General features: G+C 71.4%; 56 protein-coding genes and 1 pseudogene (2 of these 57 running past the window's edge). 32 read left to right on the top strand and 25 right to left on the bottom strand.

Features of this window, described 5'->3' with window-relative positions:
- Positions 1-62 carry the 3' portion of a hypothetical protein gene (locus QZL85_RS05765; protein ID WP_295574777.1) on the top strand. The gene continues 925 nt to the left of window position 1, outside the view, so 62 of the gene's 987 nt are visible here — the last part of the coding sequence; its start codon lies off the left edge, out of view; its stop codon occupies positions 60-62.
- Between the two features lie 406 nt (positions 63-468).
- Here QZL85_RS05765 and arfB read toward each other — a convergent pair whose 3' ends face one another.
- Positions 469-906 carry an alternative ribosome rescue aminoacyl-tRNA hydrolase ArfB gene (gene arfB / locus QZL85_RS05760; RefSeq protein WP_295574775.1) on the bottom strand — a complete coding sequence of 146 codons (438 nt, stop codon included), beginning with the start codon at positions 904-906 and terminating at the stop codon, positions 469-471.
- 49 nt (positions 907-955) lie between these two features.
- Here arfB and QZL85_RS05755 point away from each other — a divergent pair, with 49 nt between their 5' ends.
- The gene (locus QZL85_RS05755) at positions 956-1,609 is read left to right on the top strand and encodes a hypothetical protein (protein ID WP_295574773.1); all 654 of its coding nucleotides are present in this window, start codon (positions 956-958) and stop codon (positions 1,607-1,609) included.
- 12 nt (positions 1,610-1,621) lie between these two features.
- Here the strand turns inward: QZL85_RS05755 and QZL85_RS05750 are convergent, their stop codons facing one another.
- A complete protein-coding gene (locus tag QZL85_RS05750; RefSeq protein WP_295574771.1) occupies positions 1,622-2,539 on the bottom strand; it encodes a LysR family transcriptional regulator in 918 nt (305 codons plus the stop codon).
- Positions 2,540-2,661: 122 nt separating this feature from the next.
- On the opposite strand from QZL85_RS05750, the gene QZL85_RS05745 reads away from it, so the two are divergent.
- From QZL85_RS05745 to QZL85_RS05700, 10 genes are all read left to right on the top strand, one after another.
- The gene (locus QZL85_RS05745) at positions 2,662-3,690 is read left to right on the top strand and encodes an amidohydrolase family protein (protein WP_295574768.1); all 1,029 of its coding nucleotides are present in this window, start codon (positions 2,662-2,664) and stop codon (positions 3,688-3,690) included.
- 19 nt (positions 3,691-3,709) lie between these two features.
- Positions 3,710-4,405: a 4-carboxy-4-hydroxy-2-oxoadipate aldolase/oxaloacetate decarboxylase gene (ligK, locus tag QZL85_RS05740; protein WP_295574766.1), complete on the top strand. Its 696-nt coding sequence runs from the start codon at positions 3,710-3,712 to the stop codon at positions 4,403-4,405.
- A gap of 3 nt (positions 4,406-4,408) precedes the next feature.
- On the top strand, positions 4,409-5,344 hold the full coding sequence (locus tag QZL85_RS05735; RefSeq protein WP_295574764.1) for an amidohydrolase family protein: 936 nt from the start codon (positions 4,409-4,411) through the stop codon (positions 5,342-5,344).
- Between the two features lies 1 nt (position 5,345).
- On the top strand, positions 5,346-6,644 hold the full coding sequence (locus QZL85_RS05730; protein WP_295574761.1) for a protocatechuate 4,5-dioxygenase subunit alpha/beta: 1,299 nt from the start codon (positions 5,346-5,348) through the stop codon (positions 6,642-6,644).
- A 23-nt stretch (positions 6,645-6,667) separates the two neighbouring features.
- Positions 6,668-7,624: a Gfo/Idh/MocA family oxidoreductase gene (locus QZL85_RS05725; RefSeq protein WP_295574758.1), complete on the top strand. Its 957-nt coding sequence runs from the start codon at positions 6,668-6,670 to the stop codon at positions 7,622-7,624.
- Positions 7,621-8,610, top strand: coding sequence for an aldo/keto reductase (locus QZL85_RS05720; protein ID WP_295574756.1), 990 nt, complete (start codon positions 7,621-7,623; stop codon positions 8,608-8,610). The genes QZL85_RS05725 and QZL85_RS05720 overlap by 4 nt, the downstream gene beginning before the upstream one ends.
- Positions 8,607-9,314 carry a substrate-binding domain-containing protein gene (locus QZL85_RS05715; RefSeq protein ID WP_295574754.1) on the top strand — a complete coding sequence of 236 codons (708 nt, stop codon included), beginning with the start codon at positions 8,607-8,609 and terminating at the stop codon, positions 9,312-9,314. The genes QZL85_RS05720 and QZL85_RS05715 overlap by 4 nt, the downstream gene beginning before the upstream one ends.
- A 116-nt stretch (positions 9,315-9,430) precedes the next feature.
- Positions 9,431-11,137, top strand: a complete 1,707-nt coding sequence (locus QZL85_RS05710) for a ParA family protein (RefSeq protein ID WP_295574751.1) — start codon at positions 9,431-9,433, stop codon at positions 11,135-11,137.
- Positions 11,138-11,411: 274 nt separating this feature from the next.
- Complete coding sequence (locus QZL85_RS05705) at positions 11,412-12,236, top strand: sugar phosphate isomerase/epimerase (protein ID WP_295574749.1); 825 nt, start codon at positions 11,412-11,414, stop codon at positions 12,234-12,236.
- A complete protein-coding gene (locus tag QZL85_RS05700; RefSeq protein WP_295574747.1) occupies positions 12,233-13,357 on the top strand; it encodes a Gfo/Idh/MocA family protein in 1,125 nt (374 codons plus the stop codon). The genes QZL85_RS05705 and QZL85_RS05700 overlap by 4 nt, the downstream gene beginning before the upstream one ends.
- A 15-nt stretch (positions 13,358-13,372) precedes the next feature.
- Here QZL85_RS05700 and QZL85_RS05695 read toward each other — a convergent pair whose 3' ends face one another.
- Complete coding sequence (locus QZL85_RS05695; protein WP_295574745.1) at positions 13,373-13,987, bottom strand: TetR/AcrR family transcriptional regulator; 615 nt, start codon at positions 13,985-13,987, stop codon at positions 13,373-13,375.
- 78 nt (positions 13,988-14,065) lie between these two features.
- On the opposite strand from QZL85_RS05695, the gene QZL85_RS05690 reads away from it, so the two are divergent.
- Positions 14,066-14,752: an alpha/beta fold hydrolase gene (locus QZL85_RS05690; RefSeq protein ID WP_295574742.1), complete on the top strand. Its 687-nt coding sequence runs from the start codon at positions 14,066-14,068 to the stop codon at positions 14,750-14,752.
- 7 nt (positions 14,753-14,759) lie between these two features.
- On the opposite strand, the gene QZL85_RS05685 is transcribed toward QZL85_RS05690, so the two are convergent.
- From QZL85_RS05685 to QZL85_RS05670, 4 genes are read right to left on the bottom strand one after another with little or no spacing between them, the layout of a single operon-like run.
- Positions 14,760-15,524, bottom strand: coding sequence for an ABC transporter permease (locus tag QZL85_RS05685; RefSeq protein ID WP_295574740.1), 765 nt, complete (start codon positions 15,522-15,524; stop codon positions 14,760-14,762).
- Positions 15,521-16,288 (bottom strand): ABC transporter ATP-binding protein, encoded by a 768-nt coding sequence (locus QZL85_RS05680; protein ID WP_295574738.1) that lies wholly within the window; start codon positions 16,286-16,288, stop codon positions 15,521-15,523. Before QZL85_RS05680 ends, QZL85_RS05685 begins: the two co-directional genes overlap by 4 nt.
- Entirely contained in the window at positions 16,285-16,653 is a 369-nt protein-coding gene (locus tag QZL85_RS05675) for a DUF1048 domain-containing protein (protein ID WP_295574736.1), read from the bottom strand. The genes QZL85_RS05680 and QZL85_RS05675 overlap by 4 nt, the downstream gene beginning before the upstream one ends.
- A 1-nt stretch (position 16,654) precedes the next feature.
- Positions 16,655-16,996 (bottom strand): PadR family transcriptional regulator, encoded by a 342-nt coding sequence (locus tag QZL85_RS05670; protein WP_295574734.1) that lies wholly within the window; start codon positions 16,994-16,996, stop codon positions 16,655-16,657.
- A gap of 123 nt (positions 16,997-17,119) precedes the next feature.
- Here QZL85_RS05670 and QZL85_RS05665 point away from each other — a divergent pair, with 123 nt between their 5' ends.
- The 3 genes and pseudogenes from QZL85_RS05665 to QZL85_RS05655 all read left to right on the top strand — a co-directional run bounded on the left by QZL85_RS05665 (position 17,120) and on the right by QZL85_RS05655 (position 19,429).
- Entirely contained in the window at positions 17,120-17,542 is a 423-nt protein-coding gene (locus tag QZL85_RS05665) for a MarR family winged helix-turn-helix transcriptional regulator (RefSeq protein WP_295574731.1), read from the top strand.
- On the top strand, positions 17,539-18,519 hold the full coding sequence (locus QZL85_RS05660; protein ID WP_295574728.1) for a zinc-binding alcohol dehydrogenase family protein: 981 nt from the start codon (positions 17,539-17,541) through the stop codon (positions 18,517-18,519). Before QZL85_RS05665 ends, QZL85_RS05660 begins: the two co-directional genes overlap by 4 nt.
- Positions 18,520-18,527: 8 nt before the next feature.
- Positions 18,528-19,429, top strand: a pseudogene (locus tag QZL85_RS05655) (NAD(P)H-binding protein).
- 11 nt (positions 19,430-19,440) lie between these two features.
- Here the strand turns inward: QZL85_RS05655 and QZL85_RS05650 are convergent.
- The gene (locus QZL85_RS05650) at positions 19,441-19,881 is read right to left on the bottom strand and encodes a hypothetical protein (protein ID WP_295574726.1); all 441 of its coding nucleotides are present in this window, start codon (positions 19,879-19,881) and stop codon (positions 19,441-19,443) included.
- A gap of 31 nt (positions 19,882-19,912) precedes the next feature.
- Complete coding sequence (locus tag QZL85_RS05645) at positions 19,913-21,802, bottom strand: alpha-amylase family protein (protein WP_295574723.1); 1,890 nt, start codon at positions 21,800-21,802, stop codon at positions 19,913-19,915.
- Between the two features lie 81 nt (positions 21,803-21,883).
- Here QZL85_RS05645 and QZL85_RS05640 point away from each other — a divergent pair, with 81 nt between their 5' ends.
- The 6 genes from QZL85_RS05640 (at position 21,884) to QZL85_RS05615 (ending at position 26,600) form a co-directional block, all read left to right on the top strand.
- Positions 21,884-22,249: a VOC family protein gene (locus QZL85_RS05640; RefSeq protein WP_295574721.1), complete on the top strand. Its 366-nt coding sequence runs from the start codon at positions 21,884-21,886 to the stop codon at positions 22,247-22,249.
- Between the two features lie 94 nt (positions 22,250-22,343).
- Positions 22,344-22,838 (top strand): hypothetical protein, encoded by a 495-nt coding sequence (locus QZL85_RS05635; protein WP_295574719.1) that lies wholly within the window; start codon positions 22,344-22,346, stop codon positions 22,836-22,838.
- Positions 22,839-22,912: 74 nt separating this feature from the next.
- A complete protein-coding gene (locus tag QZL85_RS05630) occupies positions 22,913-24,406 on the top strand; it encodes an L-serine ammonia-lyase, iron-sulfur-dependent, subunit alpha (RefSeq protein ID WP_295574717.1) in 1,494 nt (497 codons plus the stop codon).
- A gap of 166 nt (positions 24,407-24,572) precedes the next feature.
- Positions 24,573-25,028, top strand: coding sequence for an Hsp20/alpha crystallin family protein (locus QZL85_RS05625; RefSeq protein ID WP_295574714.1), 456 nt, complete (start codon positions 24,573-24,575; stop codon positions 25,026-25,028).
- Between the two features lie 103 nt (positions 25,029-25,131).
- Positions 25,132-25,869: an ABC transporter ATP-binding protein gene (locus tag QZL85_RS05620; RefSeq protein WP_295574712.1), complete on the top strand. Its 738-nt coding sequence runs from the start codon at positions 25,132-25,134 to the stop codon at positions 25,867-25,869.
- The gene (locus QZL85_RS05615) at positions 25,866-26,600 is read left to right on the top strand and encodes an ABC transporter permease (protein WP_295574710.1); all 735 of its coding nucleotides are present in this window, start codon (positions 25,866-25,868) and stop codon (positions 26,598-26,600) included. Before QZL85_RS05620 ends, QZL85_RS05615 begins: the two co-directional genes overlap by 4 nt.
- Positions 26,601-26,612: 12 nt before the next feature.
- Here QZL85_RS05615 and QZL85_RS05610 read toward each other — a convergent pair whose 3' ends face one another.
- Positions 26,613-27,044, bottom strand: coding sequence for a MarR family winged helix-turn-helix transcriptional regulator (locus QZL85_RS05610; RefSeq protein WP_295574708.1), 432 nt, complete (start codon positions 27,042-27,044; stop codon positions 26,613-26,615).
- A 35-nt stretch (positions 27,045-27,079) separates the two neighbouring features.
- Between QZL85_RS05610 and QZL85_RS05605 the strand changes: the two genes are divergently transcribed.
- Positions 27,080-28,858, top strand: coding sequence for a DUF2207 family protein (locus QZL85_RS05605; protein WP_295574705.1), 1,779 nt, complete (start codon positions 27,080-27,082; stop codon positions 28,856-28,858).
- Between the two features lie 63 nt (positions 28,859-28,921).
- Positions 28,922-30,535 (top strand): molybdopterin-dependent oxidoreductase, encoded by a 1,614-nt coding sequence (locus QZL85_RS05600; protein WP_295574702.1) that lies wholly within the window; start codon positions 28,922-28,924, stop codon positions 30,533-30,535.
- Between the two features lie 61 nt (positions 30,536-30,596).
- On the opposite strand, the gene QZL85_RS05595 is transcribed toward QZL85_RS05600, so the two are convergent.
- Complete coding sequence (locus QZL85_RS05595; RefSeq protein ID WP_295574699.1) at positions 30,597-31,964, bottom strand: HNH endonuclease signature motif containing protein; 1,368 nt, start codon at positions 31,962-31,964, stop codon at positions 30,597-30,599.
- 365 nt (positions 31,965-32,329) lie between these two features.
- On the bottom strand, positions 32,330-33,208 hold the full coding sequence (locus QZL85_RS05590; RefSeq protein WP_295574696.1) for a helix-turn-helix transcriptional regulator: 879 nt from the start codon (positions 33,206-33,208) through the stop codon (positions 32,330-32,332).
- 165 nt (positions 33,209-33,373) lie between these two features.
- Here QZL85_RS05590 and QZL85_RS05585 point away from each other — a divergent pair, with 165 nt between their 5' ends.
- Positions 33,374-34,360, top strand: a complete 987-nt coding sequence (locus QZL85_RS05585) for an aldo/keto reductase (RefSeq protein ID WP_295574693.1) — start codon at positions 33,374-33,376, stop codon at positions 34,358-34,360.
- Between the two features lie 36 nt (positions 34,361-34,396).
- On the opposite strand, the gene QZL85_RS05580 is transcribed toward QZL85_RS05585, so the two are convergent.
- Together QZL85_RS05580 and QZL85_RS05575 are read right to left on the bottom strand one after the other, a co-directional pair.
- Positions 34,397-35,218 carry a MerR family transcriptional regulator gene (locus tag QZL85_RS05580; RefSeq protein ID WP_295574690.1) on the bottom strand — a complete coding sequence of 274 codons (822 nt, stop codon included), beginning with the start codon at positions 35,216-35,218 and terminating at the stop codon, positions 34,397-34,399.
- A gap of 25 nt (positions 35,219-35,243) precedes the next feature.
- On the bottom strand, positions 35,244-35,486 hold the full coding sequence (locus tag QZL85_RS05575) for a DUF1272 domain-containing protein (RefSeq protein ID WP_295574688.1): 243 nt from the start codon (positions 35,484-35,486) through the stop codon (positions 35,244-35,246).
- Between the two features lie 103 nt (positions 35,487-35,589).
- Between QZL85_RS05575 and QZL85_RS05570 the strand changes: the two genes are divergently transcribed.
- Complete coding sequence (locus QZL85_RS05570) at positions 35,590-36,084, top strand: GNAT family N-acetyltransferase (RefSeq protein ID WP_295574686.1); 495 nt, start codon at positions 35,590-35,592, stop codon at positions 36,082-36,084.
- A gap of 67 nt (positions 36,085-36,151) precedes the next feature.
- Here QZL85_RS05570 and QZL85_RS05565 read toward each other — a convergent pair whose 3' ends face one another.
- The 3 genes from QZL85_RS05565 to QZL85_RS05555 form a co-directional block, all read right to left on the bottom strand.
- Positions 36,152-37,111, bottom strand: a complete 960-nt coding sequence (locus QZL85_RS05565; RefSeq protein WP_295574683.1) for a hypothetical protein — start codon at positions 37,109-37,111, stop codon at positions 36,152-36,154.
- 188 nt (positions 37,112-37,299) lie between these two features.
- Positions 37,300-38,775, bottom strand: a complete 1,476-nt coding sequence (locus QZL85_RS05560; protein WP_295574681.1) for a lipase maturation factor family protein — start codon at positions 38,773-38,775, stop codon at positions 37,300-37,302.
- Positions 38,776-38,804: 29 nt separating this feature from the next.
- The gene (locus QZL85_RS05555) at positions 38,805-40,274 is read right to left on the bottom strand and encodes an NAD(P)/FAD-dependent oxidoreductase (RefSeq protein ID WP_295574680.1); all 1,470 of its coding nucleotides are present in this window, start codon (positions 40,272-40,274) and stop codon (positions 38,805-38,807) included.
- A gap of 278 nt (positions 40,275-40,552) precedes the next feature.
- Here QZL85_RS05555 and QZL85_RS05550 point away from each other — a divergent pair, with 278 nt between their 5' ends.
- Together QZL85_RS05550 and QZL85_RS05545 are read left to right on the top strand one after the other, a co-directional pair.
- Entirely contained in the window at positions 40,553-42,607 is a 2,055-nt protein-coding gene (locus QZL85_RS05550; RefSeq protein WP_295574679.1) for a glucose PTS transporter subunit IIA, read from the top strand.
- Positions 42,608-43,237, top strand: a complete 630-nt coding sequence (locus QZL85_RS05545; RefSeq protein WP_295574677.1) for a YdeI family protein — start codon at positions 42,608-42,610, stop codon at positions 43,235-43,237.
- A 13-nt stretch (positions 43,238-43,250) separates the two neighbouring features.
- On the opposite strand, the gene coaBC is transcribed toward QZL85_RS05545, so the two are convergent.
- The gene (gene coaBC, locus QZL85_RS05540; protein WP_295574674.1) at positions 43,251-44,465 is read right to left on the bottom strand and encodes a bifunctional phosphopantothenoylcysteine decarboxylase/phosphopantothenate--cysteine ligase CoaBC; all 1,215 of its coding nucleotides are present in this window, start codon (positions 44,463-44,465) and stop codon (positions 43,251-43,253) included.
- Positions 44,466-44,505: 40 nt separating this feature from the next.
- Here coaBC and QZL85_RS05535 point away from each other — a divergent pair, with 40 nt between their 5' ends.
- The gene (locus QZL85_RS05535) at positions 44,506-45,216 is read left to right on the top strand and encodes an NRDE family protein (protein WP_295574672.1); all 711 of its coding nucleotides are present in this window, start codon (positions 44,506-44,508) and stop codon (positions 45,214-45,216) included.
- 40 nt (positions 45,217-45,256) lie between these two features.
- Here the strand turns inward: QZL85_RS05535 and pgi are convergent, their stop codons facing one another.
- The 4 genes from pgi to QZL85_RS05515 all read right to left on the bottom strand — a co-directional run bounded on the left by pgi (position 45,257) and on the right by QZL85_RS05515 (position 50,022).
- Positions 45,257-46,972, bottom strand: coding sequence for a glucose-6-phosphate isomerase (gene pgi, locus QZL85_RS05530; RefSeq protein ID WP_295574668.1), 1,716 nt, complete (start codon positions 46,970-46,972; stop codon positions 45,257-45,259).
- Positions 46,973-47,234: 262 nt separating this feature from the next.
- Positions 47,235-48,080, bottom strand: coding sequence for a hypothetical protein (locus tag QZL85_RS05525; protein WP_295574666.1), 846 nt, complete (start codon positions 48,078-48,080; stop codon positions 47,235-47,237).
- Positions 48,077-48,754, bottom strand: a complete 678-nt coding sequence (locus QZL85_RS05520) for a response regulator transcription factor (RefSeq protein WP_295574664.1) — start codon at positions 48,752-48,754, stop codon at positions 48,077-48,079. The genes QZL85_RS05525 and QZL85_RS05520 overlap by 4 nt, the downstream gene beginning before the upstream one ends.
- Positions 48,742-50,022, bottom strand: a complete 1,281-nt coding sequence (locus QZL85_RS05515) for a histidine kinase (RefSeq protein WP_295574662.1) — start codon at positions 50,020-50,022, stop codon at positions 48,742-48,744. The genes QZL85_RS05520 and QZL85_RS05515 overlap by 13 nt, the downstream gene beginning before the upstream one ends.
- Positions 50,023-50,120: 98 nt before the next feature.
- Here QZL85_RS05515 and QZL85_RS05510 point away from each other — a divergent pair, with 98 nt between their 5' ends.
- From QZL85_RS05510 to QZL85_RS05500, 3 genes are read left to right on the top strand one after another with little or no spacing between them, the layout of a single operon-like run.
- Positions 50,121-50,927, top strand: a complete 807-nt coding sequence (locus tag QZL85_RS05510) for a Cof-type HAD-IIB family hydrolase (protein WP_295574660.1) — start codon at positions 50,121-50,123, stop codon at positions 50,925-50,927.
- 19 nt (positions 50,928-50,946) lie between these two features.
- On the top strand, positions 50,947-51,777 hold the full coding sequence (locus tag QZL85_RS05505) for an aldo/keto reductase (protein WP_295574657.1): 831 nt from the start codon (positions 50,947-50,949) through the stop codon (positions 51,775-51,777).
- A 21-nt stretch (positions 51,778-51,798) separates the two neighbouring features.
- Complete coding sequence (locus tag QZL85_RS05500) at positions 51,799-53,880, top strand: prolyl oligopeptidase family serine peptidase (protein ID WP_295574654.1); 2,082 nt, start codon at positions 51,799-51,801, stop codon at positions 53,878-53,880.
- Here the strand turns inward: QZL85_RS05500 and QZL85_RS05495 are convergent.
- The 3 genes in view from QZL85_RS05495 to QZL85_RS05485 are tightly spaced (each overlapping or abutting the next) and all read right to left on the bottom strand, a layout consistent with a single transcriptional unit that may run on beyond the window.
- Positions 53,869-54,609, bottom strand: a complete 741-nt coding sequence (locus tag QZL85_RS05495; RefSeq protein ID WP_295574651.1) for an SDR family oxidoreductase — start codon at positions 54,607-54,609, stop codon at positions 53,869-53,871. The genes QZL85_RS05500 and QZL85_RS05495 overlap by 12 nt on opposite strands.
- Positions 54,606-55,343: a Pr6Pr family membrane protein gene (locus tag QZL85_RS05490; protein ID WP_295574649.1), complete on the bottom strand. Its 738-nt coding sequence runs from the start codon at positions 55,341-55,343 to the stop codon at positions 54,606-54,608. The genes QZL85_RS05495 and QZL85_RS05490 overlap by 4 nt, the downstream gene beginning before the upstream one ends.
- A protein-coding gene (locus QZL85_RS05485; RefSeq protein ID WP_295574647.1) for a VOC family protein crosses the window boundary here: on the bottom strand, positions 55,340-55,655 show its 3' portion. It continues 89 nt past the right edge of the window; only the last 316 of its 405 coding nucleotides appear in the window; its start codon lies beyond the right edge, outside the window; it ends in the stop codon at positions 55,340-55,342. The genes QZL85_RS05490 and QZL85_RS05485 overlap by 4 nt, the downstream gene beginning before the upstream one ends.

Genomic DNA, 55,655 nt, shown 5'->3' with positions numbered 1-55,655 from the left:
CGTCAGGCGTCACCGCCGACGGCACGATCCAAAGCCAGGACCTTGTCCAGCTCGTGAAGTAGCCGCACCGGGCGGGCCCGTCACGCTCTATTGGCCCCTTCGAGGGGCTAATCGTCGTTCCTCGCCAGCCCCCTCCTCCTCGATCGGCGGCTCAGCAACACGCGAAGCGCAGTATCCGGCCGTAGATCGCTGCATTTCGTCTCAGGCGGCGTTGGAGAAACCCATTTCATGAGCGCGAATGCCGGAAAGCCTCAAACAGCCGTTGACCTCCCGCGGGATGTGTGCACGCATGTGTGAACCACGCTCGTTCGCCCGCGTGTTTCCGCGGATCCTGGCCCACGCCGTTTGGTCTACGGATCAGAAGGTTGGGAGTTCGAGTCTCTTCGGGCGCACACTGTGTTGAGACAGTGATCGAAAACCGGCGGATTTCCGCGGGTTTTCGTGTTCTCGGGGCTCTCCGCAGCCGCGTCAGTCGGTGGGCCGCCGGCGCAGTCGCTTGATGTCGGTGCGGCGCTGCTTGTCGTTCAGCCGGCGCTCCTTCGCCCCTCGGGTCGGCTTTGTCGGCCGGCGCGCCGGCGCGGGTGGCCGCAGGGCATCCGCCACGACGGCGGCCAGCCGTGCGCGTGCCGCATCACGGTTGCGCAGCTGCGCACGGTGCTCGGATGCCGCGATCGTCAGCACGCCGCCCACCAGTCGGCCGCGCAGCCGCTCGAGGAGCCGCTCGCGCTGATGCGGCGAGAGCACGGTCGACGTGGCGGCATCCCAGCTGAGCTCCACGCGGGAGTCCGCCGTGTTCACGCCCTGCCCGCCCGGTCCGGACGACCGCGAGAAGCGCCACGACAACTCGGACTCGGGAATGGTGACCCCGGCCGTGACCCGCAGACCGGGGCGGTGGGGAGTGGCCATGGATCCATCATCCTCCGCGCGGGGATGCCGCGAGATTAGGCTCGTGCCCATGGCATCCCCGGCACCGACACCTGCGACGCGCTGGGACCGCCTGGCGCCCGACGCCGTGGCGGAGATCTTCGCGGGGACCTCGGCGCGATGGTGGCTCTCCGGCGGGGCGGCGCTCGACCGCTGGCTCGGCGCGCCGATCCGCGAACGCGCCAACACGGACGTCAGCACGACCTCCCGTGATCTGGCTCCGCTGGTCGAGGCACTGCCCGCGGGCTTCAGCGCCTGGGCGCCGCTCGGCGACGACGACCTCGTCCCGTTCGCCGACGCTCCGGCCGACGCCGACCTGCAGCCAGTCCGCATCCACGACGACGAGAAGGGTGCGTGGGTGCTGCAGGTCAACATCGAGGACGGCACCGACCGGGCGTGGCTCTACCGGCGCGACCCGCGGCTGCAGCTGCCGTGGGACCGTGCGGTGCTCGACATCGACGGCATCCCGACCGGCGCACCCGAGGTGCAGCTCGTCTGGAAGGCGCTGCGTCCGCGCCCCGAGGACGAGACCGACAAGGATGCCGTGCTGCCGACCCTGTCGGAGGAGGCGCGGGCGTTCTTCGAGACGGCGCTGCTGCGCATCCATCCGCACTCGACGTGGGCGATCCACGTGCGGAGCCCGCTCACTCCCGCGAAGGCCAGCTGGAACCGCAGGAAGGCCTGAGGCGCGCCCGCGCTACTCGGCCGCCCGGTTCCGGTACCCGGCGTCGGCGACCGCGTCGAAGACGAGGCTACGGAACCACTGCTGGGCGGGCGAGAGCCGCGCCTCGCCGCGCGTGTAGAGGGCGACCGGCGTGCTCTCCCCGGGCCACGGCAGGTCCGCGATCCGCAGCCGGGGGAACCACCCGCAGAACACCTCCGCGACGTGCCGTGGCAGCAGCACGACGAGATCGGTGGCCTCCAGCACCGCGGGCACCGTCGCGTATTCCTCGACGGTCAGCGCCACCTCTCCCATGAGGCCGTGCTCGGTGAGCAAGCGGACCGGGAACACATGCCCGCCGCGCGCCGACACGCGGACGAAGCGTCGTCCGGCGAACATCTCCGGCCCCGTGGGCGGAAGGGGGTGCGCACGCGAGGAGAGTGCGACGTATTCGACCCCGCGCACGCGCGTGCGCCACAGATGCGGAGAGTCCAGCGCGGACACCGTCAGCGCCAGGTCGACGGTCCCGCGGATGAGGCCGTCTTCGACGTCGGTCGAGTCCAGCCGCTCGACCTGCAGATGCGGACGCGACGCCTCGCGCGCGAGCGCCGCCATGATGGGCGGGAGGAACGTCTGCTCGCCGATCGACGTGAGCCCGAGCACGAGCTGGCCGGTGAATCGGGCCGGGTCGAAGGTCTCCGGGACGTGGACCGTCGCGTCGATCTGCGCGATGGCCTCCTGGAGGGGGGCGAAGAGCTGCGTGGCGTGCGCGGTCGGCACCATCACGTGGCCCTCGCGCCGGAAGAGGTCGTCGCCGAACCGCTCCCGGAGTCGCCCGAGCGTGTAGCTCACGGTCGGCTGCGTGACGTGGAGTTCGGCCGCGGCTGCGGTGAGGCTCCGCTGCTCGTAGAGGACGACGAAGGTGCGGAGCTGGTTCAGGTCCACGAGAGACATCCCATCGATCCCATCTATTCGGTATAGCGTCCGAATCTATTGGACCACAGCTCGAACCGCGCCTAGGGTCGTCAGTAGCAGCCGCCCGACGGGGCACGGCAGAGTGACAAGGACGACACGCGTTGATCATCGACATCCACGGCCACTACACGACGGCCCCCGCGCAGCTCGGTGCGTGGCGGGACCTGCAGATCGCCTTCGCCGACGGGCGCGGCGAGTCGCCCGACCCGACTGCGCTGCGCATCAGCGATGACGACATCCGCGAGACGATCGAGGCCAATCAGCTGAAGCTCATGGATGAGCGCGGCAGCGACCTCACCGTGTTCAGCCCGCGCGCCTCCTTCATGGCCCACCACATCGGAGACCTCGGGGTGAGCGAGACGTGGGCGCGCATCTGCAACGACCTGTGCGCGCGGGTGAGCGAGCTCTTCCCGGACCGCTTCCTTCCCGGTGCGATGCTCCCGCAGTCGCCCGGCGTCGATCCGAGGACGACCCTCGCGGAGCTCGACCGCGCGGTCAACGATCTCGGCGTCGTCACCGTCAACCTCAACCCGGACCCCTCCGGCGGTCTGTGGACGGCGCCGCTGCTGACGGACAGGTCGTGGTACCCGCTGTACGAGAAGCTCGTCGAGTACGAGCTGCCGGCCATGATCCACGTCAGCACGTCGTGCAAGCCGCAGTTCCACACGACCGGCGACCACTACCTCGGCGCCGACACGACGGCCTTCATGCAGCTGATGAAGGGTGACCTGTTCCGGGACTTCCCGGATCTGAAGGTCGTGATCCCGCACGGCGGCGGCGCCGTGCCGTACCACTGGGGACGCTTCCGCGGCCTTGCGATGGCGCTCGGCAAGCCCGAGCTCGAAGAGCACCTGTTGGACAACGTGTTCTTCGACACGTGCGTGTACCACCAGCCGGGCATCGACCTGCTGACGACGGTCATCCCGACCGATAACATCCTCTTCGCGAGCGAGATGATCGGCGCCGTCCGCGACATCGACCCGCGCACGGGACACCACTTCGACGACACGAAGCGGTACGTCGACGCCACCCCGAACCTCACCGACGACGATCGCCGGCAGGTGTTCGAGGGCAACGCCCGCCGCGTCTACCCCCGCCTGGACCGCGCCCTCGCCGCGCGCGGCCGCTGAGCCCCACCCGGAGAACGACATGACCCGCCTGAACAACCTCGGCATCGTCCGCACCAACATCGAGCGTCCCGACCCGTCCGACGTGGCCCGCCTGTCCCGGTTCGGCGTCGCGACGATCCACGAGGCGATGGGCCGCGTCGGCCTCCTGCGTCCCTACATCCGTCCCGCCTACAGCGGCGCGAAGCTGTGCGGTCCCGCCGTCACGGTCCTACTGCAGCCCGGCGACAACTGGATGTTCCACGTTGCCGCCGAGCAGGTGCAGGAGGGCGACGTCCTCGTCGCCGGCTGCACGACGGAGAGCGAGGACGGCTTCTTCGGCGAGCTGCTCGCCACGTCGCTCACTGCGCGCGGCTGCAAGGGGCTCGTCATCGACGGCGGCGTCCGCGACGTCGCCGACCTCGAGAAGATGGATTTCCCGGTCTTCTCCCGCGCCATCAACTCCAAGGGCACCATCAAGGCGACGCTCGGCTCTGTGAACGTCCAGGTCGTCGTCGCCAACGCCGTGGTCAACCCCGGCGACGTCGTCGTCGCGGACGTGGACGGCGTCGTCGTCGTCCCGCGTGAGCTCGTCGGCGCGGTGGCGGATGCGTCGCAGAGGCGCGAGGACCTCGAGGAGTCGAAGCGGCAGAAGTTCCGCGACGGCGTCCTGGGCCTCGATCTCTACGGGATGCGCGAGCCGCTCGCGAAGGCCGGCCTCGAGTACGTGGAGGACTGAGCGATGGCGCACGGAGACACCAGCGGCGGCTTCGAGAAGACCCGCGGCTGGCTCGACTGGTACGACGGCCCGGCGACCCCCACGTTCACCCTGCCCGCGGGCGCCGTCGACGCGCACTGCCACGTCTTCGGCCCCGGCGAGCAGTTCCCGTACGCCCCAGGGCGCAAGTACACGCCGTGCGACGCGTCGGCCGACGCGCTGTTCGCGCTCCGCGACCACCTCGGCTTCGACCGCAACGTGATCGTCCAGGCGACCTGCCACGGCGCCGACAACCGTGCTCTCGTCGACGCCCTGCAGCGCAGCGGGGGCCGTGCGCGCGGCGTCGCGACGGTGCGCCGCGACGTCACCGACGAGCAGCTCGCGGAACTGCACGCGGCGGGTGTCCGCGGCGTCCGGTTCAACTTCGTCAAGCGCCTCGTCGACCGCGTGCCGACGGAATCGCTCGGCGAGATCGTCGAGAAGATCGCCCCCCTCGGGTGGCACGTCGTGATCTACTTCGAGGCCGAGGATCTGCCCGGGCTGTACGACTTCTTCTCCGCGATCCCGACCGACGTCGTCGTCGACCACATGGGTCGCCCCGACGTCACGAAGGACCCCGACGGCCCCGAATTCGGGCTGTTCCTCCGCTTCCTGCGGGAGAACCCGAACGTGTGGACCAAGGTGTCCTGCCCCGAGCGTCTCTCCGCCACCGGTCCGCGGGCCCTCGACGGGGAGCAGAATGCCTACACGGACGTCGTTCCGTTCGCCAGACGCGTCGTCGAGGAGTTCCCCGACCGCGTGCTGTGGGGCACCGACTGGCCCCATCCCAACCTGAAGGACCACATGCCCGACGATGGGCTCCTGGTCGATTTCATCCCGCACATCGCCCCCACCGCCGAGCTTCAGCAGAAGCTCCTGGTGGACAATCCGCGCCGTCTCTACTGGCCCGAAGGAAACTGACATGGCACTCGAAAAGCCGTACAAGAACGTCCCCGGCACGATCATCTTCGACGCCGAGCAGGCCCGGAAGGGCTACCAGCTCAACCAGCTGTCGATGTCCCTGATGAAGCCGGAGAACCGCGCGCGCTTCCTCGCCGACACCCCCGCGTACCTCGACGACTGGGACCTCACGCCGAAGGCGCGCCAGGCCGTGCTCGACATGGACCTCAACGCGATGATGGAGGAGGGAGGCAACATCTACTTCCTCTCCAAGATCGGCGCCACCCACGGTCTGAGCTTCCAGCAGATGGCCGGCTCGATGACCGGGATGAGCGAAGCCGCCTACCGCGACATGATGATCGGCGGTGGGCGCCGCCCCGAGGGCAACCGCCTGAAGGACCTCGACGGCTGGACGCCGCCGAGCACCGAGAAGTCCGAGGTGATGCGCCGCGACGCCCCCGCGAGGTACACATCGGCGCTGTTCACCTCGCATGTCCCGGCGATCGGTGCGGCGATGGACCTCGGCAAGACCGAGGAGCCGTACTGGAAGAAGGTCTTCGACGGCTACACGTGGACCCGCCAGTGGGCCAAGGAGAACACGCCGGATGTCGTCATCCTCGTCTACAACGACCACGCCACCGCGTTCGACGCCTCCATCGTCCCCACCTTCGTGCTCGGCACGGGAGCCGAGTACCCGGTCGCCGACGAGGGCTACGGGCCGCGTCCCGTGCCCGACGTGCAGGGCTACCCCGAATTCGCCGCGCACCTCGCGCAGTCGATCATCCAGGACGACTTCGACCTGACCCTCGTCAACGAGATGGTCGTCGACCACGGGCTCACCGTGCCGCTGTCCCTCGTCTTCGGCGATGTGGAGGAGTGGCCCTGCAAGGTCATCCCGCTCGCCGTCAACGTCGTGCAGTACCCGGTGCCCTCCGGCCGCCGCTGCTACGAGCTGGGCCGTGCCCTCCGCCGCGCCCTCGACAAGTGGGACGGCGACGAGCTCAACGTGCAGATCTGGGGCACCGGCGGCATGAGCCATCAGCTCCAGGGTCCCCGCGCCGGGCTCATCAACGCCGAGTGGGACAACGCGTTCCTCGACCATCTCATCGCCGACCCGCTGGGCCTCACCGAGTGGTCGCACATGGAGTACGTCGACGAGGCCGGTTCCGAGGGCATCGAGCTCGTCGACTGGCTCATCGCGCGCGGCGCGATGGACGACCAGTTCGCGGGCGACGCGCCGTGGGTCGATCACCGGTTCTACCACGTGCCCGCCTCGAACACCGCGGTCGGCCACCTCGTGCTGAGCAACCCCAGCGCCTGAGTCATTCAAGGAGACACCCGCCCATGAGCAACGACAAGGTCCGCGTCGCGGTCGTCGGCGCCGCCGGCGCCTTCGGCATGAAGCACCTCGACGGCCTAGCGAACATCGCCGACGCCGAGGTCACCGTCGTCAGCGGCACCCGTCCCGAACCCACCCACGCCGTCGCCGAGACCTACGGCGTCGCGCACGCCGTCGTCGGTCTCGATGCTGTCCTCGAGCGGGACGATGTGGACGCGGTCATCCTCGCGACCCCCACCCAGCTGCACGCGGCCCAGACCCAGGCCGTCCTGGCGGCGGGCAAGCACGTGCAGGTCGAGATCCCGCTCGCCGACTCCTTCGCCGACGCCGAGGCGACGCTCGCCGCCGCCGAGGCGTCCGGTCTGGTCGCGATGGTCGGCCACACACGCCGGTTCAACCCATCGCACCAGTACGTGCACGACCGGATCGCCGCCGGGGAGTTCCACGTCCAGCAGATGGACGTACAGACGTACTTCTTCCGCCGCACCAACACGAACGCCAAGGGCGAGGCGCGCTCGTGGACCGACCACCTGCTGTGGCACCACGCGGCACACACGGTCGACCTGTTCGCCTACCAGGCCGGAAAGATCGTGCAGGCGAACGCCATCCAAGGGCCGCTGCACCCCGAGCTCGGCATCGCGATGGACATGTCCGTCCAGCTCAAGAGCGAGACCGGCGCGATCTGCACGCTGTCCCTCTCCTTCAACAACGACGGGCCGTTCGGGACGTTCTTCCGTTACATCGGCGACACCGACACGTACATCGCCCGGTACGACGATCTCGTCAACGGCAAGGAGGAGCCCATCGACGTGTCGCATGTCGCCGTCAGCATGAACGGCATCGAGCTGCAGGACCGCGAGTTCGTCTCCGCCATCCGCGAGGGCCGCGAGCCGAACTCCTCGATCCGTCAGGTGCTCGACTGCTACCGCGTCCTCGGCATGCTCGAGGAACAGCTCGCGTGAATCTGCCGCGCCTCGGCCTCGGCTGCATGAACCTCAGCCACGCCTACGGCATCCCGCCGTCCTTCGAGGACGGCGTGGCGATCCTGCGTGGAGCGCTCGACGACGGCATCCGCCTGCTCGACACCGCGACGCTGTACGGCGCCGGTCGCAACGAGGAGCTCGTCGGCCGCGCGATCGCGGGACGCCGCGACGAGGTCGTCCTCGCGAGCAAGGGCGGCATGGCGATGGTCGACGGCGTCAAGGTCATCGACGGGCGGCCCGCGACGCTGCGCGGCCACGTCGACGCGTCGCTCGCACGGCTCGGCGTCGACCACATCGACCTGTACTACCTGCACCGATGGGATAAGGACGTGCCCATCGGCGACAGCGTCGGGGCCCTCGCCGAGGCCGTGGATGCCGGCAAGATCGGTGCGATCGGGCTGTCCGAGGTGTCGGTCGCCCGCCTCCGCGAGGCGCAGGCCGTGGCGCCCATTGCCGCCGTGCAGAACGAGTACTCGCTGTGGACCCGCAACGCCGAGCTCGGCATGCTCGAGGCCAGCCGCGCGGACGGGGTCGCGCTGGTCGCATTCTCCCCGGTCGCGCGCGGGTTCCTCGCGGACGGGATCACCGACCCGGAGACGCTCGTCCCGAAGGACATCCGCCGCGCCATGCCCCGGTTCCAGCCGGAGCACTGGCCCGCCAACGCCGCCCTCCTGCCGCCGTGGCGCGCGCTCGCCGCCGAGGCGGGGTGCTCGCCCGCCCAGCTCGCGCTGGCGTGGCTGCTCTCCCGCGGCGACCACGTCGTGCCGATCCCGGGCAGCACGCGCGCCGGCCACGTGCGTGAGAACCTCGCCGCCGTCGACGTCGTCGTCGATGCCGCCGTACTCGAGCGGGCCGGCGCGCTCATCTCCTCAGGGACCGTCTCCGGCTCCCGGTACAACGCGGTCGGCAACTCCGAGGTCGACGCCGAGACGTTCGAGGACTCTGCAGCAGGCGGCGCCGCGTGAGGGCGATCTCCTCGATGGCGACCCGGCACGTGCTCGCAGACCTGACCGCGGCGGCCGTCGCGGCGGGGCTTCCCCAGGTCGACGTGGAATCCGTCGGGGGTGTGGATGCCGCGCAGCGCGTGGCCGCGGGGGAGCCGCTCGACCTCGTGTTCCTCGCTTCCGACGCCCTGGCGCGGCTCGCCGCGGACGGCCATCTCGACGCGGACTCCGTCGTCCCCCTGATGCTGTCGCAGGTCGCGGTCGCCGTCCCCTCCGGTTCCGACGAGCCCGCCGCGCAGCCCGAGGGCGCCGCGTTCCCGGACGCCGCGGGCGTGCGCGACGCGCTCCGCGGCGCCGGACGGATCGGCTACTCCACGGGTCCGAGCGGGACGGCTCTGGTGGCGATGATCGAGAAGTGGGGCCTCACGGGCGAGATCGGCGGCCGACTCGTGCAGGCACGCCCCGGCATCCCCGTCGCGCGGTCGCTCGCGGCCGGCGACGTCGACCTCGGCTTCCAGCAGCTCAGCGAGCTCGTCGGGCAGCCCGGCATCCGCATCCTCGGCGTCCTCCCGGCGGAGTGCGCCATCGACACCGTGTTCTCCGGCGCGGTCGCGACGACGTCCGCCGACCCGGCGGCGGCGCGGCGCGTGCTCGCCTTCCTGGCGTCGGACGCGGCGACCCGGATCGCATCGGCGCACAGCTTCAGCCTCCCGCCTGCGTCGTAGTCCCGGCGCCATGACACGCGTCGTCGTGCCGCGCAAGGACCCGTCTTTCCCAGGCGTGTCGCGATAGCGTGGAAAGGGCGTCCGATGGCGGCGGCATCCGTCGAAAGGGAACTTCCATGAACTCAGGCACCGAACCGGCCCGCGCCCACGTGCGCGTGACGGGAGAATCGGCGGAGTTCGCCCTGGCGGGCGCGGAGGTCGAAAGCCTGTCCGCAGCGGATGCCGACGGCATCCGGCAGCTGATCGTCACCCGCGCGCGCGACGAGGCGGCGCGCATCGGCGAACCGGTCGAGCTGTCCACGAGCGGTGATCACGGAGAGCACACGCTGCAGGTCGAGCCCGACGGCGAGCTCATCGTCCAGATGACGGACAAGACGGTCACCCGCGCGGAGCTGCGCGAGCAGGCGTGGTGGACGACGGACGCCGTCCCCGCCCCGTGGACCTCCACGCTGGACGACGGGGACGACGACGACCTCGACGAGCCGGCGGCATCGGTGCCGGAGCCGCTCGCCCCCGACCTCGGGACGCCGCAGTTCGCGTTCACGGTCCCCGAGGATCTCGGCCCCTACGAGCCCTCCGAGCCGGCGCCGGACGACGACGATGACGACGTCGAGGATGCCGTCTCGCCGTGGGCCCCCGTTTCCGCCGACGGTCCCGCCGACCACGCCGCCGAGCCTGCCGACGCGCCGTCGACGGACGGAGCCGCCGATGCTCCCGCCGGCACAGAGCCGACCGACGAGCCGATCGATGCCGAAGGCACAGAGTCCACCGACGAGCCGAACGACACCGAAGACCCGGAGTCCGCAGACGCGCCGCCGGAGTTCGTGAGCCCGCCCGCGATGCCCACCGGGCTCACCGACATCCCGCCGGTCCCGGTGCTGTCCGGGCCGCTCGCGACATTCGGGGAGAGCGCACGCCCGTCCTTCATCGAGCCCGCGAGCGAGCACCCCGCGAAGCTCGACGGCTGGCGCGCGTTCCTCGCGCAGCTCGGCATCCCCATGCGCCCCTCGCGCGCGGCGATCCAGCGCGCCGAATGGGAGATGGCGGTCTCGCGGCACTGGGCGGGCTGCCGCACGATCGCGGTCGCGAACGGCAAGGGCGGCGTCGGCAAGACGATGACGACCGCCGTCCTCGCCGCCGTCTACGCGCGGCACGGCGGAGGCACGGTGCTCGCGTGGGACAACAACGACACCCGCGGGACGCTGGGCTGGCGCACCGAGCAGGGCGACTACGACACGACCATCCGCGACCTGCTGCCGCACGCGGCCCGGCTGCTGGAGACGACGGCGTCGGTCTCCGACATCGCCCGGTACGTCCACCACCAGACCGTCGACCGGTACGACGTCCTGCGCTCCAACCCCGAGCTGCTCGCCGCCGATCAGCGCATCACGACGGCCGACTTCGACCTGCTCATGCAGGTCGCCGCGCGTTACTACCGCATGGTGATCTTCGACTCCGGCAACGACGAATCCGCCGATCGCTGGCTGCGGATGATCGACTCCGCGCACCAGCTCGTCGTGCCGACGCTGGCCGCCCCCGAGTCGGCCGAGTCCGCCGCCCTGCTCCTGGATGCGCTGCGCCGCCGCGATGAGCACTCCCGCCGCCTCGCCGACAACGCCGTCGTGATCGTGAGCCAGTCCGAGCGCTCGAACGCCGCCGCCGTGCAGGAGATCGCCGAGGGATTCGTGGGTCACGTCCGCGCCGTCGAGGTCATCCCGTTCGACGACGCGCTCAAAGCCGGCCGCATCCGCTACGGGAGCCTGCAGCCGAAGACCGGCGACGCCTGGATGCGCGCCGCGGCCGCCGTCGCCGACGGGCTCTGAGCGCTCCGACCGGAGTCGCGGGGAAGAGAGGCGGCCCAGCATCAGGGGCACCCGAAGCCTCGCCCGACCTGGGCCGCCGTCCCACAGCTCGATGACCCGAACATCTGTGCCGAGGGCGTACCCAACGTATCGCCCCTCGCGGATCGCTGCCGGGGGCTTGACCGGGAGGTTCCGCGACCGATAGGGTCCCAGAAAACCACCACGCGGAGGTTTCTGCTATTCTGGCTCCGCGCACCGCCGCGCGTGCGCTTCATCGACGGAGAGGACGGTCATCGTGGCCCGACCGGAAGCATCAGTGCAGCTCTACACGCTCGCACAGCAGTTCACCGCAGACATGGACGGATCGCTCGAGAAGCTCGCCGCCCTGGGGCTGCGCAACGTGGAGGCGTTCGACTTCGTGCGCCGGCCCGCCGAGATCCGACGCGCACTGGATGCCGCGGGGCTCGCATCGCCCACGGGGCACGCGCCGCTCCTGTCCGATGAGCTGTGGACGCCGGACGGCTCGATTCCGACCCCCGCCCCGGAGGTCGTCTTCGAGGCCGCCGCGACGCTCGGGGTGACCACGGTCATCGACCCCTTCGTGGCGCCCGACCGCTGGCTGACCCTCGAGGGCGTGACGGACATCGCCGACCGGCTCAACAACCTCGTCGAGGTCGCTGCCGGCTTCGGGCTGGCGGTCGGCTACCACAACCACGCGCAGGAGTTCGTGGCCGACTTCGACGGCCAGACGGCGTACGAACGGTTCGTCGAGCTCACCGACGAGCGCGTGGAGATCGAGCTCGACCTGTTCTGGGCTCTGACCGGTGGGCAGGACGTCACGGGTCTCGTGTCCCGTCTCGGCGACCGCCTCACCGCCGTGCACGTGAAGGACGGCATCGCGCCGGCAGAGAACCCGTTCGCGCCCGGCGCCGAGAAGTTCGGTTCCGAGACGCTCGACCAGCGCCGGCCCGGCGAGGGCGACGTGCCGCTCGCCGACGCGCTGCGCGCGGCCACCGCGGTGCGCTACGCCGTCATCGAGTACGACAACCCGCCGGGCGACGTGTTCGACGACGTCGCCGCGAGCCTCGCCTTCCTGCGCGACGGGGGGTTCGTCCGATGAGCGCGGTCGGAGTCGGCGTCATCGGCGCCGGTGTCATCAGCGACACCTACCTGTCCCACCTGTCCTCGTTCCCCGACGTCGACGTCGTCATCGTCGGCGATCTGGACGTCGAGCGCGCGGCTGCCCAGGCCGAGAAGCACGGCGTCGCCCAGCACGGCTCCGCCGACGATGTGCTCGCCCACCCGGACGTCGCGCTCGTCGTGAACCTCACGATCCCGGCCGCGCACATCGAGGTCTCGCGCCGCGCCATCGCCGCCGGCAAGCACGTCTGGTCGGAGAAGCCGCTCGGACTGGACCGGGACGGCGCGGCCCAGCTGCTCCGCGAGGCCGACGCCGCCGGACTGCGGGTGGGGTCGGCGCCCGACACCCTCCTGGGTCCCGGTTTCCAGGCGGCGCGACGCGCGGTGGAGGACGGCCTGATCGGCCGCCCGCTGTTCGCGCAGACGGTCTTCCAGACGCAGGGGCCGGACCTCTGGCATCCGAATCCCGCCTTCCTCTTCGCGCAGGGCGCGGGCCCGCTGCTGGACATGGGGCCGTACTACTTCTCCGCGCTCGTGAGCCTGTTCGGGCCCGTCGACCGGGTCTCCGCCTTCGGGACGAAGACCGCCGACGAACGCCGGATCCACACGGGCCCGAACGCGGGCACCCCGTTCGCCGTCGAGGTCCCCTCGACGATGCAGGTGCTCGCCGCGTTCGCTTCCGGCGCGCAGTCGCAGAGCCTCCTGAGCTTCGACTCCGCCCTGGAACGGCACGGCATCGTCGAGATCCACGGCACCGAGGGGTCGCTCGTCATCCCCGACCCCAACCAGTTCGCGGGCCGGATCGCCTACGTCAAGCCGCTCGGCGTGCTGCGCGACGGCATGTCCTTCGAGCAGACCTGGATCGAGATCGAGCACGAGGACGTCGCCGTGGGCCGCGGCCTCGGCACCCTCGACATGGTCCGCGCGATCGCAGAGGGTCGCCCGCACGTCGCCTCCGGCGAGCTCGGGTACCACGTCCTGGACGTGCTCCTCTCGGCCGAGGAGTCCGCGGCGACCGGCGCCACCGTGCGCGTCGAGAGCACCGTGGCACCCGTGCCGCTGCTGCCGGCGGGCTTCGACCCGTTCGCGTCGACGCTCTGACGCGCAGCGCGCGCGTCAGGCGCGGGTCTTCGGACCCGCGAGAAGGCGATCGAGGAGGCCCAGCGCCGCTTCGTGGTCGACGGACGGCTCCAGGAGCCACTGCGTCTGGAGTCCGTCCGAGGCCGCGATGGTGAGCGCCGCGACGAGCCCGGGATCGAGGTCGTCCCGGACGTGGCCGGACGCCTGCAGGTCGCGGACGCGCGCGGTCATGTCCTCGCGGAGCGCCGCGAACCGTCGGCCGATGAAGGCCTGCGCGGCCGGGTGGCCGTCCTCGAGGGCGGCGGCGACGAGCGTCGAGTAGAGCTGCACCAGACCGGGGATCTCGCGATTCTCGGCCGCGGAGGTCTGCATCATCTCGGCGGGCGTCGCATCCGGTGAGCGCGGAGGGCTGTCCGAGCGGTGCTCGGACTCGCGGTACACCTCGACGAGGAGCTCCTCCAGCGAGCCGAAGTAGTGCGTGAGGGCGGCGTGGGTGACGCCGACCTCCTGGGCGATCGCGCGCAGGCTCGTCCGCCGCGCACCGCGCTGCGCGAAGACCTCGATGGCCCGGTCGAGGATCTCCTGCCGGCGGGCGATCCCTTTCGCATAGCTCCCGCGCTGCGGCGTCGGAGCTGAGTCGGGGGCGGGCACGGGGGAAGTCTATCGCCGGGCAGAATGGAAGAGCCGGGCCAGAGGGACCGGACGGCGACCGCACCGCGAGAGGGAACCATGTCGATCACCGAGCGCCAGATCTTCGAACCGGATGGCCGTGCCGTCCCGTACACCGACGAGGGGGCCGGCCCCGCACTCGTGCTGCTCCCCGCGCGCGGCCTCGACATCACCTACCTCGGTACGCTCGCGAGCGTCCTCGTCGAAGAGGACTTCCGCGTCGTGCAGGTCGGCGCCCGGCAGCCCGGCACCGCGGCGCTCACGATGCACGACCTCGCGCAGGATGTCGTCGACGTCATGGACCACCTCGGCATCGACCACGCCTGGATCGGCGGGCACGCGTTCGGCGGCGCCGTCGCGCGCACCGTCGCGCTCGATCATCACGACCGCGCGAACGGCGTGCTGCTGCTGGGCGTCGAAGGCTCGCAGCCGGAGCCGCCCTCCGGAGACACCCCGGACCACGACTTCCTGGCCCGCGCGCGCGATGCCGCCGTCGAGGAGCTGCAGGCCGCCGCCCTCGCCGCCACGCCTGAGGCGGAGTGGGCCGCCGTCGCGCCGGGGCTGCCCGCGCTCATCATCCAGGGGACCGAGGATCGGATCACCCCGACGGCGAACGGCGAGCGGCTGCAGGCGTCGGCCCCCGACCGAGCGAGCGTCGTGCGGATCGACGGCGGGGGGCACCTCTTCGTTTCCACCCACGCGGGTCACACGGCGGCGGTCATCGAGGACTACCTCGACTGGGACTGATTGCGGCTCAGCGGATCCTGCGGCGGTACACGGCGATCGCGGCGGCGTAGCCGACCAGGAGGATCCCGACGAGCCACGCGAGCGCGATCCAGATGTCGCCGCCCACCGGCTCCTGCGCGAACAGCGCGCGCAGCGTGTCGACGATGGAGGTGACCGGCTGGTTCTCCGCGAACCAGGCGACCGGGCCCGGCATCGAACCGGTGGGCACGAAGGCCGAGCTGATGAACGGCAGGAAGATCAGCGGGTAGCTGAAGGCGCTCGCGCCGTCGACCGTCTTCGCCGACAGGCCGGCGACGACCGCGATCCAGGTGAGCGCGAGCGTGAAGAGGATCAGGATGCCGGTGACGGCCAGCCAGGCGAGAACGGATGCGCCGGTGCGGAACCCGACCAGGAGCGCGACGCCGATGACGACCGCGACGGAGACGAGGTTCGCCGCGAGCGAGGTGACCACGTGCGCCCAGAGCACGCTCGAGCGTGCGATCGGCATCGACTGGAAGCGCTCGAAGATGCCGCCCTGCATGTCGAGGAAGAGCCGATAGGCGGTGTAGGCGACACCCGAGGCGATCGTGATGAGCAGGATGCCGGGCAGCAGGTAGTCGACGTACGAGACGTCCGAGCCGGTCTCGATCGCTCCGCCGAACACGAACGTGAACAGCAGCATGAGCGCGATCGGGGTGACCGCGGTCGTGATGATCGTGTCGGGGCTGCGGAGGATGTGCCGCAGCGACCGGCCGGTGAGGACGGCGGTGTCGCCGAGCATGTGGGTGGTCATCGGATGTCCTTGCCGACGAGCGCGAGGAAGACATCCTCCAGTGAGGGCTGCTTCTCGACGTACTCGACTTCTGCGGGTGGGAGGAGGCGACGGAGCTCTTCGAGCGTGCCGTTCTGGATGATCCTGCCGTCGTGCAGGATGGCGATGCGGTCGGCGAGCTGCTCGGCCTCATCGAGGTACTGGGTGGTCAGCAGCACCGTCGTGCCGGCGCCCGCGAGCGCCTTCACGGTCTGCCACACGTCGAGTCGCGCCTGCGGGTCGAGCCCCGTGGTGGGCTCGTCGAGGAAGATGATCGGCGGGTCGCCGATGAGGCTCATCGCGATGTCGAGGCGGCGGCGCATCCCGCCCGAGTAGGTCGCGGCCTTCCGCCCGCCGGCGTCCGTGAGGGCGAAGCGGGCGAGCAGCCCGTCGGCGATCGCGCCCGGATCCTTCAGGTGACGCAGTCGCGCGACCAGCACGAGGTTCTCCCGGCCGGTGAGCACGTCGTCGACCGCGGCGAACTGTCCCGTGAGGCTGATCGACTCCCGCACGTCGCCGGCCTCGCGCACGACGTCGAAGCGGTGGACGCGCGCCGTCCCGGCGTCCGGGGCGAGCAGGGTCGACAGGATGCGCACGAGGGTCGTCTTGCCGGCGCCGTTGGCGCCCAGCAGGGCGAAGATGCTCCCGCGAGCGACCTCGACGTCGACGCCGCGCAGCACGGGCACCTCGCCGAAGGACTTCTCCAGTCCCTCGACCCGGATGGCGCTGGCCGTGACCGCGGTCATGGCCGTTCCTCGCTCTCGGCATCCTCGATCGCCTTCGTCAGGCGAGCCCGCTCCTTGTCGATCCACTGCGTGCCGGTGTACGCCTGCGCGAAGGTCTCGGCGAACTCGACCGGATCGTCGCCGACGATGTCGCGGACCGGGGTGCCGTCGGCGGCGGCCCGCTCCCACAGATCGGCGAGGTCGCCGATCATCGTGACGAGGGTGTCGCCGTCCGTGATGCCGCCGTAGTACATGAAGTACCGGTGCAGCGCCTTAGCCGCCGTCGCGTACGGCCCGGGCAGCGCGTCGATGCGCGCCTTGTCCTGTTTGTACTGCTTCTTCTGCTCCAGTGACCCCGTGAGGGCCTCGATCCATTTGGCGACCATGTCAGTTCTCTCCTTCGGGGTGTGCGGGGCGGAGTGCGTCGATCCGTTCCGAGAGGAAGCCCCATGTCCTCCAGAACTCGGCGAGCTGGGCGCGTCCCTGCGTGTTGAGGGAGTAGACCTTCCGCGGCGGGCCCTTCTCCGAGGGCACCTTCTCGACGTCCACGAAGCCCCGCTGCTCGATGCGGATGAGGAGCGCGTAGACCGTCCCCTCGACGAGGTCCGTGAAGCCCTGCTCACGGAGTCGCGCGGTGATCTCGTAGCCGTACGCGGGACGCGTCGCCAGGACGGCGAGGACGATGCCCTCCAGGGCGCCTTTGAGCATCTCGGTCATCTGACTTGCCACAGCCGCTCCGTTCTACTCAGTGATGCTGACTACCAGTAGACGGTAACACTGAGTACCGGTAGTTGGCAACACTGAGTACTGCGAATCGGGAATTACCTTCCGTGGAATGCAGTTGAGGATGCCATGGACTTCCTGCATGCCCTCGTCCGCCTCGAGACGACCCTGTGGTCGCGCGTCGAGCACGGCCTCGCCGAGCGCGGGGCCCTCGGCCTCGGCTCCCTCCTCGCCCTCCGCATCCTCTCCCGTCGTGAGGGCGCCGGTCGGGTGCTGGATGTGAGCGAGGAGCTCTCGATCACGGTGGGGGCCGCGAGCAAGGTGGTCGACCGCCTCGTGCGAGGCGGCCTCGTCGTCCGTCGCCCGCATCCGACGGACGGACGCTCCTCGCTCGTGTCCCTCACACCGGCGGGGGACGACGCGCTGACGGTGGCGGGCCGGATCGCGGAGGAACAGGTGGCCGCCTTCGTGGGCGCCGACGGCCTCGCGGCGATTCCGCAGCTGCGGCGCCTGCAGCACCTCGTGGACGGCGGCGCGGCGGTGCCGGCATGATGCCGACGATGCGGGCGGCGGTGATCGAGGGGCCCGGCGGCCCCGAGGTGCTGCAGGTCCGCGACGTCGCGCTCCCCGTGCCCGGGCCGGGACAGGTGCTGATCCGCGTGCGGGCCTTCGGGCTCAACCGCTCCGAGCTGCACTTCCGCTCGGGTGTCGCGTCCTCGGGGTCGTTTCCGCGGATCCCGGGCATCGAGGCGACCGGCGAGGTCGCGGCGGCGCCGGGGGGCGAGTTCGAGGTCGGGGCCCAGGTCATGACCATGATGGGCGGCATGGGGCGGGAGTTCGACGGCGGGTACGCGCAGTATGTCGTCGTCCCGGCGGGCCAGGTCCTGCCGTTCCGGAGCGCCCTGCCGTGGGAGCTGCTCGGTGCCGTGCCGGAGATGCTCCAGACGGCCTACGGATCGCTGCACATCGGGTTGCAGGCGCAGCGCGGACAATCGCTGCTGATCCGCGGCGGCACCTCGTCGGTGGGGCTCGCGCTCGCCGTCCTGGGAAAGCTCCTCGGGATGACGGTGTACGCGACCACGCGACGCCCGGAGGCACGGGCGCTGCTCGCGTCGGTCGGCGTCGACCACGTGCTCATCGACGACGGCGAGATCGCCGGTCAGATCCGGCGCCTGCTGCCGGAGGGGGTTGACGGCGCCGTCGAACTCGTGGGCGTCGACGCGATGAGGGACACGCTCCGCGCCGTCCGGCCCCGCGGCACGGTCTGCTTCACCGGGATGCTCTCGGATCGCTGGACGATCGCGGAGTTCTACCCGATGGACTGGATCCCGAACGGGGTCCGGCTCACGGCGTACTCGGGGGAGTCCGCGGACCTGCCGGCTTCGGCGCTGCAGGCGTTCCTCGACGCCGTCGCGTCCGGCGCCGCGACGATCCCGGTCGGACGCGTGTTCGCCCTCGACGACATCGTCGACGCGCATCGCGCGATGGAAGCCGGTCGCGTCGGCGGCAAAGGCGTCGTGCTCCCGTGAACCTCGAGATCGCGCACGCCCAGCACCTCGCCCGTCCACGGGGAGCTTCGTCTGCTGCCGAGCGTCCCCGTGTCGCGGTCACCGGCAGCACCGGTGCGCTCGGCGGCGACATCGCCGCTCGCCTCGCCGCCGCCGGCATCCCGCAGCTGCTCCTCGTGCGCGACCGCAGTCGTGCACCGGAGCTGCCCGCGACGACCGTCGTCGAGTCGCGATACGACGACCCCCGCGGCGCGACGCTGGCTCTGCAGGGCATCGATGTGCTGCTCATGGTCTCTGCGTCCGAGAGCGCCGACCGCCTCGCGCAGCATGAGGCGTTCGTTGACGCGGCGGCCGCCGCCGGGGTCGCGCACGTCGTCTACACCTCGTTCCAGGGGGCGGCCCCGGACGCGACGTTCACGCTCGCACGGGATCACCATGCGACGGAGGAGAGGATCAAAGCGTCCGGCATGGCGTGGACGATGCTCCGGGACAGCTTCTACCTCGACTTCCTTCCGCTGCTGGCGGGCGAGGACGGCGTGATCCGCGGTCCCGCGTCCGGCGGGCGCGTCGCCGCCGTGGCGCGTGCCGATGTCGCGCGCACGGCGGCGCGGATCCTCGAGCGCCCCGACACGCACCGCGGCGCGACGTACGACCTCACCGGCCCCGAGGCGCTCTCCCTGCACGACGTGGCGCGGACCCTGACGGCCGTGGGCGGCGCCCCGTGCGCTTCCACGATGAGACGGTCCCGGAAGCGTACGCATCCCGGGCGCGGTGGGAGGCGCCCGCCTGGCGGGTCGACGCCTGGGTGAGCACGTACACGGCGATCGCCGCGGGGGAGGTGTCCGCGGTGAGCTCCGCCGTCGAGGACGTCACCGGGGTTCCCCCGATGTCCTTCGTCGAGCTTCTGCGCGCGCAGCGCCCGAACCGCTGACTCCGGCGCCCTCAGCTGCAGAGCTCGGCGAACTGTGTGCCCGCGGACTGGATCGACTCCGCGACCTGCGCGAACTCGTCGTTCGCGACGAGATCCTTGACATCGTCGGTGCCGGCCAGAGCGGCGGAGAAGGCGCGCACACCTGCGCGGAAGCCGGTGAGGGCGGCGGTCACCTCGGCGTTGGTGATCTTCGGCGCGAGATCGTCCAGTTCGCCCTCCATCTTCGCCATCACCTCGGTCGCGCCGGCCAGGTCGCCGTCCTCGGACAGGCTGCTCTGCGCCTCGGAGAGCTCGGTCTGGATGTCCGCCATCCCGTCGGAGAGGACGACACATGCCTCCTCGACGCTCTGACCGTCGTCGAGGCCGGCGCAGCCGCTCAGCACAGCCAGCCCGAGGGCGATCGTGGCTCCGATGGTCGCTCTGTTCCTGACAGTGCGGCGGGACGTGCGCATGCGGGGCCTCCAGGGTCGGGGACGATCCAGGCTACAGTTCCCGCACGCGCAGCCAGACGAAGCCGTGCGCCGGCAGAGCGAGGCCCTCGTCGAGATCCACGTCGACGCCGAGCACGAGATCGTGCGCCGTGCGGTCGAACCCGGACAGCGTCAGCGGGTCGATGAGGCTCTGCTCGTCACCCACGTTCGCGAGTACGAGGATGACGCTGTCGTCGCCGCGCCGCTGGTAGCCGAGCACGGCGGGGTCGGGCGTGCGGAACCCGACCAGGGCGTTGCCGGCGAACTCCGGGGTCCCTTCTCGCACCGCGATGAGCTTCGTGAGTCGCCGGTGCACGCGCGCGGCGGGCGTATCCGCGGTCAGCCGCTCCGCATAGCGATCGCGCGGCCGGTTGCCGCGGTGCACCCAGCGCGAATCGCTCCGGCGGTCGGGGTCGTCGGTGTAGGTGTAGTCGTTCAGCTGTGCGACCTCGTCGCCGAGGTACAGCAGCGGGATGCCGCCGGTCGACAGGGCGATCGCGTGCGCGAGCACGACCCGATCCTCGCCCCCCGGATCGCCGGCCTCGATGCCGGCGAGGGATGCGGTGGTCCCGGCGATGCGCGCGTCGCCGGTGCGCGGGTTCTCCTGGAACGGGACGCCGCGCGCGAACGTGCCCTCGTGCCGCCCGACGTAGAAGTCGTTGAGGAAGCGACGGTGCGCGTACCCGTCGATGCCGAACTCCGCGGCATCCTCGTCGGCGAATGTCCACCCGATGTCGTCGTGACTGCGCACGTAGTTGACCCACGCGGTGTGCGGCGGCAGGTCGTGGCGTCGTTCCAGCGCCTGCTGGAGGAGGCGCGCGTCGCGGGTGGCGAGGGCCTCCCAGGTGAGCGCCATCTGCAGCGGGTTGTACGAGAGCTGGCACTCCTCCGGGGACACGTAGGTCAGCACCTCGTCGGGGTGCACGATCGCCTCCGACTTGAACAGCGTCCCGGGCGCGGCCATCGCGAGGACCGCGTTGAACGCCTGCAGCAGCAGGTGCGCTTCGGGGAGCGACTCGCAGGAGGTGCCCAGCCGCTTCCAGATGAAGGCGACGGCATCCATCCGCAGCACCTCGACGCCCTGGTTCGCGAGGAAGAGCATCTCGCCGGCCATGGCCCGGAACACGGCGGGATTCGCGTAGTTGAGGTCCCACTGGTACGAGTGGAACGTCGCCCACACCCACCGGCCGTCGGCGAGCTGCACGAACGATCCGGGGTGGTCCTCGGGGAAGATCTCACGGGTCGTCCGCTCGTACGCGTCCGGCATGGTGCGGTCGGGGAAGATCAGGTAGTAGTCCTCGAACTCCGGGTCGCCCGCGTACGCCTTCCGCGCCCAGTCGTGCTCGTCGCTCGTGTGATTGAAGATGAAGTCCAGCACGAGCGAGATGCCGGCGAGGCGCAGGTCGGCAGCCAGCTCGCCCAGCTGCGCGATCGAGCCCAGGCTCGGGTTGACCCGCCGGTAGCTCGAGACCGCGTAGCCCCCGTCGTTGGGGCCTTCGGGGGCATCGAACAGCGGCATGAGGTGCAGGTAGGAGAGTCCCAATTCGCGGAAGTAGGGGATCTGCTCGCGGATGCCGGCGAGGTTGCCGGCGTAGCGGTCGACGTAGCAGACACCGCCCAGCATCCGCTCGGACTGGAACCAGTCCGGATCCTCCGCGTGCCGGGTTCCGCGGACCCGCAGGTCGAGGGGGCGCGCGCTCCACGACGCGGAGGCCAGCGCCACGACCTCGGCGAGCTGCTCCTGACCGTCGGCGCGCTCGCCGTACAGGCGGGCGAACAGGTCGTGGAGGCGGGGGAACTGCTCGTCGAAGCGGGTCAGGAAGGCCTCGTCGACCCGCCCGGCTGCCTCGGCGGCGGCCAGGGCGGCGGGGCGGTCCTCATCGACCGTGGTGAGCGTGGTCATTGGCGTGTGCTCCTCCTGGCATCCACACTAGAGGGAGGCCGTCGCGCGGGCGATGGCCGCCCCGCGGAGGAAGGGCCGCCCATGCACCTCGTCCAGATCGCCCAGCACGCCGATGATCTCGACCGCGCCGCCGACTTCTACACGGTGCTGCTCGGGCAGCCGCCTGTGGCCCGCTTCGACCCGCCGGGTCTGCTGTTCTTCGAGCTCGAGGGCACACGGCTCCTCCTGGACCGGAACGCCCCGACCGCCCTGCTGTACCTGCGCGTCGACAATGTGCACGACGCCATCGAGCGGCTCGCCGGGATCGCCGACGTCGTCACCCAGCCCCACGTGATCTTCACGCACGACTCCGACCTCCTCGGCCCCGAGGGGCACGAGGAATGGCAGGCGTTCATCCGCGACACCGAGGGCAACACCGTCGGGCTCATCGCCTTCCAGCGCCCCTGACCGGTATCAGCCGGGGGCCGGATCGCTCCTCTGTGTGACCCGTGGGGGACGGGTCACGGCATCCGCATCGCGGATCACAACAGGGGAGGCGCTCATGGCGCTCAACGGCAATCTCATCGCCATCATCGGCCGGATCCACCCGGCCATCTACGACGTCGTGTTCCCGCACGGGCCCGTCGTCGACATCGCGCACACGGCGAAGTACGCGCACCGGCTCGCGGAGCTGAACCCGCAGCCGCTGCCGCCGCGGCAGATCTTCGCGGGCATCGAGACGGGCGCCCTCGTGGGGCACGAGCTCGTGCGCGCGGCCGGCATGGCGCGGGCGTTCGGGCTCGAGTTCGCGTTCGACATCGTGGACATCTGCCCGCCGCCGCGGCCGCGCCCGCCGTGGCCGTGGCCGTTCCCGTGGCCGCCGCGCCCGTACCCGTGGCGGGTGACCGAGATCGACCCGGAGTTCGACCACGGCTATGCCCTGGGGCTCGGGGCCGTGCTGGAGGCGACGGCGGACGTCTGGCAGCCGCTGCCGGGCGGCGCGTTCCTGGAGAAGCTGTACGGCGCGGTGACCGAGCTCGCGGCGCGCGAAGGCTGAGGACGAGCGGAGGCTGACGACGCGCGGATGCCCCGGTCGGCGACGACCGGGGCATCCGCGCGTAGCCTGGAGGCATGAGCGCCTACGTCTCGGCGTTCGAGCTGTTCTCCATCGGTGTAGGACCCTCGAGCTCCCACACGGTCGGACCCATGCGGGCCGGCCGGGACTTCGCGGCGCGCCTGCGCGCGGAGGGGATCCTTCCCGCCGTGGCGCGGGTGACGTGCGTGCTGTACGGATCGCTGGGAGCCACCGGGATCGGGCACGGCACACCGGATGCCGTCGTCGCCGGCCTCGCCGGCCTCGAACCGGAGACGGTCGACCCCGCGGTCGTGCGGGCGGCGTGGACCGCGTGGCCCGAGGGGCAGGCGCTGCTTCTGGACGGCACGCACGAGATCGCGTTCGCGAAGACGGATGTGGAGTTCGCGCCGCGGACGCGGCTGCCCGGTCACCCCAACGCCATGACGCTGACGGCCCGCGCCGAGGACGGCGCCGTCGTCGCGGAGGACACCTACTACTCGATCGGCGGCGGGTTCATCCGCCGCGAGGGCGAGCCGCCGCGCGTCACGCTGCGCGAGTTCCCGCTGCCGTTCGACACCGCCGAGGAACTGCTGGCGCTCTGCGACGAGCGCGCGATCACGATCGCCGAGGCGGCGCGGCGGAACGAGGAGGCGCTGCGCTCCGAGGAGGAGGTCGCGGCTGGTCTCGACCGCATCTGGGACGCCATGACCGCGTGCGTCGAGGCGGGCCTCGGCGCCGACGGACAGCTGCCCGGGATGCTGCGCGTACGGCGTCGTGCCGGCGCCATCCGTGCGCAGCTGGAGGAGGCGGAGGCCGACGGTCGCCGCGAGCTGCCGGGGGAGTGGCTCGGCGCGTTCGCGCTCGCGGTCAACGAGGAGAACGCCTCCGGCGGGCGCGTGGTCACGGCGCCCACGAACGGCGCGGCGGGGATCGTCCCGGCCGTCGCGATGTACTGGTGGCGGTTCCTCGCCGACTCCGGTCTCGGCTCGGGCAACGCCGTGACCCCGTACGGTGAGCTCGTCGGTTCGGCGCTCCTCGGCTTCCACGCGCCGGAGGACGCCCCCGTCCCCGGCACCGACGACGCGCAGGCCGTCGCGGACGCGAACCGGCGGCGCGGCATCCGGCGGTTCCTGCTGACGGCGACGGCACTCGGATCCCTGTTCAAGGCGAACGCGTCGATCTCCGGCGCCGAGGGCGGATGCCAGGCCGAGGTCGGCTCGGCGTGCGCCATGGCCGCCGGCGGGCTGACGGCGGTCATGGGCGGCACGAACCGGCAGATCGAGAACGCGGCGGAGATCGCGATGGAGCACCACCTCGGGCTGACGTGCGACCCGGTCGGCGGGCTCGTGCAGATCCCGTGCATCGAGCGCAACGCGATCGCCGCCTCGACGGCCGTGACGGCCGCGCGCCTTGCGCTGCGCGGCGACGGCAGTCACTACGTCTCCCTGGACGCCGTCGTCGAGACGATGCGCCAGACCGGCATCGACATGTCGACGAAGTACAAGGAGACGAGCGAGGGCGGTCTCGCCGTCAACGTCATCGAGTGCTGACGAAGACCTGGACTCCGTCACCTCGCCCTCGGGCCTCGAAACCCCCTCTCATCAGCTCGTTCGCCGTGCGCGAACGACTGGCACTCACCATGGCCGAGTGCTAATCTGGGCTTACTTGAGTCGATGTGACTCAACTCTTGAGACCAGAAAGCACAAGGAGAGAACAATGGCGACGTACGACCCGTTCCGTGACCTCGACCGCCTCGCGTCGAGCCTCCTCGACACCCGCCGCGGCCCCCGGCGCATGCCGATGGACCTGTACCGTGACGGCGACCACTACGTCCTGTCCGCCGACCTGCCGGGCATCGACCCGGGCTCGGTCGACATCGACGTCGACGGTCAGCTGCTCACCATCCGCGCGGAGCGCACCCTCACCCAGGGCGAGGGCGTCAAGTGGATCACGCGCGAGCGCGAGGCGGCGAGCTTCCTGCGCCAGCTGAACCTCGGGCAGGGCATCGACACCGACGGCATCGCCGCGAACTACAGCAACGGCGTCCTCACGGTCACGATCCCGGTGAGCGAGAAGGCCCGGCCGCGAAAGGTGGCGGTCGTCGCCGGAAACGACGCGCCCACCATCCAGGCGCACGAGAGCTCGGACGAGCCTCAGCCGATCGAGCAGTGACCGGCGCACCACCCGCTCGCTAGTCGAACCGCCCCGCGTCCACCGGACCGGGGCGGTTCTGCACCCGCTGGCGACGGGTCGGGGGCGGCTCTAGGCTGACGGCATGGTCGCGACCGAGCCGTCCGGAGGGGATGCCGTCGTCGTCCGCGATCTGCGGGTCCGGCGGGGCGGGACGGCGGTGTTCGAGGGCCTCGAGGTCGCGATCCCGCGCGGACGCATCACGGGCCTCCTCGGACCGTCCGGCTGCGGCAAGACGACGCTCATGCGCGCGATCGTCGGGGTCCAGAAGATCGACGGCGGCTCGGTGACGGTGCTCGGCGAGCCCGCCGGCAGCGCCGCGCTCCGCCGCCGCGTCGCGTACGACACGCAGGCCGCGTCGGTCTACGGCGACCTGACGGTGCGGCAGAACCTCGCGTACTTCGCGCGACTCATCGGCGCCCCGCGGGGCGACGTGGACCGCGTCATCGATCAGGTGGGGCTCCGGCCGCAGGCGGGGCAGACCGTCGCTTCGCTCAGCGGCGGCCAGGAGAACCGCGTCTCGCTCGCCGTCGCGATGCTCGGCTCGCCCGAGCTCATCGTCCTCGACGAGCCGACCGTGGGACTGGACCCCGTGCTGCGCGCGGAGCTGTGGGCGCTCTTCCGCTCCCTCGCCGCGGGCGGTGCGACCCTGCTCGTGTCCAGTCATGTCATGGACGAGGCGATCCGCTGCGACCGGCTGCTCCTCATGCGGGCGGGCCGTCTCGTCGCCGACACGACGCCGGCCGCGCTCCTGGCCGACACGGGCGAGTCCGATCCCGACGCGGCGTTCCTCGCGCTCATCGAACGGGATGCCGCGGCATGAACGGCATCCGGATCTTCGCGACCGCCGGCCGGGTCCTCCGGCAGCTCAGCCACGACCCGCGGTCGATCGCCCTCATGCTCGTGGCGCCGAGCCTCCTGGTCGGACTGTTCGCCTGGCTCTTCAGCGACCAGGAGGGCGTCTTCGACCGGTTCGGCGGCCCGATCCTCGCGCTGTTCCCCTTCGTCGTGATGTTCCTCATCACGTCGATCACGACGCTCCGCGAGCGGCGCAGCGGCACGCTCGAGCGGCTCATGACGACGCCGCTCGGCAAGGCGGACTTCATCCTCGGCTACGCCCTCGCGTTCGGGCTCATGGCGATGCTGCAGGCGGTCATCACCGTCGCGTTCGCGGTGCTCGTCTGCCAGCTGGATGTCGAGGGTCCGCTGTGGCAGCTGGGCCTCGTCGCTGTCGTCGACGCGCTGCTCGGAACGGCCCTCGGCCTGCTCGCGAGCGCGTTCGCCCGCACCGAGTTCCAGGCCGTGCAGTTCATGCCCGTGCTCGTCTTCCCGCAGATCATCCTCGGCGGCCTGTTCATGCCGCGCGATCAGATGCCCGACGTCCTGCAGGCCATCAGCGAGTGGCTGCCGCTCAGCCACGCCATCGATGCCGTCGCGGCCGTGAGCGCGGGCGACGAGGGATGGGATGTCGCGCGGCCCCTGCTCATCGTCGTGGCGTTCGCGGTCGGCTCCCTGATCCTGGCGTCGCTGACCCTGCGGCGTCGCACGCCGTAGACAGCGGGGCGGTCAGGGCTGGGCGCGGAGCTTCGCGGTGAGCGTGCGCAGCTGGGCGAGCTCGTCGTCGCTCAGCACCGACATCCGGTCGGCGATCGACCGGCCGTGCGCGGTCGCGACGCGCCGGAAGGCGGACTGGCCGTGCTCGGTCGCGCTCACGAGCGCGCCGCGCCCGTCGAGCGGATCGGGGCACTTGGTGAGCAGGCCGCGGCTGACCATCCGGTCGACGAGCCGGGAGACGCTCGGCTGGCTGATGAGCATGTTCGACGTCACGTCGCGAAGACGTGCCGCGCCGCCGTCGCCACGGGTGACGGTGAGGAGGACGTCGTACTCCGCCTGGGAGAGTTCGTCCTCGACGAAGTCGGTGCTGATCTCCTGCAGGACCTCGTGCTGCGCGCGGAACAGGCTCTCCCACGCGGTGATGGCGAGGCGGCGGTCGGTCATGGCGTCCACTGTAACCCGACCATAGGCTGAGTGGCATGGGGCGATATGCGCGCATGATCATGGCAGTGCTGATCGGGCTGCTGGCATCCTTCGTCATCGCGGCGCCCGCGGCGGCCGACGTCGAGGACTTCACCTTCGACAGCCTCACCGTCGACTACACGCTGACGCGCGCCGAGGACGGGACGAGTCGCCTCACCGTCGTCGAGGAGTTCGTCGCGCGCTTCCCGGACATCGACCAGAACCGCGGCATGCGGCGGATCATCCCGGACTCCTACAACGGGCAGCCCCTGCACCCCGACCTCGTGTCGATCACCGACGGCGAGGGTGCGCCGCGCGCCGCGGAGACGGATGCCGAAGACGGCATGTACTCGATGACCTCGCGCGCCGACGATTACGTGCACGGCGCGCAGACCTACGTCTTCACGTACACGCTCGAGAACGTGACGTGGACGTTCGGCGACACGGGGCAGGAGTTTTACTGGGACGTCAACGGTGTGGACTGGTCGCAGCCGTTCGGTGAGATCACGGCCCGGCTGCACGTCGACGCCGAACTCGCGGACGCCCTGACCGGCCGGACGGCCTGCTACGCCGGTTCCCAGGGTGCGTCGACGACGTGTGACGCGATCGACGTCGAGACGACCTCGGACGGCGGCGCGATCGTGACGGCCCGCGCGACGCAGATCGCGCCGTACGAGACCCTCACGATGGCGGTCGGGTTCGCGGATGAGACCTTCGTGCTCTTCGACACGTCGTTCCTGGCATCGCCCCTCGGCTGGGCGCAGGGCGTCGCGGGGATCGGATTGCTCGGCGCCGGGGCGCTCGCGCTGCGATCGCGGCGGCGCTGGCTGCGCGACGAACCGGGGCGGCCGACGATCATCGCGGAGTACACGCCGCCGACCGGCATCGATGCGCTGGAGAGCGCCGTGCTCCTGGGCAAGCCGGCCAAGGCGATCCCCGCGGAGGTGCTGGAACAGGCCGTGGCGGGCTCCATCCGCATCCTCGAAGGCGCCCGGCGCTTCTTCGGGGGCGCGCGTCTCACGGCCGAGCTCGTCGACCCGTCCCGCGCGGACGGCGACGGCCGGATGCTGCTGCGCGGACTCTTCCCGTCCGGACAGCCAGGGGAGCAGTACGAGTTCGGTCGGCAGGACACCCGGCTCTCGAAGGTCGCGCAGGCGATCCTGAAGGAGGCTGAGGCCGAGCTGAAGAACCGCGGGCTCCGGCGTGCGGTGCCGGTCGGCGCACGGGTCTGGCCCATCCTCGCGGTCGCCGTGGTCGGCGGGCTCGTGTTCCTGTTCGGGATGCTCGCGTACGACGGCGGCGTGCAGTCGCCGTGGCCGTTCGTCATCATCGTGATCGCCGGCATCGTCGGCGTCGGCGTCCTTATCATCGTCGTCCGCAAGCCGCTCACCCGTGCCGGTGCCGAGGTGCGCGACCATCTCGAGGGGCTCAAGGTCTTCATCGAGTGGGCGGAGGCAGACCGCATCCGGATGCTGCAGTCCCCGGCCGGCGCAGAGCGCGTGCGCGTCGACGACCCGCGGGAGATGCTCCGGCTGTACGAGACGCTGCTGCCGTACGCCGTCGTGTTCGGCCAGGAGAAGGAGTGGTCGCAGCAGCTCGCGGTGCTCTACACCGCGACGGGCGCTGCCGGCCCCGCCTGGTACTACGGGACCGGAGGCTTCAACGCCGGATCGTTCTCCGACGGCATCGGATCGCTCTCGGCCGCGGCGACCTCGTCGTCCTCGACCTCGGGCGGATCGGGCGGCGGCGGCTCGGCCGGCGGTGGCGGCGGTGGCGGCGGAGGAGGAGGCGTCTGACCGGTCGCTGTGCACGCGCGCGGCCGGCACCGTGCGGGATGTGAACGGTCGTAGGCTCCACCCATGACGACGGAACGTGCGGCGGGGCGCGCGGGGATCGCGGGTGCGGGGATCGCGGGCGCGGCGGCGGTCGTGCTGGCCGGCGGTGTCGGCGAGGTCGTCGCCGGACTCATCGGCGGTGGCGGTCCCGTGACGTCGGTCGGCGGGTGGCTCATCGACCTCGCGCCGCCCTGGGCCAAGGACACGGCGATCGCGCTGTTCGGCACAGCCGACAAGATCGTGCTCGTCGTGGCGATCTGTCTCGTGATCGCGGCGCTGGGCGCCGCGTGCGGCGTGCTGGAGGTGCGGCGACCGCCGTGGGGCGCGGCCATCGTTGCGGTGTTCGGGATCGTGGGCGGCGTCATCGCGACGACGCGATCGGATGCCGTCGTCGGCGCGTGGCTGCCGTCGGTGGCCGCCGGCATCGCCGGCGCCCTCGCCCTCTGGTGGCTTGCGCGCATGGTGCGTGGGATGGCCGCGGCGGGCGCGGCGGCGCCTCAGCCGTCCGTCACTCCGGCAGTGGACTCTGCCGGGACGCGGGCGCCTCAGCCGCTGTCCGCCGCCCCCGGCCGCGCCGATCGCCGGACGTTCCTGATGTGGTCCGGCGCGACGGTGGTCGTGGGTGTCCTGGCTGCTGTCGGCGGTACGGCGCTGCGCGCCGGACGTGCGGCGGCGACGGCGATCCGCGACGTCGTGCTGCCGCGGCCCGCGGTGTCGGCGGCGCCAGTCCCCGCCGGTTCCGAGCTCGACATCCCGGGTCTCGCGCCCGTCATTACGCCGAACGACAGCTTCTACCGGATCGACACGGCCCTCATCGTCCCGAGCGTCACCCCCGCCGAGTGGAGCATCCGCGTCCACGGCCTCGTCGAGGAGACGGTGACCCTGACGTGGGACGAGCTGCTCGCGCTGCCGCTCGAGGAGAGTCATACGACGTTGGCGTGTGTGTCGAACGAGGTCGGCGGGACGCTCATCGGCAATGCGCTGTGGCTCGGCTACCCGATCCGCGAGCTGCTCGCGCGGGCACGGCCGACGGCCGAGGCCGATATGGTGCTCTCGCGCTCGGTGGACGGCTTCACGGCATCCACGCCCCTGGAGGCGCTGACCGACGATCGCGCCGCGATCCTCGCGATCGGCATGAACGGTGAGCCGCTGCCGCAGGAGCATGGATTCCCGGTGCGGATGGTCGTGCCCGGCCTGTACGGGTACGTGTCGGCGACGAAGTGGGTCGTGGATCTCGAAGTGACGCGGTTCGATCGCGCACGGGCCTACTGGACGGATCGGGGCTGGTCGGAGTTCGGTCCCATCAAGCTGCAGTCGCGGATCGATGTGCCGCGGGACGGCCAGAACGTCGCGGCCGGTGAGACCGTCATCGCGGGCGTCGCGTGGCAGCAGCACGTGGGTGTGGCCGGGGTGGAGGTGCAGATCGACGACGGCGCGTGGCAGCAGGCGACGGTCGCTGCCGCGATCTCGGATGACACCTGGGTGCAGTGGAGCCTTCCGTGGACCGCGACCGCCGGCCGGCATCTCCTCCGCTGCCGGGCCACGAGCGCGACCGGCGACGTGCAGACCTCGGCGGTCGCCCCCGTCGTGCCGGACGGCGCCACGGGGTGGCACGAGCGGAACGTCACCGTCTCCTGATCGCGAGGCGGGCCCGCGCCGGGGGCACCGGGAGTCATGTGCCCGGCCCGACCTCCGAGCCTCAGAACGGCGGCGGATCGGCTGCCGGCGCGAAGGTCAGTGTGCGCGCGGGGGCGTCCGGGTAGACCCGACCGGTCGGGCTCGTCCACTCGAGCACTCCGCCGGGTCGTTGGCGCACCCGCCAGGCGGAGTTGTGCTTCAGGACGTGATGCCGGCGGCAGAGATGCGCGAGGTTCCCGAGCTCCGTCGGTCCGTCGTGCTCGCGGGCCACCGTGTGGTCCAGGTCGCACCTGGCGGCCGGCTGACGGCATCCGGGGAAGCGGCAGTGCTCGTCGCGCACCTCGAGCAGCCGCCTCAGTGCTGTCGTCGGACGGTAGGTGTCGACGGCGACGACGCATTGCGTCACGGGGTCGAGCTGAACCCGCGTCCACGCGGTCGCCGTGCCCGCCAGGCGACGCGCCGTGTCGGGGTCGATCGGACCATGTCCGACGAGCTCCGCCGGTTCGTCCGTCTCGCCTGCGAGCGTGGAGAGCGGCACCGTCACCTGGACGTGCGCACGGATCGCGTGGCCCTGGGGGATCGATCCGTTCGACGCCTCGGGTGAGCTGTGGCCCGTGAGGAGCAGGTCGGTGAAGGCGTCGGCGCGCACCTCGTCGAGGGTGCGTGTGTCGGCCATGCCCCGCTCGCCGTTGAGCTGCGCGTCGAGGTCGAGCCGCGCGTCGCCGTCGAGCCGCGCGTCGCCGTCGAACAGTGCCGCGCCGTCGCGCGTCGGGTTCCGCGCGTCGATGGTCGAACGGGCGACCTGCGTGAGCCGGTCGAGGATCGCGCGAGCAAGGGTGGCGGGAAGGACCGCGATGAGTTCGGCCATGCCGTCGTCCGCATCCTGCACGCACACCCTGCGTCCCGTGCGTGCCAGCCGATGCCGCTCGGCGAGGGGGACCGGGTGCAGTCGCTGCGCCAGCATGCGCACGATGGGGCGCACGCGTCCGGGAGCCTCACGACGGGCCACGTCCAGCGCCGCCCCTTCGTAGGCGCTGCGCACCTCGGGCTCGGAGATCAGCATGCCGGCGTCGACGATGACGCGCGCATGGGCGGGATCGATCTCGCCCATGGCCAGGGCCGCGAAGGTCTCGGGGAAGTCGGCCGTCAGCTGCGCGGCGTATCCGATGCGAGCCTGCACCCCGCGGTCGGAGGCGCGGGTGGCGGCCGCGATCTGGGCCGCGATGGAGCGGAGCGGGATGTCACCGGACGGGTGTGATGTCTCTCCGCGGGCAGCCTGCTCGCGGGCGAGATCGGCGGCGGCCGCCAGCAGCCGCGCTTCCTCCGCGTGGAGTTCCGCCATCCGGCGGCGCGTCCGCGCGATGCCGTCGATGATCGCCTCGGTGCGGGCGATGTCGTCGCCGGCTGCCGTGATCACGTCTTCCTGCATGCCCCCATTCTGCGGAGGGGTCCCGACATCCGCGTCGGGAAAGCCCCGATCAGAAGCATAATTGTGGAGAACCTGCGCATGCCGTCGCCTGTGCAGGAGACGGCATCCGAACGGCTGACCCAAGCCGGTCGGTAGGGCAAGAATAAGGGCCGGTCGGAGAGGCTTCCGACCGGCCCTTGTCCCTTTGCACCAAGAGTGTCCTGCAATCACATGCCGGCAGCTGCCACAGCAAACAACTACCGTGCTTGCACTCTATAACGAGAAGATAACGACGACAAGGGTTTGCCGTTATCTTTTCGTAATCAGTCTGATCAGCGCCGGCTGTGTCCGATCGACAGCACTCGTGACCTGCGAAAAGGTCGGCGTCACCGTCCCGAATTCGCCTCGAGCGCCTTGGTCGAGGTCCAGTTGGCGAGCATCTGCAGCCGCCCATGTGAGGCGGAGCCCGGCTCGGCGGAGAAGACGAGCATCTGCAGGCCGCGGTCGGATGCGAGGTCCATGCTCTGGAAGGTGAGGTCCAGATCTCCCACGACGGGGTGGTGGATGCTCTTGAGCCCGGTGCGGTGTTCTCTGACGTCGTGCGTGCCCCAGAGTCTGCGGAACAGGTCGCTGCGGGTCGAGAGTTCCCCGACGAGATCGCTGAGCTGCCGGTCGTAGGGCGACCGGCCGGCTTCGGCGCGGAGGATCGCGACGATCTGGCGGGTGTTGGCCTCCCAGTCCTGGTAGAACGTCTGAGCCCGGGGGTCGAGGAACACGAAGCGGGCGGCGTTCACGGGCGGCTGGGGGTCGTCGAGCATCTCGGAGAACAGGGCTCGGCCGAGCTGGTTGGCTGCGACGAAGTCGAGCCGACCGTTCTGCACGAAGACCGGCACCGTCGACATGGCGTCGATGGTCTGCTGCATCCCGGCGGTCAGCTGGGTCTTGCGAGCCGGCTGGCGTCGCCGCTGGGGGTGGGCGCCGGCGTTCGCGGTGCGGATCAGGTCGTACAGGTGCGCGTGCTCGGCCTCGTCGAGTTGCAGAGCGCGACTGACGCCGTCGACGACCGCGTCGGAGACGCCGGTGGCGTTGCCTCGTTCCAGGCGCTTGTAGTACTCGGCACTCATGCCCGCGAGGAGGGCCACTTCCTCGCGGCGCAGTCCGGGGACGCGACGACGACCACCGAAGTCCGGCAGTCCGGCCTCGGTGGGAGTGAGCTTCGCTCGGCGAGAGCCGAGGAACTCGCTGATCTCGTCGCGCGTGTCCATGGCAACGACGGTACGCCGATACGGCCCGGCCAAAGGGTCCCTGTCGGTGCACCCATAAGTAGGGCCGCGCTCACTTCCGCGCGAAGGCGTTGACTCGGATCACACCGTCACCGGCGTGACAGGCGGCCGGCAGACAGAGACACCAGACAGAAGGAAGCAGGAACCATGATCAAGGCACATCTCGGAAACCTCGAGGTCGGTCGCATCGGTCTCGGCGCGATGACGATGGCGGGCACCTACACCGCCGAAGGCGGGCTGGACGACGCGGAGTCGGTCCGCACGATCCACCGGGCGCTCGATCTGGGCGTCACCCACATCGACACCGCGGAAGTCTATGGGCCGTTCCACAGCGAGGAGATCGTCGGCCAGGCCGTGCGCGGTCGACGGGACCAGGTGCAGATCGCCACCAAGTTCGGCATCCTCGCCCACGCGGCCGACGGCACCTTCGGCATGGGGCCGGACGGGAGCGGTGGCAACGTCCGCCGCGCCGTCGAGGGTTCGCTCACGCGGCTCGGCACCGACTACATCGACCTCTTCTACCAGCACCGGATGGATCCCGGGACGCCGATCGAGGAGACCGTCGCCACGCTCGCGGAGCTCATCGCCGAGGGGAAGATCCGCCACTACGGCCTCTCCGAGGCCGGCGCGGCGACGATCCGCCGGGCGCACGCCGTGCACCCGATGGCGGCGCTCCAGACGGAGTACTCGCTCTGGACGCGCGACGTCGAGGCAGAGATCCTGCCGGTGCTCCGCGAACTCGGGATCGGGTTCGTGCCGTACTCGCCGCTCGGGCACGGTCTCCTGACCGGGCAGATCCGCACGATCGAGGACTTCCCCGACGACGATTGGCGCAAGACGAACCCGCGCTTCACGGGGGAGAACTTCACCCGCAACCTCGCGATCGTCGACGAGGTCACGGCGATCGGCGCCGAGATCGGCGCCACCCCAGCTCAGACCGCGATCGCCTGGATCCTGACGAAGGGCGACGACATCGCCCCGATCCCCGGCACCCGTCGCATCGCGCGCGTGGAGGAGAACATCGCCGCCGATGCCGTCGAGCTGACGGCGAGCCAGATCGAGCGGCTCGACAACCTCACCCCGGCGGCCGGAGCGCGCCACGACGAGACGAACATGGCCAGCGTCGAGCAGTAGGCACAGAACCCGCCGGCACCCAGCCCCCTCCCGGCGTCACCGGACGGGCTGCTGCAGCTCGGTGACCCACTCGGTCTGCGGGCCGTCGGCGACGAGGTACACCTCGCGCGACGGCCCGATCGGCTCGCAGCCGGCGGCATCCATCGCCACCATGAACTCGTGCCACGCCCGTCCGATGCCCGGCATATCGCCCGCGTACGTCCAGACGGCGACGCGCTCGGCGCCGGGCAGTTCGACGACCTCCCACCCCTGGCCGGGCTGCGGGTCATCACCGGCGATCCATGAGACGTTGACGCCGAGATCCTCCGTGCCCTCGATCGGCTCGTACCAGAAGATCCCCGGCTCGCGATAGTCGACCCCGGACTCGCTGAGGGCCGCCTCGAGCGGGGGCAGGATGCGGTCGATGACCGGCGTCACATTCTCGGGCCCCATTCCCGGAGCCGTGCCGCGGGCTGCGTAGACGGTCACGGGGTCGAGGCTTCGGAAGACGAGTGCGGACATGGGCGGTTCTCCTTCGAGTGTGGAGAGTCGCGACGTCAGACGTGCGAGACGCGCTTCATCTGCGGCGAGGGACGCCTCCAACTCGGCGCGTCGCCGCAGGAGCACGGCGCGCAGGGCGTCGTCCTCGTCGGCAGCGCCGAGCACGGCGGCGGCGTCCTCGAGCGAGCAGCCGAGGTCACGCAGCTCGACGATCCGCAGCAGCCCTCCGAGCTGCGACGGCTCGTAGTGCCGGTACCCCGAATGCTCGTCGACCCGCGCGGGCCTCAGCAGCCCGATCGCGTCATAGTGCCGCAGCATCCGCACGCTCACGCGTCCGTGTGCAGCGAACTCTCCGATGGTGTACATGATGGAGACCACGCTCGACCCTGACACAGGGGGAGAGTCAAGCGGAACCCGCGCCGTCCCCGGAGACGACCCGCACGGTGCTCGCCGGGTGGCGGACGAGCGCCTCCGCGGGACGGGTCGGGCGGCGTTGGAGGTCGCCGCGGCAGTTCGGGCAGGCGCGGCCGGGGAAGCGCTCGACGCAGTCCCCGCACCACGTGCACTCGAACGTGCAGATGTACGCCTCGTCGTGCGGCGACAGGTCGCGATCGCAGCACTCGCAGTTGGGCCGGATCTCGAGCATGGGTCCGACGCTACGAGCCTCGAGTCCCGGACGCCACGCGTCCGCGGGACAGGAAGGCGCGGAATCCTGCCAGGCCGCGTGCGCTCCCTGGCACGATGAGCGGATGTCGTTCACCGTTCGCCGACCGGGTCCGCACGATGCCGCCACGGTGGCCGAGCTGCATCTGTCGACGTGGCGCGAGGCCTATGCCCACCTCCTGCCGGCCGACTTCTTCTCAGCGGAGTACATCGAGCGACGCCGGCGCATGTGGCGCGGCCTCCTCGACGACCCGCCCGAGGAGACCACCATCCGCATCGCGGAGAGCGGCGGATCGATCATCGGGCTCGCCTGGGCGGGGCCGGGACTCGGCGTCGGAGACGAGCCGCCTCCGCGTGCGCGCCAGCTGTACGCGCTCTATGTGGCGGCCGCGCACTACGGCACCGGTGCCGGTCAGGCCCTGCTCGACGAGGCCCTCGGCCCCGGGCCGGCGATGCTCTGGGTCGCCGCGCAGAACCCGCGCGCGATCGCGTTCTACCGCCGGAACGGTTTCGAGTTCGACGGCGTCGAGCAGACGGACCCGATCGCGCCGTCCATCACGGACGCCCGCATGCTCCGCTGATCGCCGTCGCCTCCGCAGACGACGGATGCCGCCGCCCGCAGCGCGGACGACGGCATCACGATCGGACTCAGTACCAGCCGTTGGACTCCGAGTGCCCCCACGCGGCGCACGGCGAGCCGTAGCGGCCGTCGATGTAGCCGAGGCCCCACTTGATCTGCGTCGTCGCGTTGGTCTGCCAGTCCGAGCCGGCGCTGGCCATCTTGCTGCCGGGGAGGGCCTGCGGGATGCCGGTGGCACCGCTCGAGGCGTTGTAGGCCTGGTAGTTCCAGCCCGACTCGCGGGTCCACAGCGAGTCGAGGCAGGAGAACTGGTCCGCGCCCCAGCCGTAGTTGCCGAGGAGCTGACGGGCGGCGGCCTTCGCGTCCGCGACGCTCGTCGTGGGCGCACCGGTGGCGGCGCCGGACGACCCGCCCGACGACGACTCGGCGGCCTCGGCGGCCTCCGCGGCTGCGGCGGCCTCGGCGGCGGCAGCGGCTGCCGCTGCCTTCGCGGCGGCGGCCTTCCGCTTCGCCTCGGCGGCAGCCTTCTTCTTCGCGGCCTCCTCGGCGGCCTTCTTGGCCTCGGCCTTCTCGAGCGCGCCGGTCAGTGCGTCGGCGGCGTCGACGACCCGCTGCGTCGCGCGGGCGGTGTCGTCGGTGATGTCGGGCACCAGGAGGGTCGGGGTGACCTCGAGCGCGGCGAGCTGGTCGATGTAGCCGCGCAGCTCGAGCGTGTCGATGGTCGTCGACTTCACGTCGAGCGGCAGGTCGGTGGCCTCGGCGGCCGCCTTCGCCTTGACGGCCGCGCCGAGCGCGGTGCGCGCGTCGGCGAGGGCGCCGAGTGCCTCCTGCGTGATGTCGCTGAGCGGCTGCGCGACGCTCGTGGTCACGGCGGCGCCGGAGCGCGCGGCGACGCTGGCGCCGGTGTCGGCGTGGGCCGGGATGGAGCCGCTGATGCCGCCGGCGGCGGTGAGGCCGAGGATCAGGCCGACCGCGACGGTGGCGGGGGTGAGGGCACGGCGGGACGGGCGAAGTGAGCTCAGGAGCATGAGGAGAGTGGGTCTTCCGGGTATGTCAGCGCCGGCGCTGGGCAACGGCGTGCGTCCTCGGGTTGGACACAAGAGTCCCCACTCTGCGTGCCGAGTCTGGACGAACACCGGGTAACCCCTGGACGAACCGTGCATGGACGCGCCCCAGCGCGGGCCAGATCAGAGGCACATTCCACCGAAACGGCAGGTCAGTCGAGCTCGTCGGCGAACCCCATCGGACGGATCAGCAGCCGCCGTCGATCGCGTATCCAGACGGTCCCGGCCCGTCGATGCTCGGCGCGCGTCGCGAAGCGGTAGCGGTACGAGACGGCGCGGATCCACCGCGGCCGGGCACCGTCGAACGGGTCGACGCGCAGCATCCGGAGTGTCGCCGGGTCAGCCTCCAGCAGCCGGACGAGAAGCCCCGTGAACCACTCGTCGAGCGACCGGCCGAGCGGTAGGAACCACATGAGCCAGTCGAGCCGCAGGTGGTAGGGCGCGAACGGGCGGGGAATGCGCGTCGGGTCGCCGGGCTTGCCCTTGAACTCGTACTCGTGCCACTGCGCCTCGTCCGGATCGGCATCCGTCGTCGCCTCCACGATGATCTCGATGCGCTCCTTCGTCACGGTCCCGAACGCCCCGTAGGCGTTGGCGAGCTGCCAGCGATTGAAGCTCGCGTTCATGAGCTGGCGGCGCGCGACCAGGTTCCGCACGGCCGGGACGCTCAGGATGACGTACCCGAGACCGACCGCGGACGTGACGACCACCCACGACAGCGGCATCCCATCCGGAAGCGGGTCGGATGCCGGCGTGCCCGCGCCCGGGATGCCGATGGCCGAGAACGCGAGGACGATCGTCGCCCAGTTCAGCCAGGCGAAGTTCCCGGTCAGGACGAGCCACAGCTGCGTCGCGATCACGACGGCCGCGGCCGCGACGCCGATGAGCTGCGGAACGGGCCCTGGGATCCACGCCGAGAGGAGCGGCGCGAACAGGAACCATGGCACCACGAGCTGCGCGAAGTGATTGCCCAGCACCTCGCCGCGGTGGAACCACCCCGGAAGCAGGTGCGCCTGCCTGCTCAGCGGTCCCGGCATCGGCTGCGTCTCGTGGTGGTACATGAGCGCCGTGAGGTCGCGCCACTCGCGGCCGCCGCGGATCTTGATCATCCCGGCCCCGAACTCCAGGCGGAACACGAGCCACCAGAACAGCACGATCACGACGGTGGCCGGCGGCTGGGCGTCGGACCCGAGGAACGCGGCGAGGAACGTCGCCTCGAGCAGCAGCATCTCCCACCCGAACCCGTAGAAGGTCTGCCCCAGCGAGACGATCGACATGTATCCGAACCACAGGCCGAGGAAGACCACGAGCGGAACCCACGGCGGCCCCAGCTGCGGCACCCCCGCGATCACGAGCGCCGACGCGACCATCCCGGTCACGCACAGCGCGACGAGCCTGCGGTCCGTGTACGCGACCCAGCGGAAGAGCGTCGGGCGCAGCATCCCCGCCCGTCGCTTCGAGGAGGCGGCCCACTCCAGCAGGTCCGGCGCGGGCAGCAGCCCGTGCTCGCCCAGCAGCGGTCGGAACTGGTTCAGCGTCGAGAGGAAGGCGATCAGCAGCAGCGCGGCGATGCCCCGCTGCAGCACCTGGCGCGCCAGCTCGAAATCGACAGCCGCGAAGCCGTCCATGTCGTCACCCTAGCCGCGAGCGACCCCCGTCACGAGGGGGACAGGTCGGGAGAGTCCCGGATGCCGAAGTCGTGCCGCAGCGCGCTGCGCGCAGCATGCCACCCGGCAAGGCCGTGCACGCCCGGACCCGGTGCCGCGGACGCGGTCGCGAGGTAGACGCCCGGGATCGGGGTCCGCCAGGGGTCCGGCGACAGCGTCGGGCGGCGCAGGATCTGCCACAGGTCGGGCGAGCCGGCCGCGATGTCGCCACCGACGTAGTTCGGGTTGTGCGCCTCCACCTGGACGGCGGTCTGCGAGTGGACCGCGACGATCGTGTCACGGAAGCCCGGGGCGAAGCGCTCGATCTGCGCCGTGACCGATTCCTCCCGATCGACCGCGCTGCCGGCGGGAACGTGCGTGTAGGCCCACAGCGTGTGCGCGCCCTCCGGTGCGCGGGTGGGGTCGAACAGGGACTGCTGGGCGACGAGGACGTAGGGGCGCTCCGGATGCCGGCCGCGGTTGACGTCGTTCTCGGCGGCGGCCATCTCGCCGCGCGTCCCGCCGACGTGGATCGTGCCCGCGCGGCGCACGTCGGCGTGGGCCCACGGCACGGGCGCGCTCAGCGCGAAGTCGACCTTGGCCACCGCGCCCCCGTAGCGGAACCGGCTCAGCCGGCGGCCGAAGCGCGACGGCATCCGGTCGCCCGCGATGCGCAGCAGTGCGCGCGGCGTGAGATCGAGCATCGCCACGCGCGCATCGTCCAGCTCGTCGAGGCTCGTGACCTCGTGGTCGGTGACGAGCTCGCCGCCGTGCGCGCGGAGATCCTCGACCATCGCGTCGATGATGGCCTGGCTGCCGCCCACCGGGATCGGCCAGCCCTGCGCGTGCGCGTACGCGCCGAGGGCGAGGCCCGCACCGGCGCCGGCGAGACTCGGCTGCGTCAGGATCGTGTGCGCCGCGACGCCGGTGAGGAGGGCCGGCGCGGCATCCCCGCGGAATCGGGCGTTCCATACCGGGCCGCCCTGCTCCGCCACGCGCAGCGCGAAGCGCAGCGCCGTGACGGGATGACGCGGGACCCGCACGAGCGTCGACCCGGTGAGGTCGGCCACGTGCGAGGCGTGCTCGACGAGGGGCCGCAGCAGGCGCTCGTATGCGGCCCCATCCGCGCCCAGCCCGTCCCGTGTGCGGGCGAGGTCGCGGAAGGCGACGGCCGCCCGTCCGCCGTCCAGCGGCTGCGCGAAGGAGACGTCGGGAGTCAGGAAGCGCACGCGGTCGCGGAGCCCGAACGCCCGGAAGAAGGCGGACTCGAACGCGAGCGGGTGCACGGCGGAGCACACGTCGTGCAGGTAGCCGGGAAGGGTCAGCTCGCGCGTCGCGGCCCCGCCCCCGGCGCGTGATCCCCGTTCGTACACCCGCACCGCGAGACCCGCGCGCGCGAGGGTGACGGCGGCCGCCAGCCCGTTCGGGCCCGCGCCCACGACTACGGCGTCGAGGCGCCCTCGAGAAGAGCCCAGCACCATGCGACCTCCTCCGCCGGCGGACCCGCCGACCGGCGTGCACGCGTCCCGTCAGGATAGGCGCGCCCGTGCCGCGGACGCAGGACCTTGCGCCGACGCACGTCGACGGATAGCGCCCCCGCGCGCGGTCGCCGGTGCCGACACCGCCGTACGGCGCGGAGGGAAATCTCCGGGGTGGCGGAAGAAAGTGTGGTCCGACCACATGGCCATAAGGCTTATGCGGAGCGGGCGCGCGGTATAGAGTCGCGGTCGTACGACCCCCCCACAGAGAGCGCGCCATCATGCCTGAGAGCCCCGCATCCGCCATCGTCGACGCCCTCGGCGGCGCCGGAAACGTCGCGAGCCTGACCCACTGCGCCACCCGCCTGCGATTCCAGCTGAACGACGGCGCCTCCGTCGACAAGGCGAAGGTGGAGCAGATCCCGGGCGTCATGGGCGCCGTCCCGCAGGCCGGCGACCGCTATCAGGTGGTCATCGGCGGTGGCGTGCAGACCGTCTACAACGAGATCATGGCGCTGCCCGCGATGTCCGGCGGCTCGGTCGCCGCACCCGACTCCGCCGAGGCCATCAAGGCGCGCGAGCGGGCGAAGGGGCCGCGCGGAAAGGTCGCCTGGCTCGACTCCCTGTTCGAGTTCCTGTCCGACTCGTTCCGCCCGATCCTCGGCGCGCTCCTGGGCGCATCGCTGTTCATCACCTTCATGGCGCTCATGGCGACGCTCGGCGTGATCCCCGCCTGGAACGCGCCGGGCGTGGTGCTCGAGCCGTCGTGGCAGTTCATCAACCTCATGTGGCAGTGCGTGTTCATCTTCCTGCCGCTGATGGTCGCCTACAACGCGTCGCAGAAGATCGGCGCCGACCCGTGGGTCGGCTTCGCCATCATGGCCGTCGTGATGCTCCCCGGCTTCACCGCCCTCGGTGACCAGGAGGGCGCCTCGCAGCTGATCTTCCTCGGCTCGGAGATCACGACGATCCCGATCTTCGGCATCCCGCTCACGATCTTCAACTACGCCTCGCAGGTGTTCCCGCCCCTGCTCATGGCGGCCGTCCTCGGCCCGCTCTACAAGGGCCTGAAGAAGGTCATCCCGGAGAACCTGCACCTCATCTTCGTGCCGTTCCTCGCGATGCTCATCATGATCCCGCTCACGGCGTTCCTGCTCGGCCCGATCGGCGTGTACGTGGGCGCCGCGCTCGCCAACTTCCTGAGCGCCATCAACTCGTTCTCGCCGTTCATCTTCGCGATCATCATCCCGCTGGCCTACCCCTTCATGGTCCCGCTGGGTCTGCACTGGCCGATCAACGCGATCATGCTGCTGAACATCCAGACCCTCGGCTACGACTTCATCCAGGGCCCCATGGGCGCATGGAACTTCGCCTGCTTCGGCGCGACCGCCGGTGTCCTGCTCCTCGCCTGGCGCGAGAAGGACAAGCAGATGAAGCAGACCGCGACCGGTGCGCTCGCGGCGGGTCTCCTCGGTGGCATCTCGGAGCCCTCGCTGTACGGCATCCACCTGCGGTTCAAGCGGATCTACCCCCGGATGCTCGTGGGCTGCCTCGTCGGCGGTCTCATCATCGGCATCGGCGGCGGCGTCCGCACCGAGGCGTTCGTCTTCACGTCGCTCCTGACGATCCCGGCCTTCGACAGCGTGCTCCTGTACGGCATCGCCGTGATCGCCGCCTTCGCGACCGCCATGACCCTCGTGGTCATCTCCGGCTACAAGGACAAGGAGGATGTCGCGGAGGACGGCGCCCTCGTGGCTGCGCCGGCCGGTGCGGCCTCCGTCGGCACCGTGGCCGCGGCCCCGGTGATCGCCTCCGGTGGCACGGCGGCCACCGCGGCTCCGGTCGGAACCGCGACCGCGACCGCCGAGGTCGGGACGCTCCTGCAGCTCGCCTCGCCGCTGGACGGCACGGTCGTCGCCCTCTCCGAGGTCCCCGACCCGGTGTTCGGCGGCGGGATCATGGGACCCGGCGTCGCGATCGAGCCCACGGGCGACACCGTCGTCTCGCCCGGGGTCGGCGTCGTCGTCGCCGCGCAGCCCACCGGTCACGCGTTCGGGCTGCAGCTGGACAACGGCATCGAGGTGCTCATCCACGTCGGCATCGACACCGTCAACCTCAAGGGCGAAGGCTTCGAGGTGAAGGTCAAGAACGGCGATCGCGTCGAGGTCGGCACGCCCCTCGTCGTCTTCGACCGCACGGTGATCGAGAACGCCGGCTACCCGCTCATCACCCCGGTGATCGTGCTGAACGCGGATGCCTTCGACACGGTGGACCCGGTGGCCCTCGGACCCGTCCGCGCCGGTGCTCCGCTCCTGGACGTGCAGGCGAAGGCGTAGGTGGAGGAGCGCCCCGCGGTCTTCTTCTCCAGCCCCGCGCAGTTCCGCGCGTGGCTGGAGGAGAACCACGCCACGGCCACCGAGCTGTGGATGGGTCTCTATCGCACCGGCGATCCGCGGCAGGGGATCACGTGGGCGCAGGCGGTCCCCGAGGCGCTGTGCTTCGGCTGGATCGACTCGGTGAGCCAGCGGATCGACGAGCAGGCGCGTCGGCAGCGCTGGACGCCGCGGAAGCCGAACTCGAACTGGAGCGATGTCAACATCGCGCACGTCGAGCGGCTCATCGCGGAGGGCCGGATGCATCCGGCGGGCCTCGCCGCCTACGAGCGGAGGACGGCGTCTCGGACCGGCGTCTACGCCTACGAGCAGCGCGCCGAGATGACGGCCCACCAGGCGGCGGCCCTCGCGGCGAACCCTGCCGCGCAGGCGTTCTGGGATGCCGCGACCCAGTCGTACCGCCGCCTCGCGACGAACTGGGTGCAGAGCGCGAAGCGCGAGCAGACCCGCGCGGATCGGCTCGCGGCGCTCGTCGCGGACTGCGCCGCGGGGCGCCTCATCCCGCCGCAGCGCTACGGCGACCCGCCCGCGTGGCTGACGCGCGCGGGGGCGGCGGCGGAAGCCGCCGGCTGACCCGGGTCGCTGCTCAGCGGGCGCGATGCGCGATGACCGCGTCCCACAGCGCATCGGCGACGGCGCGCTTGGACCCGGCCACCTCGGCCACGACGGCGTCGCCGTCATCCAGCACGACGACCGCGTTCTCCGCCGCTTCGAACCCGCGCGCCCAGTCGACGCGGTTCACCGCGAGCAGGTCCACACCCTTCCGCGCGCGCTTGCGCTTCCCGCGCTCCACCAGCTCGGCCTCGTCGGTGGCCGTCTCGGCGGCGAAGCCGACGATCGTCTGACCGTCCCGGCGCGCGGCGACGAGCTCGGCGAGGATGTCGGGGTTCGCGACGAGCCGGAGCGTCGCCGTGCCGTCACCGTCCTCCTTGCGGATCTTCTCGTCCGACACCGCATCCACCCGGAAGTCGGCGACGGCGGCGACCATGACGGCGACGTCCGCGTCACCGGTCGACGCGTGCATCGCCGCCCGCAGATCGGCGGCCGTCGAGACCCGTTCGACGGTGATGCGCGGGTGATGGGCCACCGCGGTCAGGATGCCGTCCTCGACGTGCGCCGCGACGAGCCGGACCTGCGCACCCCGGTCCGCCGCCGCGAGCGCGACATCGACCCCCTGACGCCCGCTCGAGCGGTTGCCGAGGAAGCGGACCGGATCGATCGCCTCCCGCGTCCCCCCGGTCGAGACGGCCACGGTGAGGCCCGCGAGGTCGGATCGTTCGGGGACCAGCGCGAGCGCCGCCGCGAGGATCTCCTCGGGCTCGCTCATCCGCCCCGGACCGCTGTCGCCGCCCGTGAGAGGTCCGTCCGCGGGCCCCACGACGTGCACGCCGCGGCCGCGCAGCGTCTCGATGTTCGCGGTCGTCGCAGGATGCTCCCACATGGCCGTGTGCATCGCGGGGGCGACGAGCACCGGCGCGGTCGTCGCGAGCAGGGTCACGCCCAGCAGGTTGTCGGCGATCCCGGTCGCCATCTTGGCGAGCGTGTTGGCGGTGGCCGGCGCGACGATCACGAGGTCCGCGCGGGTGCCGAGGGCGACGTGCCGGACCTCGGCGACATCGTCGTGCACCGACGTCGTGACAGGATGGCGGCTGACCGCCTCCCAGGTGGTCGTCCCCACGAAGCGCAGCGCGTCCTCGGTGGGAATGACGTGCACCTCGTGGCCGTTGGTGACGAGTGCGCGCACGAGATGGACCGTCTTGTAGGCGGCGATGCCGCCGCTGACACCCACGACAACGAACATGGTCTGATCCTCGCAGGCGATCGGACGGAAGGGCGAGCGGATGTGCACCGTGATCATCCACGTTCCCCAGGAGCCCGGGGCGCCCACGCGTCTGCTCGCTGTGCGGGATGAGGACCCGGAGCGCGCGTGGGATCCGCTCGGCCCGTGGTGGCCGGAGACGCATCCCGGCGTCCTGGGCGTCCGCGATGCGCGCGCCGGCGGTGCCTGGCTCGCCGCGGATCCCGCCGACGGACGGGTCGCCGTCATCCTGAATCGGGCGGATGTCGAGGTGCCGGACGGGGCGGAGCTGTTCTCGCGCGGGCATGTCGTGCTGGATGCCGTCGAGGGCGCGCCCCTCGATGATCCGCCGCGCACGCACGGGTTCAACCTCGTCGAGGTCGACGCCGCTCGCACGCGCGTGACGATGTGGGACGGGGCGACCGTCCGCACGGTCGACCTCGGCCCCGGCACGCACATGATCGCGCACGACGATGTCGACGACCCCGCGACGGCCCGCATCTCGGCCTGGCGCGACGCCTTCGGCGCGCCCGGCGACGGCGAGCGATGGTGGACGCCGTGGCTCGCGACGCTCGAGGGGACGACGACCCTCGGACCGACCGATGACCGGGCGATCATCCGCGACAATCGGCCGTTCGGCTACCCGACGCTCTCACTCCTCGTGTGCGCCGCGTCGGTGTCGGCGGACGGCGCCGAGGTCGTCTACGGCGAGCTCGACGAGCCGGGCGCCTGGAACAGCCTGCAGCTGCGCTGACGCGCGCCGCGCCCGCTCCCGCCGCGCCCGGGCCCGATGCTCAGGCCCGGTGCGTGCGGTAGTAGTCCAGCAGCGCCTTCGTCGAGGCATCCTGCGCCGCGATGGCATCCGCGTCGCCCTCGATGGCGGGAGCGATCTGCAGCGCGAGCTGCTTGCCGAGCTCGACCCCCCACTGGTCGAACGAGTTGATGCCCCAGATGACGCCCTGCGTGAAGGTGATGTGCTCGTACAGCGCGACGAGCTCACCCAGCACGCGCGGGGTGAGGGCGGGCGCGAAGATCGAGGTCGTCGGGCGGTTGCCGGCGAACGTCCGCGCGGCGACGAGCGGGCCGGTCGTGCCCTCGGCCTCGACCTCCTCCGCTGTCTTGCCGAAGGCCAGCGCCTTCGTCTGCGCGAGGAAGTTCGCGAGGAACAGGCCGTGCACATCGCGGCCGTCGTCGGCGAGCGGGTAGGCCGGGTTCACGAACGCGATGAAGTCCGCCGGGATGAGGCGCGTGCCCTGGTGGATGAGCTGGTAGAACGCGTGCTGCCCGTTGGTGCCGGGCTCGCCCCAGAACACCTCGCCGGTGTCGGTCGTGACGGGCGTCCCGTCCCAGCGCACCGACTTGCCGTTGGACTCCATCGTGAGCTGCTGCAGGTAGGCCGCGAAGCGGTGCAGCTGCTGGGCGTAGGGGAGGACGGCGTGCGACTGCGCGCCGAGGAAGTTCGTGTACCAGATGTTCAGGAGGCCCATGAGGACCGGGACGTTCTCGGCGAGCGGCGTCTCGGCGACGTGCTCGTCGACGGCGTGGAATCCGGCCAGCAGCTCGCGGAACGCGTCCGGCCCGAGGGTGATGACGAGCGAGAGCCCGATCGCGGAGTCGACGGAGTAGCGGCCGCCGACCCAATCCCAGAATCCGAACGCGTTGGCGGTGTCGATGCCGAAGGCGGCGACCTTGTCGAGCGCCGTCGAGACCGCGACGAAGTGGTGCGCGACGGCATCCGTCTTCTGCTCGTCCGACCCGTCGATCGCGTCGGCGGACTGGAGGCCCGCCCACAGCCAATCCCGCGCGAGGCGCGCGTTGGTCAGCGTCTCGAGCGTCGTGAAGGTCTTCGACGCCACGATGAACAGCGTCGTCTCGGGATCGAGGTCCTTCGTCGTGTCGGCGAGGTCGAAGGGATCGATGTTGGAGACGAACCGCGCCTCGATGCCGGCGTCCGCGTACGGCAGGAGGGCCTCGTAGATCATGACGGGGCCGAGGTCGGAGCCGCCGATCCCGATGTTGACGACCGTGGTGACCTTCTTTCCCGTGATGCCGGTCCACTCGCCGGAGCGCACGCGCCCGGCGAACGCTGCCATGGCGTCGAGCACCTCCTGCACGTCGTGGTCGATGTCCTGGCCGTCGATGCGCAGCGCGGGGGTCGCACCCGCGGGGCGGCGGAGGGCCGTGTGCAGCACCGCTCGGCCCTCGGTCGTGTTGATCTTCTCGCCGGCCCGCATCGCGGCGTACCGCTCGGCGACGCCGGTCTGCTCCGCGAGGGCGACGAGGGAGGCGAGGATGCCGTCATCCACGAGGTTCTTCGACAAGTCGACCCGCAGGTCCGCGAGGTCGAAGGTGAGCCGCTCGACGCGGCCCGGGTCTGCGGCGAACCAGCCGCGCAGGTCGGGGGTGAACCCGCTCTTGTGGGCACCGAGCTCGGCCCAGGCGTTCGTGGTGGTGGCGTCGATGGGAGTGGTCACGGTGTCCACGGTAGTCCTCCGGCCGGGCCCGCACATGCGCCCGCGGCCGTGCGAATCCGGGCGTCGGCGCGGCGGGGCGCGCCGCGCGTTCGCCCGCGCCGAAGTGCGGGTTCGCGGCCGCCGGACCCGCCATCTGCCGCGGACGAATCGCGCCCGCTGGATTCGCCCGCGCCGACGTGCGGGTGGGAGACCGCCGGACCCGCCATTCGCCGCGGGCGGACTCCGGCCCGCTGCGCCGAAGAGACGCGACGAGGGGCGCCCCGGACGGATCCGGGACGCCCCGCGCGAGCAGAGGAGGTCAGCGCGTGCCGCGCAGCGTCACGCCGCCCGCCGACACGCTGACGTCGATCCGGCGGTCGGCGCCGGGATCGGTCGTCAGGTCGTGCGTGAAGTCGCCGGCCGAGACGTCCGAGGTGATGGCGTACCGCACGTTCGGCACCTCGAGGTCGATGCGCCCCGCGCTGACGTCGAGGTTCAGCTCGTCGACCTCGCCGTCCACCGAGCCGACGAATTCGCCGGCGCTCACCTGCACCGTGCCGGTGCGGACCTCGCGCAGGTCGACGGACACGCGGCCCGCGGACACATCGGCGTCCAGCTGTTCGGCACTGCCGGAGACGTCGATCGAGCCGGCCCCGAGGTCGAGCTCGAGCATCCCGTACGTGCCGGCGGCGCTGATCGAGCCGGCGCCCACGTCGAACGAGGCGTCCAGGGTCGTCGTGACCAGTCGCTCCGGGAGCGTCAGGACCGCCCGCTCCTCGCCGTTGAACCAGCCCCATCCGCGGAACCAGCCGCGGTCGGCCGACACGACGAGCGTGTCGCCCGTCCGCTCGAGCCGCCAATCGGTCGTCCCGCTGCCGCCCGTGACGGAGAGCGACGCGTCGGACCCGCCGTAGGCGATGCGGAACTCGGATGCCGCGACGTCGACGTCCAGCGCTGTGACGCCGGTCGCGTCCGCGCTGAGCGTCTCGGTGCGGACGGCGGCGGAGCGGATGCCGCCGACGATGGACATGCCGACGGTCCCGAGGATGAGGGCGGAGCCGAGCGCGATCGCGAGGATCGCGATGACCCGGGACGATCCCCGCGGCTGCGCCGGGGGCGGCGCCTGCGGTGCGGACGCGGGCGGGGGAGTGAGGGTGGTGCTCATCGGAGTGCTCCGTTCTGCGGCTGGCTGCCGCCGTGCTCGAGGTGGACCAGCGCCGCCAGGACGCGCCGGTTGCCGTGCTCGTCCTGTTCGAGGCCGAGCTTCTGGAAGAGGGAGGTGATGTGCTTCTCGACACTCGCCTCCGAGATGAACAGGGTCTGGGCGATCGCCTGATTGCTCTTGCCCTCGGCGATCAGGGCGAGGACGGTGCGCTCGCGGTCCGTGAGCCGCTCCATCCGCTCGTCGCGGGCCCGGCGCGTGAGCAGCTGCGCCACGACCTCCGGGTCGAGGACGGTGGCACCTGCGCCGATCCGCTCGATCGAGGCCAGGAAGTCCCGCACGTCGGCGACCCGGTCCTTCAGGAGGTACCCGAGGGCGGCGCCCTGGCCGGTGATGAGGTCGCTCGCATACCGCTCCTCGACGTACTGGCTGAGCACCAGCACCGGCAGTGCCGGGTGCGCACCCCGCAGGGCGAGCGCGGCGCGGATGCCCTCGTCGGTGAACGTCGGGGGGAGCCGCACATCGAGGATGCAGAGCTCGGGAGCCGCCTCGTCCACGACGGCGACGAGGTCGCGCGCATCGGGCACCGCGGCGACCACGGTGTGGCCGGCGTCCTCCAGCACGCGCACGAGTCCTTCGCGCAGCAGGGCGGAGTCTTCGCAGATCAGGATGCGCACGGGACGCTCACCTCCAGGGACGTCGGCCCACCGGCCGGGCTGTCGAGGCGGGCGGTGCCGCCGGCGGCGAGGATGCGGTTCGTGATGCCGTCGAGGCCACCACCGGGCAGCACCCGGGCGTTGCCCACGCCGTTGTCCTCGACGCGGGCCCACAGGGTCCCGTCGTCGCGGCGCCGGACCACGACCCGGCAGTCGGTCGCCCGCGAGTGCTTCGCGGCGTTGGTCAGCGACTCGGCGATCGCGAAGTACACGGCCGCTTCGGCCGTCGCGCTGCATCGCCCGTCGACGCGGACGTCGAGGTGCACGGGCACGTGCGACCGGGCGGCGAGGGCCGACAGCGCGGCATCCAGTCCCCGATCGTCGAGGACGGACGCGTGGATGCCGCGGGCCAGCTGCCGCAGCTCGGTGATGGCGGCCTTCGTCGAGGTGTGCGCCTCGTCGATGAGCGCCTTCGCGGCGACCGGGTCGCTGTCGATCTTCTGCTGGGCGAGGCCCAGCGTCATCCCGACGGAGACGAGTCGCGGCTGGACGCCGTCGTGCAGGTCCCGTTCGATGCGGGTGCGCTCCACTTCGCTGGCCCGGACGGCTCCCGCGCGCTGGACGCCGGCGGTCCGCGCCTGCTCGGCGAGCAGGGCCTCCCGCGACGGGACGAGGATGGCGCGCGTCAGGACGGCGTGCAGCAGGGCGATCCCGAGCAGCAGCGCCGCGGAGACGATGATGCCGAGGATGCCGACGGGCAGCGCCCATTCCCCGTTGACGTCGATCCCCGTCGTGGGGATGCGGGCGGTCTCGGCCCCGGTGAGAGGCGCGAACAGCAGCACGACGCTGCCGACGAGCCCCGCGACGGCCGGCAGGACGACGAGGCCCAGCACGGTCGAGATCGCGGCGCTCGCGACACCGCGCCACATCGGGCCGTCGATGAACTGCTGCCAGAGCGTCCGCAGCCAGCCGCCGAAGCCGGGGGCGCCGCTGCGGCGCGGGCGGAGCGGCGGGAGCCCGTAGCCGTACAGCCCGTCGACGCGTTCGTACTCGAGCCATCCGGTGGCCCAGAGGAGGTAGACGAACGCGACGAGGAAGAGCAGGCCGATGCCGGCGACGAGCAGGAGGCTCACGCCGACGCTCAGGAACGTGATCAGGACGGTGAACAGGGCGGTGCCGACGATGCCGAGAGCGGCGAGCTGCGCGAGGGCACCGAGGTGGACGAGGGGGCGGATGCGCCGCGACCTCGCCGGCGCGGCCGGGGTCTGGGATGTCGCTGGGGTGGTCATGTCACCAAGGTAGGACTCGGCGCGCGCCGGCACAGCGGAGGCATCCGGAGACCTCGCTTCGGGATAACCCCCACCCCGGAGCCTGAGACGATGGACGGGTGAGCACTCCCGACATCCGTCTGATCGCCGTCGACATGGACGGGACGCTTCTCGAGCCGGGCGGGGCCGTCCCGGCGCCGCTGTGGGCGCTGCTCGAGCGCCTGCACGACCGGGGGATCGCCTTCGCGCCCGCGAGCGGTCGGCAGCTCGCGACGCTGCAGCGCATGTTCGCGGGCGTGGACGCCGAGCTGGACTACATCGCCGAGAACGGCGCGTACGTCGTGCGCGGCGAGGACGAGGTGAGCTCGGACGCGATGGACCCCGCGTTCACGGCATCCCTCATCACCCGGCTGCGCGGTCTCGCCGCGGCGGGCGGGAACCTGGGGGTCGTCGTGTGCGGCAAGCGGTCCGCCTACATCGAGGGCGCCGACGAGGAGTTCCGGAGCGAGACCGTGAAGTACTACGCCGCCCTCGAGGTCGTCGACGACCTGCTCACCGTCGACGACCAGATCCTCAAGGTCGCCGTCTACGACGCCGACGGCGGGGAGACCCACACCGCCCCGGCACTGGAGGATCTGCGGGACACGCACCAGGTCGTCGTGTCGGGTCTGCACTGGGTCGACGTGATGAACCAGGGCGTCAACAAAGGCGTCGCGCTGCGAAGCCTGCAGCGCGCCCTCGGGGTGACGCCTGCGCAGACCGCGGCGTTCGGCGACTACCTCAACGACCTCGAGCTGCTCCAGGCGGCGGACTGGTCGTACGCGATGGCCGACGCCCACCCCGACGTCGTCGCCGTGGCACGGCATCGCGCACCCTCGAACGCCGACCACGGCGTCCTCACGGCGATCGAGGCGCTCCTCGCCTGACGGGGCGTAGCGTGGGCGCATGATCACGATCCCCACGGTCACCCTCAACGACGGCACGCCCTTCCCCGCGCTCGGACTGGGCACGTACAACCTCCGCGGGCCGGAAGGCGTCGCCGCCATCGCCGCGGCGATCGACAGCGGATACCGGATCCTCGACTCGGCCGTCAACTACCAGAACGAGGCCGAAGTCGGCGAGGCGGCCCGGCGCAGCGGCATCCGCGACGAGCTCATCGTCACGACGAAGGTCCCCGGCCGCGATCACGGCTTCGACGAGACGATCCGCAGCGCCCAGGGCTCGCTCCAGCGGCTCGGTCTGGACCGCATCGACCTCTACCTCATCCACTGGCCGAACCCGCGGATCGACAAGTACGTGACCACGTTCCGTGCCATGACCGCGCTGCGCGACGAAGGCAAGGTCGGTTCGGTCGGCGTCTCGAACTTCACCGAGGCGATGCTCACCCGCCTCATCGACGAGACCGGGGTGACTCCCGCCGTCAACCAGGTCGAACTGCACCCGTACTTCCCGCAGACGGCGCTGCGCGCCTTCCACGCCGAGCACGGCATCCGCACCGAGAGCTGGAGCCCGCTCGCGCGGCGCAGCGAGCTGCTGACCGAGCCCGTCGTGGCGGACCTGGCCGCCGCGCACGGCGTCACACCGACCCAGATCGTGCTGCGCTGGCACACGCAGCTGGGCTCGACGCCGATCCCGAAGTCCGCCGACCCGGAGCGGCAGATCGAGAACGCCGACGTGTTCGGCTTCGAGCTCGGCGCGGAAGAGGTGGCCGCGATCAGCGGTCTCGAGCGCGGCCGGCTGTGGGATGGGGATCCGGACACCCACGAGGAGATGTGAGCGGCCGATAGCGTGGATGCCATGGCGACGACACCCTTCGACTCCCTGGACGACTACCTCTCCCAGCCGCGCATCGAGGCGCTCGCGCTCTCGCCGGACGGCTCGCGCGCGGTGCTGACCGTCGCGACGCTCGGGAAGGACAAGACCGCCTACGAGCGCTCGCTGTGGGAGGTGCCGGTCGACGGCGACGGCGTGCCGGTGCGGCTGACGCGCTCTGCCAAGGGCGAGACGGGCGCCGCGTTCACCTCCCGCGGCGACGTCCTCTTCGTCTCGGCGCGCCCCGACACCGAGGCCGAGGAGGATGCCGAGCAGGCCCAGCTGTGGCTGCTTCCCGCGGCCGGCGGCGAGGCGCGTCCCGTGACCCGACTGGCCGGCGGCGTCGCCGGCGTGACCGTGGCCGAGGCTGCCGACGTGCTCGTCCTCGGAGCTCCGCTCCTGCCCTCCTCCGACAGCATCGAAGCCGACGCGCGGCTGCGGGCCGCACGGAAGAAGCTCAAGGTCTCGGCGATCCTGCACGACGCCTACCCGGTGCGGTTCTGGGACCACGACCTCGGTCCCGCCGCGCCAGCGCTGCACACGCTCGACCTGACCGGGTTCGCCGACACCATCGCGGTGCTCGTCGACCAGCCCGAGGACGCCGCGGAGGAGGACAAGGACGACGCCTCGCCGTACCCGGAGAGCCTGCCGCGGCCGCGCACGCTCGTCACCGGCCGCGACGCCGATGATGCGGGGACGGCGCTCACGCCGGACGGCACGACCCTCGTCGCGGCCCTGCGCACGGCGCAGGGCCGCGAGAGCCGGTACCGCCTCGTCGCCGTCGACACCGCCTCGGGGGACCAGACCGTGCTGTTCGACGAGGTCGACACGTACTTCGAACACCCCGTCATCAGCCACGACGGCGCAACACTGGCCTTTCTCCGGGCGGCGATGGGCAACCCGTCCGCTCCGGCCGACGTGGAGATCTGGATCGCGGGCGTCGACGGCTCCGAGCCGCGGCGCATCGCGGTCGGATGGGACCGCTGGCCCACGAGCCTCCGCTTCGACCGCGACGACGCCGCACTCATCGTCACCGCCGACCAGGACGGCCGCGGTCCGATCTTCCGGGTCCCGGTGGACGGCGGCGCCGTCGAGCAGCTGACCCGCGACGACTTCACCTACACGGACGTCGACGTCGTCGCATCCACCGGTGAGATCGTCGCCCTGCGATCGAACTGGATGACGCCGCCGCACGCCGTCCGCGTCGCCCGCGACGGTTCGGCGGCCGACCTCGTGAGCCCCGTCGCCCTGCCGGCCGTGCCCGGCACCATGACCGAGGTCGACGCGACGGCGGAGGACGGCGTGCGCGTGCGCGGCTGGCTGCTCCTGCCGCCGGGAGCGAGCGCCGAGAGCCCCGCGCCTTTCCTGCTGTGGATCCACGGCGGCCCGCTGGCCAGCTGGAACGCGTGGAGCTGGCGCTGGAACCCGCAGCTCGCCGTCGCGCGCGGGTACGCCGTGCTGCTGCCGGACCCCGCGCTGTCGACCGGTTACGGGCTCGAGTTCATCGCGCGCGGATGGAACGCGTGGGGCGCGAAGCCCTACACCGACCTCATGGCGATCACGGATGCCGTCGTCGCGCGGCCGGAGATCGACGAGACCCGCACCGCCGCGATGGGCGGGTCGTTCGGCGGCTACATGGCGAACTGGGTCGCGGGGCACACCGATCGCTTCCGCGCCATCGTGACCCACGCGAGCCTGTGGGCCCTCGACCAGTTCAACGGCACGACCGACGACTCCTCGTACTGGCAGCGCATCTTCACGCCGGAGGCGACGTTCGAGAATTCCCCGCATCGCTTCGTCACCGACATCCGCACGCCCCTTCTCGTCATCCACGGCGACCGGGACTACCGGGTGCCGATCGGGGAGAGTCTGCGGCTGTGGTCGGAGCTCAATGAGCACTTCGCCGCCGAGGACGGGACCAGCGCGCACCGGTTCCTGTATTACCCGGACGAGAACCACTGGGTGCTCAAGCCGCCGCACGCGAAGGTCTGGTACGAGACCGTGTTCGCGTTCCTCGCGCAGCACATCGACGGCGAGGACTTCGCTCGCCCCGAGCTACTGGGCTGACAGCCACTCGTCGAAGGTCTGCGACCCGAGCACCGCGCCCGGGCCGGGCAGGTTGAGACCCGCCCGCATGCCCTTCATCTGTGCGCCCGGGAGGGGGATGGAGGGGATCCAGCCGCGCTGCCCGTGGGCCCGGGACCAGCGGCGCACCATGTCGTCGAGGGCCTCTTCGCGCGGGCCGGCGAGGTCGGGGGCGCGTCCCGTCGGTGGCTGGATCGCGGTGCGGGCGAGGTGGATGCCGACCTCGGCGGCGGCGATCGGCTGCACGCGGCCCCTCGGGGCGAGCGGCAGCGGACCGATCCGCGCCCGTTCGGCGAGCTGCGCGGCGAACTCGTGGAACTGCGTCGCGCGGACGATCGTCGCCGGCGCCCCGCTGGCTGTGAGCGCCTCCTCCTGCGCGAGCTTGCCGGCGTAGTACCCGTGCGGATTGCGGTCGACGCCCACGATCGAGAGCAGGACCATGTGGCCCACTCCCGCGGCTCTGGCCGCGGCGGCGAGGTTGCCGGTCGCCGTCTCGAAGAACTCGGTGGCCTGCGCCGCCGACAGCGTGTCGACGTTGACGGCGTCGATGACGGCATCCACCCCGTCGAGCGTGGCGCTCAACCCCGCCCGGGTGATCAGGTCGACGCCGGTGCCGCGGGTGAGCGGGATCGCCTCGTCGCCCTGCGCCTCGACGGCCGCGACGATGTGCCGACCGACGGTGCCGGTCGCGCCGGCCACGGCGATCCTCATGGGGTCGCCGTCGTCGCGCCGCGCGCGATGACACGCCCGGCCAGCCAGCGGTCGATGCCGAAGTAGGCGTACCCCACCGTCACGAGCGCGACGCTGAGGCCCGCGATCCAGGCGATGACGCCGCCGAGACCGTTCGCATCGACATCCATGAACGGATAGGGATAGCGGGTGTCGCCGGCGAAGCGCCCGCCGAGCGCGCTGAATGTGAACGCGAAGGCGAGGTACGCGTAGGGGATGAGGGTCCACAGCAACGGGTCGTAGCCGCGGAGCCGTCCCTTCGGCACGAACAGCGCCCAATCCACGATGAGAAGGATCGGCGTGACGATGTGCACCAGGTTGTCGGTCAGGGTGAACGGCTCGTAGGCGCCGGGCTGCAGGAAGAGGGAAGGGGCGAGCACGAACAGGTAGATGAACATGGTCACCGTGATCGCCATCATGACCGCGCCTGCGACCCGGGCCGACGGCGTCGACACCCCGCGCCAGCCGTCAGCCGTCCCGTCGCGAACGGTGCGTGCTGCCGACACGACGAGCCACACGAAGCACAGCACATTGCTGAGCACCGTGTAGTAGAGGAACGCGCCCCACGTGGGCGAGGCCGCGAACATGCCGGAGACGCGCGCGATGCCGATGAAGACCGCGACGGCGGCGAGAAGGCGATACACGAGTGCGACGCCACGATGGGCGACGACCATCGTCGCCGACCCGGAGATGCGGGGCTCCCGGGTGGTCGTCATGCGTTCAGGGCCACCATCCAGTCGATGCCGAACCGGTCGGTCACCATCCCGAACCGGCCGCCCCACGGTGGCTCCTCGTACGGCATCCCGACCGTGCCGCCTTCGGACAGCCCGTCCCACGCGCGCTGCAGGCGGTCGGCGTCGTCGCCGCTGAGCGAGACGGCGAGTCCGGCGGGGGCCGTGTACGGCATCCCGCTCGGGGTGTCCGCGGCCATCAGCACGAGGCCGTCCTCCGTCGTGAGCTGCCCGTGCATGATGAGATCCGTCTCGGCCGGGTCGACGCCCATGTCGGGGTAGTCGCTGAAGTCGCTG

Origin of the sequence: uncultured Microbacterium sp. (genome assembly GCF_900078385.1) — a bacterium.
Classification (GTDB): Bacteria; Actinomycetota; Actinomycetes; order Actinomycetales; family Microbacteriaceae; genus Microbacterium.
This window is presented reverse-complemented; position numbering and strand designations above follow the sequence as displayed.

Coding starts and splice junctions, on each gene's coding strand:
- QZL85_RS05565 (WP_295574683.1), bottom strand. CDS start 37,111: ATGCTCCTGAGCTCACTTCGCCCGTCCCGCCGTGCCCTCACCCCCGCC.
- QZL85_RS05560 (WP_295574681.1), bottom strand. CDS start 38,775: ATGGACGGCTTCGCGGCTGTCGATTTCGAGCTGGCGCGCCAGGTGCTG.
- QZL85_RS05635 (WP_295574719.1), top strand. CDS start 22,344: ATGGCGCTCAACGGCAATCTCATCGCCATCATCGGCCGGATCCACCCG.
- QZL85_RS05550 (WP_295574679.1), top strand. CDS start 40,553: ATGCCTGAGAGCCCCGCATCCGCCATCGTCGACGCCCTCGGCGGCGCC.
- QZL85_RS05615 (WP_295574710.1), top strand. CDS start 25,866: ATGAACGGCATCCGGATCTTCGCGACCGCCGGCCGGGTCCTCCGGCAG.
- QZL85_RS05735 (WP_295574764.1), top strand. CDS start 4,409: ATGGCGCACGGAGACACCAGCGGCGGCTTCGAGAAGACCCGCGGCTGG.
- QZL85_RS05730 (WP_295574761.1), top strand. CDS start 5,346: ATGGCACTCGAAAAGCCGTACAAGAACGTCCCCGGCACGATCATCTTC.
- QZL85_RS05590 (WP_295574696.1), bottom strand. CDS start 33,208: ATGGACACGCGCGACGAGATCAGCGAGTTCCTCGGCTCTCGCCGAGCG.
- QZL85_RS05665 (WP_295574731.1), top strand. CDS start 17,120: ATGGACTTCCTGCATGCCCTCGTCCGCCTCGAGACGACCCTGTGGTCG.
- QZL85_RS05645 (WP_295574723.1), bottom strand. CDS start 21,802: ATGACCACGCTCACCACGGTCGATGAGGACCGCCCCGCCGCCCTGGCC.
- QZL85_RS05505 (WP_295574657.1), top strand. CDS start 50,947: ATGATCACGATCCCCACGGTCACCCTCAACGACGGCACGCCCTTCCCC.
- QZL85_RS05570 (WP_295574686.1), top strand. CDS start 35,590: ATGTCGTTCACCGTTCGCCGACCGGGTCCGCACGATGCCGCCACGGTG.
- QZL85_RS05750 (WP_295574771.1), bottom strand. CDS start 2,539: ATGTCTCTCGTGGACCTGAACCAGCTCCGCACCTTCGTCGTCCTCTAC.
- arfB (WP_295574775.1), bottom strand. CDS start 906: ATGGCCACTCCCCACCGCCCCGGTCTGCGGGTCACGGCCGGGGTCACC.
- QZL85_RS05640 (WP_295574721.1), top strand. CDS start 21,884: ATGCACCTCGTCCAGATCGCCCAGCACGCCGATGATCTCGACCGCGCC.
- pgi (WP_295574668.1), bottom strand. CDS start 46,972: ATGTGCGGGCCCGGCCGGAGGACTACCGTGGACACCGTGACCACTCCC.
- QZL85_RS05605 (WP_295574705.1), top strand. CDS start 27,080: ATGGGGCGATATGCGCGCATGATCATGGCAGTGCTGATCGGGCTGCTG.
- QZL85_RS05535 (WP_295574672.1), top strand. CDS start 44,506: ATGTGCACCGTGATCATCCACGTTCCCCAGGAGCCCGGGGCGCCCACG.
- QZL85_RS05755 (WP_295574773.1), top strand. CDS start 956: ATGGCATCCCCGGCACCGACACCTGCGACGCGCTGGGACCGCCTGGCG.
- ligK (WP_295574766.1), top strand. CDS start 3,710: ATGACCCGCCTGAACAACCTCGGCATCGTCCGCACCAACATCGAGCGT.
- QZL85_RS05680 (WP_295574738.1), bottom strand. CDS start 16,288: ATGACCGCGGTCACGGCCAGCGCCATCCGGGTCGAGGGACTGGAGAAG.
- QZL85_RS05555 (WP_295574680.1), bottom strand. CDS start 40,274: ATGGTGCTGGGCTCTTCTCGAGGGCGCCTCGACGCCGTAGTCGTGGGC.
- QZL85_RS05725 (WP_295574758.1), top strand. CDS start 6,668: ATGAGCAACGACAAGGTCCGCGTCGCGGTCGTCGGCGCCGCCGGCGCC.
- QZL85_RS05610 (WP_295574708.1), bottom strand. CDS start 27,044: ATGACCGACCGCCGCCTCGCCATCACCGCGTGGGAGAGCCTGTTCCGC.
- QZL85_RS05515 (WP_295574662.1), bottom strand. CDS start 50,022: ATGACCACCCCAGCGACATCCCAGACCCCGGCCGCGCCGGCGAGGTCG.
- QZL85_RS05600 (WP_295574702.1), top strand. CDS start 28,922: ATGACGACGGAACGTGCGGCGGGGCGCGCGGGGATCGCGGGTGCGGGG.
- QZL85_RS05490 (WP_295574649.1), bottom strand. CDS start 55,343: ATGACGACCACCCGGGAGCCCCGCATCTCCGGGTCGGCGACGATGGTC.
- coaBC (WP_295574674.1), bottom strand. CDS start 44,465: ATGTTCGTTGTCGTGGGTGTCAGCGGCGGCATCGCCGCCTACAAGACG.
- QZL85_RS05525 (WP_295574666.1), bottom strand. CDS start 48,080: ATGAGCACCACCCTCACTCCCCCGCCCGCGTCCGCACCGCAGGCGCCG.
- QZL85_RS05620 (WP_295574712.1), top strand. CDS start 25,132: ATGGTCGCGACCGAGCCGTCCGGAGGGGATGCCGTCGTCGTCCGCGAT.
- QZL85_RS05495 (WP_295574651.1), bottom strand. CDS start 54,609: ATGAGGATCGCCGTGGCCGGCGCGACCGGCACCGTCGGTCGGCACATC.
- QZL85_RS05710 (WP_295574751.1), top strand. CDS start 9,431: ATGAACTCAGGCACCGAACCGGCCCGCGCCCACGTGCGCGTGACGGGA.
- QZL85_RS05685 (WP_295574740.1), bottom strand. CDS start 15,524: ATGACCACCCACATGCTCGGCGACACCGCCGTCCTCACCGGCCGGTCG.
- QZL85_RS05660 (WP_295574728.1), top strand. CDS start 17,539: ATGATGCCGACGATGCGGGCGGCGGTGATCGAGGGGCCCGGCGGCCCC.
- QZL85_RS05690 (WP_295574742.1), top strand. CDS start 14,066: ATGTCGATCACCGAGCGCCAGATCTTCGAACCGGATGGCCGTGCCGTC.
- QZL85_RS05585 (WP_295574693.1), top strand. CDS start 33,374: ATGATCAAGGCACATCTCGGAAACCTCGAGGTCGGTCGCATCGGTCTC.
- QZL85_RS05675 (WP_295574736.1), bottom strand. CDS start 16,653: ATGGTCGCCAAATGGATCGAGGCCCTCACGGGGTCACTGGAGCAGAAG.
- QZL85_RS05650 (WP_295574726.1), bottom strand. CDS start 19,881: ATGCGCACGTCCCGCCGCACTGTCAGGAACAGAGCGACCATCGGAGCC.
- QZL85_RS05500 (WP_295574654.1), top strand. CDS start 51,799: ATGGCGACGACACCCTTCGACTCCCTGGACGACTACCTCTCCCAGCCG.
- QZL85_RS05630 (WP_295574717.1), top strand. CDS start 22,913: ATGAGCGCCTACGTCTCGGCGTTCGAGCTGTTCTCCATCGGTGTAGGA.
- QZL85_RS05595 (WP_295574699.1), bottom strand. CDS start 31,964: ATGCAGGAAGACGTGATCACGGCAGCCGGCGACGACATCGCCCGCACC.
- QZL85_RS05625 (WP_295574714.1), top strand. CDS start 24,573: ATGGCGACGTACGACCCGTTCCGTGACCTCGACCGCCTCGCGTCGAGC.
- QZL85_RS05700 (WP_295574747.1), top strand. CDS start 12,233: ATGAGCGCGGTCGGAGTCGGCGTCATCGGCGCCGGTGTCATCAGCGAC.
- QZL85_RS05575 (WP_295574688.1), bottom strand. CDS start 35,486: ATGCTCGAGATCCGGCCCAACTGCGAGTGCTGCGATCGCGACCTGTCG.